The sequence below is a fragment of the Nocardia carnea NBRC 14403 genome, from assembly GCF_000308515.1.
In the GTDB taxonomy this organism is placed as follows: domain Bacteria; phylum Actinomycetota; class Actinomycetes; order Mycobacteriales; family Mycobacteriaceae; genus Nocardia; species Nocardia carnea.
Genome location: NZ_BAFV01000021.1, coordinates 1 through 47,141, shown reverse-complemented (window position 1 = coordinate 47,141; position 47,141 = coordinate 1). Strand labels below are relative to the sequence as shown.

The 47,141-nt window shown below is 67.2% G+C and carries 48 protein-coding genes; 15 read left to right on the top strand and 33 right to left on the bottom strand.

What is annotated here, in order from left to right:
- The 3 genes from ON22_RS07530 to ON22_RS07520 form a co-directional block, all read right to left on the bottom strand.
- Positions 1-251 (bottom strand): CHC2 zinc finger domain-containing protein (locus ON22_RS07530; RefSeq protein WP_255218514.1); only part of this gene is annotated, 251 nt, incomplete at its 3' end.
- Between the two features lie 138 nt (positions 252-389).
- Positions 390-1,640 (bottom strand): deoxyguanosinetriphosphate triphosphohydrolase, encoded by a 1,251-nt coding sequence (locus ON22_RS07525; RefSeq protein ID WP_033244770.1) that lies wholly within the window; start codon positions 1,638-1,640, stop codon positions 390-392.
- A gap of 64 nt (positions 1,641-1,704) precedes the next feature.
- The gene (locus ON22_RS07520) at positions 1,705-2,403 is read right to left on the bottom strand and encodes a YdcF family protein (RefSeq protein WP_033244769.1); all 699 of its coding nucleotides are present in this window, start codon (positions 2,401-2,403) and stop codon (positions 1,705-1,707) included.
- A 320-nt stretch (positions 2,404-2,723) separates the two neighbouring features.
- On the opposite strand from ON22_RS07520, the gene ON22_RS07515 reads away from it, so the two are divergent.
- From ON22_RS07515 to ON22_RS07505, 3 genes are all read left to right on the top strand, one after another.
- Positions 2,724-3,542: a MerR family transcriptional regulator gene (locus ON22_RS07515; RefSeq protein ID WP_033244768.1), complete on the top strand. Its 819-nt coding sequence runs from the start codon at positions 2,724-2,726 to the stop codon at positions 3,540-3,542.
- A 63-nt stretch (positions 3,543-3,605) separates the two neighbouring features.
- A complete protein-coding gene (locus ON22_RS07510) occupies positions 3,606-4,640 on the top strand; it encodes a DUF6508 domain-containing protein (RefSeq protein ID WP_156052314.1) in 1,035 nt (344 codons plus the stop codon).
- A gap of 308 nt (positions 4,641-4,948) precedes the next feature.
- Positions 4,949-5,851 (top strand): cutinase family protein, encoded by a 903-nt coding sequence (locus ON22_RS07505; RefSeq protein WP_081595400.1) that lies wholly within the window; start codon positions 4,949-4,951, stop codon positions 5,849-5,851.
- Positions 5,852-5,904: 53 nt separating this feature from the next.
- Here ON22_RS07505 and ON22_RS07500 read toward each other — a convergent pair whose 3' ends face one another.
- On the bottom strand, positions 5,905-6,582 hold the full coding sequence (locus ON22_RS07500) for an MBL fold metallo-hydrolase (protein WP_051157274.1): 678 nt from the start codon (positions 6,580-6,582) through the stop codon (positions 5,905-5,907).
- 90 nt (positions 6,583-6,672) lie between these two features.
- Entirely contained in the window at positions 6,673-8,058 is a 1,386-nt protein-coding gene (locus ON22_RS07495; RefSeq protein ID WP_033244765.1) for a glycine--tRNA ligase, read from the bottom strand.
- 218 nt (positions 8,059-8,276) lie between these two features.
- On the opposite strand from ON22_RS07495, the gene ON22_RS07490 reads away from it, so the two are divergent.
- Both ON22_RS07490 and ON22_RS07485 read left to right on the top strand, forming a co-directional pair.
- Positions 8,277-8,627, top strand: a complete 351-nt coding sequence (locus ON22_RS07490; protein WP_033245293.1) for an ArsR/SmtB family transcription factor — start codon at positions 8,277-8,279, stop codon at positions 8,625-8,627.
- A 3-nt stretch (positions 8,628-8,630) separates the two neighbouring features.
- Positions 8,631-9,071 (top strand): Fur family transcriptional regulator, encoded by a 441-nt coding sequence (locus ON22_RS07485; RefSeq protein ID WP_231508616.1) that lies wholly within the window; start codon positions 8,631-8,633, stop codon positions 9,069-9,071.
- A gap of 120 nt (positions 9,072-9,191) precedes the next feature.
- Here the strand turns inward: ON22_RS07485 and ON22_RS07480 are convergent, their stop codons facing one another.
- A complete protein-coding gene (locus tag ON22_RS07480) occupies positions 9,192-10,169 on the bottom strand; it encodes a YhgE/Pip domain-containing protein (RefSeq protein ID WP_033244764.1) in 978 nt (325 codons plus the stop codon).
- 104 nt (positions 10,170-10,273) lie between these two features.
- On the opposite strand from ON22_RS07480, the gene ON22_RS07475 reads away from it, so the two are divergent.
- Positions 10,274-10,909, top strand: coding sequence for a TetR/AcrR family transcriptional regulator (locus ON22_RS07475; RefSeq protein ID WP_033244763.1), 636 nt, complete (start codon positions 10,274-10,276; stop codon positions 10,907-10,909).
- Here ON22_RS07475 and ON22_RS07470 read toward each other — a convergent pair.
- The 17 genes from ON22_RS07470 to hrcA all read right to left on the bottom strand — a co-directional run bounded on the left by ON22_RS07470 (position 10,891) and on the right by hrcA (position 26,604).
- The gene (locus ON22_RS07470) at positions 10,891-11,316 is read right to left on the bottom strand and encodes a hypothetical protein (RefSeq protein WP_051157273.1); all 426 of its coding nucleotides are present in this window, start codon (positions 11,314-11,316) and stop codon (positions 10,891-10,893) included. The two genes, ON22_RS07475 and ON22_RS07470, sit on opposite strands and share 19 nt — an antisense overlap.
- Complete coding sequence (locus ON22_RS07465) at positions 11,313-12,122, bottom strand: isoprenyl transferase (RefSeq protein ID WP_051157272.1); 810 nt, start codon at positions 12,120-12,122, stop codon at positions 11,313-11,315. The genes ON22_RS07470 and ON22_RS07465 overlap by 4 nt, the downstream gene beginning before the upstream one ends.
- 188 nt (positions 12,123-12,310) lie before the next feature.
- Positions 12,311-13,084, bottom strand: coding sequence for a DNA repair protein RecO (gene recO / locus ON22_RS07460; RefSeq protein WP_033244761.1), 774 nt, complete (start codon positions 13,082-13,084; stop codon positions 12,311-12,313).
- A gap of 197 nt (positions 13,085-13,281) precedes the next feature.
- Positions 13,282-14,517 carry a cytochrome P450 family protein gene (locus tag ON22_RS07455; RefSeq protein ID WP_033244760.1) on the bottom strand — a complete coding sequence of 412 codons (1,236 nt, stop codon included), beginning with the start codon at positions 14,515-14,517 and terminating at the stop codon, positions 13,282-13,284.
- Positions 14,514-15,797, bottom strand: coding sequence for a cytochrome P450 family protein (locus ON22_RS07450; protein WP_051157271.1), 1,284 nt, complete (start codon positions 15,795-15,797; stop codon positions 14,514-14,516). Before ON22_RS07450 ends, ON22_RS07455 begins: the two co-directional genes overlap by 4 nt.
- On the bottom strand, positions 15,794-16,417 hold the full coding sequence (locus ON22_RS07445; RefSeq protein WP_373280846.1) for a GTP-binding protein: 624 nt from the start codon (positions 16,415-16,417) through the stop codon (positions 15,794-15,796). The genes ON22_RS07450 and ON22_RS07445 overlap by 4 nt, the downstream gene beginning before the upstream one ends.
- Positions 16,398-16,757, bottom strand: coding sequence for a DUF742 domain-containing protein (locus ON22_RS07440; protein WP_033245288.1), 360 nt, complete (start codon positions 16,755-16,757; stop codon positions 16,398-16,400). Before ON22_RS07440 ends, ON22_RS07445 begins: the two co-directional genes overlap by 20 nt.
- On the bottom strand, positions 16,754-17,173 hold the full coding sequence (locus tag ON22_RS07435) for a roadblock/LC7 domain-containing protein (protein ID WP_033244759.1): 420 nt from the start codon (positions 17,171-17,173) through the stop codon (positions 16,754-16,756). The genes ON22_RS07440 and ON22_RS07435 overlap by 4 nt, the downstream gene beginning before the upstream one ends.
- Positions 17,173-18,684, bottom strand: coding sequence for a sensor histidine kinase (locus ON22_RS07430; RefSeq protein WP_255218513.1), 1,512 nt, complete (start codon positions 18,682-18,684; stop codon positions 17,173-17,175). The genes ON22_RS07435 and ON22_RS07430 overlap by 1 nt, the downstream gene beginning before the upstream one ends.
- A gap of 287 nt (positions 18,685-18,971) precedes the next feature.
- Positions 18,972-19,886, bottom strand: coding sequence for a GTPase Era (gene era, locus ON22_RS07425; RefSeq protein ID WP_033244758.1), 915 nt, complete (start codon positions 19,884-19,886; stop codon positions 18,972-18,974).
- Positions 19,879-20,229 (bottom strand): cytidine deaminase-like protein, encoded by a 351-nt coding sequence (locus tag ON22_RS07420; protein ID WP_033244757.1) that lies wholly within the window; start codon positions 20,227-20,229, stop codon positions 19,879-19,881. The genes era and ON22_RS07420 overlap by 8 nt, the downstream gene beginning before the upstream one ends.
- The gene (locus tag ON22_RS07415) at positions 20,222-21,544 is read right to left on the bottom strand and encodes a hemolysin family protein (protein WP_051157276.1); all 1,323 of its coding nucleotides are present in this window, start codon (positions 21,542-21,544) and stop codon (positions 20,222-20,224) included. The genes ON22_RS07420 and ON22_RS07415 overlap by 8 nt, the downstream gene beginning before the upstream one ends.
- A 5-nt stretch (positions 21,545-21,549) precedes the next feature.
- Positions 21,550-22,119, bottom strand: a complete 570-nt coding sequence (ybeY, locus tag ON22_RS07410; RefSeq protein WP_033244756.1) for an rRNA maturation RNase YbeY — start codon at positions 22,117-22,119, stop codon at positions 21,550-21,552.
- Positions 22,120-22,211: 92 nt separating this feature from the next.
- The gene (locus tag ON22_RS07405; protein ID WP_033245286.1) at positions 22,212-23,294 is read right to left on the bottom strand and encodes a PhoH family protein; all 1,083 of its coding nucleotides are present in this window, start codon (positions 23,292-23,294) and stop codon (positions 22,212-22,214) included.
- A gap of 191 nt (positions 23,295-23,485) precedes the next feature.
- Positions 23,486-24,229, bottom strand: a complete 744-nt coding sequence (locus ON22_RS07400; protein ID WP_033244755.1) for a 16S rRNA (uracil(1498)-N(3))-methyltransferase — start codon at positions 24,227-24,229, stop codon at positions 23,486-23,488.
- Between the two features lie 4 nt (positions 24,230-24,233).
- A complete protein-coding gene (gene dnaJ, locus ON22_RS07395; RefSeq protein ID WP_033244754.1) occupies positions 24,234-25,391 on the bottom strand; it encodes a molecular chaperone DnaJ in 1,158 nt (385 codons plus the stop codon).
- A gap of 181 nt (positions 25,392-25,572) precedes the next feature.
- Positions 25,573-26,604 carry a heat-inducible transcriptional repressor HrcA gene (gene hrcA / locus ON22_RS07390; protein ID WP_033244753.1) on the bottom strand — a complete coding sequence of 344 codons (1,032 nt, stop codon included), beginning with the start codon at positions 26,602-26,604 and terminating at the stop codon, positions 25,573-25,575.
- Between the two features lie 193 nt (positions 26,605-26,797).
- Between hrcA and ON22_RS34450 the strand changes: the two genes are divergently transcribed.
- The 3 genes from ON22_RS34450 to ON22_RS34445 are packed head-to-tail and all read left to right on the top strand — an operon-like array spanning position 26,798 to position 28,752.
- Entirely contained in the window at positions 26,798-27,460 is a 663-nt protein-coding gene (locus ON22_RS34450) for a YbaB/EbfC family nucleoid-associated protein (RefSeq protein WP_051157269.1), read from the top strand.
- A 10-nt stretch (positions 27,461-27,470) separates the two neighbouring features.
- On the top strand, positions 27,471-27,812 hold the full coding sequence (locus tag ON22_RS07380; RefSeq protein ID WP_033244752.1) for a type VII secretion target: 342 nt from the start codon (positions 27,471-27,473) through the stop codon (positions 27,810-27,812).
- 1 nt (position 27,813) lies between these two features.
- Positions 27,814-28,752, top strand: a complete 939-nt coding sequence (locus ON22_RS34445; protein WP_051157268.1) for a hypothetical protein — start codon at positions 27,814-27,816, stop codon at positions 28,750-28,752.
- Between the two features lie 58 nt (positions 28,753-28,810).
- Here ON22_RS34445 and hemW read toward each other — a convergent pair whose 3' ends face one another.
- Both hemW and ON22_RS07365 read right to left on the bottom strand, forming a co-directional pair.
- Positions 28,811-30,016, bottom strand: a complete 1,206-nt coding sequence (hemW, locus tag ON22_RS07370; RefSeq protein ID WP_033244751.1) for a radical SAM family heme chaperone HemW — start codon at positions 30,014-30,016, stop codon at positions 28,811-28,813.
- Between the two features lie 24 nt (positions 30,017-30,040).
- Entirely contained in the window at positions 30,041-30,469 is a 429-nt protein-coding gene (locus tag ON22_RS07365; protein WP_033244750.1) for an SgcJ/EcaC family oxidoreductase, read from the bottom strand.
- 179 nt (positions 30,470-30,648) lie between these two features.
- Here ON22_RS07365 and ON22_RS38490 point away from each other — a divergent pair, with 179 nt between their 5' ends.
- The 6 genes from ON22_RS38490 (at position 30,649) to ON22_RS07340 (ending at position 36,396) form a co-directional block, all read left to right on the top strand.
- A complete protein-coding gene (locus ON22_RS38490) occupies positions 30,649-30,750 on the top strand; it encodes an Ms4527A family Cys-rich leader peptide (RefSeq protein ID WP_357238227.1) in 102 nt (33 codons plus the stop codon).
- 134 nt (positions 30,751-30,884) lie between these two features.
- On the top strand, positions 30,885-32,633 hold the full coding sequence (locus ON22_RS07360; protein WP_033244749.1) for a nitrite/sulfite reductase: 1,749 nt from the start codon (positions 30,885-30,887) through the stop codon (positions 32,631-32,633).
- Positions 32,630-33,394: a phosphoadenylyl-sulfate reductase gene (locus tag ON22_RS07355; RefSeq protein ID WP_086007683.1), complete on the top strand. Its 765-nt coding sequence runs from the start codon at positions 32,630-32,632 to the stop codon at positions 33,392-33,394. The genes ON22_RS07360 and ON22_RS07355 overlap by 4 nt, the downstream gene beginning before the upstream one ends.
- Positions 33,373-34,320, top strand: coding sequence for a sulfate adenylyltransferase subunit CysD (gene cysD, locus ON22_RS07350; protein WP_174375563.1), 948 nt, complete (start codon positions 33,373-33,375; stop codon positions 34,318-34,320). Before ON22_RS07355 ends, cysD begins: the two co-directional genes overlap by 22 nt.
- A 1-nt stretch (position 34,321) precedes the next feature.
- On the top strand, positions 34,322-35,650 hold the full coding sequence (locus tag ON22_RS07345) for a sulfate adenylyltransferase subunit 1 (protein WP_033244747.1): 1,329 nt from the start codon (positions 34,322-34,324) through the stop codon (positions 35,648-35,650).
- Entirely contained in the window at positions 35,650-36,396 is a 747-nt protein-coding gene (locus ON22_RS07340; RefSeq protein ID WP_033244746.1) for a sirohydrochlorin chelatase, read from the top strand. Before ON22_RS07345 ends, ON22_RS07340 begins: the two co-directional genes overlap by 1 nt.
- A 47-nt stretch (positions 36,397-36,443) precedes the next feature.
- Here the strand turns inward: ON22_RS07340 and ON22_RS07335 are convergent, their stop codons facing one another.
- The 8 genes from ON22_RS07335 to ON22_RS07295 all read right to left on the bottom strand — a co-directional run bounded on the left by ON22_RS07335 (position 36,444) and on the right by ON22_RS07295 (position 46,895).
- Positions 36,444-37,241, bottom strand: coding sequence for an HAD family hydrolase (locus tag ON22_RS07335; RefSeq protein ID WP_033245282.1), 798 nt, complete (start codon positions 37,239-37,241; stop codon positions 36,444-36,446).
- A 199-nt stretch (positions 37,242-37,440) separates the two neighbouring features.
- Positions 37,441-39,630 carry an Hsp70 family protein gene (locus ON22_RS34440; protein WP_051157267.1) on the bottom strand — a complete coding sequence of 730 codons (2,190 nt, stop codon included), beginning with the start codon at positions 39,628-39,630 and terminating at the stop codon, positions 37,441-37,443.
- 413 nt (positions 39,631-40,043) lie between these two features.
- The gene (locus ON22_RS07320) at positions 40,044-41,633 is read right to left on the bottom strand and encodes an FAD-dependent oxidoreductase (protein ID WP_033244745.1); all 1,590 of its coding nucleotides are present in this window, start codon (positions 41,631-41,633) and stop codon (positions 40,044-40,046) included.
- A gap of 16 nt (positions 41,634-41,649) precedes the next feature.
- The gene (locus ON22_RS07315) at positions 41,650-42,669 is read right to left on the bottom strand and encodes an AurF N-oxygenase family protein (RefSeq protein WP_033244744.1); all 1,020 of its coding nucleotides are present in this window, start codon (positions 42,667-42,669) and stop codon (positions 41,650-41,652) included.
- Between the two features lie 446 nt (positions 42,670-43,115).
- Positions 43,116-44,111, bottom strand: a complete 996-nt coding sequence (locus ON22_RS07310) for a sulfate/molybdate ABC transporter ATP-binding protein (RefSeq protein WP_033244743.1) — start codon at positions 44,109-44,111, stop codon at positions 43,116-43,118.
- Positions 44,112-44,133: 22 nt separating this feature from the next.
- A complete protein-coding gene (cysW, locus tag ON22_RS07305; RefSeq protein WP_033244742.1) occupies positions 44,134-44,940 on the bottom strand; it encodes a sulfate ABC transporter permease subunit CysW in 807 nt (268 codons plus the stop codon).
- Positions 44,937-45,749: a sulfate ABC transporter permease subunit CysT gene (gene cysT / locus ON22_RS07300; protein ID WP_255218515.1), complete on the bottom strand. Its 813-nt coding sequence runs from the start codon at positions 45,747-45,749 to the stop codon at positions 44,937-44,939. Before cysT ends, cysW begins: the two co-directional genes overlap by 4 nt.
- Positions 45,750-45,860: 111 nt before the next feature.
- Positions 45,861-46,895, bottom strand: coding sequence for a sulfate ABC transporter substrate-binding protein (locus ON22_RS07295; protein WP_086007684.1), 1,035 nt, complete (start codon positions 46,893-46,895; stop codon positions 45,861-45,863).
- Positions 46,896-47,141 lie beyond the last annotated feature (246 nt).

Here is a 47,141-nt window from a genome sequence, read left to right as displayed (position 1 = left end):
ACGAAACCGATGTGCTCGATCTTCTGGATGAAGGCGTACACATCACCGCCTTCGTTGCACCCGAAACAGTGGAACAGGCCGTGGTTGGGGCGGACGTGGAAGGACGGCGATTTCTCGTCGTGGAACGGGCACAGGCCCTTCATCGAATCGGCGCCGCCGCGTTTGAGGGCCACATATTCGCCGACCACATCTTCGATCCGGACGCGCTCCCGAATGGCGGTGATATCGCGAGCTGATATTCGTCCGGTCACTTGGACGAGTCTAGGCGATACCTCCGCCTCCGCTCCGGCCGTGCGCGGTCTGAGGAGGGGCTTCGCCCCGCTGCGCGCCTGGTGCCTGCAGGCACAGTCCGGGACCCCGAGCACCCAGTGCGCGAACTCACCGGTGGTTCACAGCTGCGCGGCGACGCGTTCGAGCCGGCTCTCGGTGTAGGAGGCGATCTGGTCGGCGATCACCCGCACCCGGGCGGTGTCGTCGGCGGCGGCGTCCCACCACGGTTGCAGGAGGGGGTCGAGCGCGGCCGGTCCGGTGGCCAGCAGATGTTCTGCCACGGCGATCAGCCGGTCCCGCTGGGCGGCCTGCCGGAGTTTGTGGTCGGGATCGGACATGACATAGCGTAAGGCGACAGTCTTCAGCATCGCGACTTCGGCCGCGGCGACGGGCGGCACCAGCAGATCGGCGGAGTAGCGGGCCGGCGGGCCGGACGCCGCCTCCTTGGTGGTGACCACCGCCGCGTTCGCGAACCGGCCCACGAGTTCGCTGGTGAGCCGCTTCAACGCGACCGAACTGCGCAGTGTGCCGTTGTAATGGAACACATCGGCGACCACCGGCAGTTCCGACAGCCGCTGCGCCGCGGCCACCAGATCGTCGACCGACAGTGCGCGGTGCTGCACATGCCCCAGTTCGGCCAGCGCCAGCCGCTCCACCGGGTCGGCCAGCGCGCGCAGATCGATCCGGCCCGCGATGATCCCGTCCTCCACATCGTGCACGGAGTAGGCGACATCGTCGGACCAGTCCATCACCTGGCATTCCAGCGCGGGCCGGCGTTCCGGGGCGTCCTTGCGCACCCACGCCAGCCTGTCGGTATCCACCTCGTAGGCGCCGAATTTGCCGCCCGGTTCGGTGCGCTGCCACGGGTATTTGATGCAGGCGTCGAGGGCAGCGCGGGTGAGGTTGAGCCCGGCGCTGTGACCGTAGGAATCGAGAACTTTCGGTTCGAGCCTGGTCAGGATGCGCAGGTTCTGGGCGTTGCCCTCGAACCCGCCGTGCTCGGCGGCGAAGATGTCCAGGGCCTTCTCCCCGTTGTGCCCGTAGGGCGGGTGGCCGATATCGTGCGCCAGGCCCGCGAGTTCGGCCAGGTCGGGATCGCAACCGAGACCGTCGGCGATACCGCGGCCGATCTGGGCGACCTCCAGCGAATGGGTGAGCCGGGTACGCGGAGTGTCACCCTCGCGGGGACCCATGACCTGCGTTTTATCCGCCAGTCGGCGCAGCGCGGCCGAATGCAGTACCCGGGCACGGTCGCGCGCGAATTCGCTACGGTGCCCGTTGCCGGCCTCACCGGCGCCCGCGTCGACCAGGCCGGCCGTTTTGGGAGCCTCGGTGACCAGGCGTTCCCGGTCGTGCTCGGTATAGGTCATCGCACCAAGTCTGCCACCCGGGGGTGACGTTCCGGAGTGTCCGGCGACACCGGCAGGTGAAGCGTTATCGACCGGCGGTATAGCTGAAATCGTCGGCCGAGAAATGAGTGAGCTGATACCAGAGCAGGGCCGCCGTCTCCCGGGCGATCCCGTGCGCCTGCGATTCGCGGGTGTACACGGCGGGACCGGTGCGGGTCGGCGCGGTCCACGCGTCGAGGCCGGCATCGCGGGCCATGGTGCGGGTTCGCAGGGAATGCCAGGGGTCACTCACCAGAACCGCGGATTCGAGCCCGCGCTCCTTCATCGCCCCCGCGACGGCCTCGACACTGCGCAGGGTGTCGGATCCGGTCTCCACGGCCAGCACCGCGTCCGCGGGGATACCGGCATCCGTGAGATACATCTTCCCGGACGCCGCCTCGGTGTAGAGGTCGCCTTCCTGTTTCCCGCCGACCGTGATCACCAGGTCCGAAACACCCTGCTCGTACAGTTGCTCGGCCTGATACAGCCGGGCCTCGAACACCGACGACGGGGTACCCGAGTACTGGGCGGCGCCGAGCACCACGATGGCGTCCGCGGGGGTGTAGTCCTCGATCCGCGCGACCTGCCACACCCGCACCGCGGTCCCGAGTAGCAGCACCAACCCCAGCACCACTGCGCCGCTGATCAGACGGCCTGCCCAGCGCAGAATCGCGGCACCGATCCCGCGCGGTGCGCGGGAATCGGTACGCGAGTCCGGTCGTGTACGCGCGGGAGCCCAAGTCACATCGACAAGTCTGCCAGGCAGGTTCCGGGTGCCGGGCAGCGCGGACCCGGAACCGGCAACCGTCGAGCCACCGGGCCCGGATACCGTTCGCGCTGTTCAGAAGGGTGGCAATACCGAGTTCCGCCATTGCGGCAATCGTGAACGGCGCCGAATTCCCTGCGCTACCGGGCACATCGGGTCGGCGTTGTCGCCCGAATCGTTATCGGATTCCCTGGATGGGTGAGCGTGACCGCGGTGCACCTGCGTCACGACCGGCATCTCGAGCCGCCGAACGACCGTTTGACCCTGACACAATGTCAGACCGTAGAACAGGTGGCGTCATGTTGAGTATCGGAGATTTCGCCAGGCACGGACGGGTGTCGGTACGGATGCTGCGCCACTACGACCTGATCGGGCTGCTGGTGCCCGACCGGGTCGATCCGGTCAGCGGATACCGCTTCTACGAGGTCGGTCAACTGGCGCGGCTGAACCGGATCATCGCGCTCAAAGAGCTCGGGTTCACGCTGGACCAGGTGGGCCGGATGCTGGACGACGCGGTGACCGGCGCCGAGATGCGCGGCATGCTGACCCTGCGCCGCGCGGATCTCGAACAGCGCATAGCCGCGGACCAGGAGCGGCTCGTCCGGGTCGAGGCGAGACTCCGGGTAATCGAAAGGGAGGGCACGATGCCTACCGACGAGATCGTGGTGAAAACCGTTCCGGCCGTCCGGATCGCCGAACGCAGCACCGTGGTCGCCGATTTCACGCCGGAGAAGATCGGGCCGGCCGTGGAACGGCTGCTCACGGAACTGTGTACCGCGCTGGAGCGGGAGGATATCGAGTTCACCGGGCCCGCCGTTTGCTACTACGACCACCGGCCCGACGGCTCGGTGCTGGCGCACGCGGGTATGCCGGTGCGCATCGACCTCGGCGAATCGGGCGATTTCACCGTCGTCGATCTCCCGGAGATGCCGCTGGCCGCAACGCAGATCTACCGCGGCGATATGAACGGCGTCCTCGAACCACACCAGGACCTGGTGCAATGGATCGAGGACAACGGCTACCGCACAGCGGGACCCAGCCGCGAGGTCACCTTGGTCTGGGATGTGGACACCAGCAAGTGGGTGACCGAACTCCAGGAACCTGTCGCCCGGAAGTGACCTCCGCTGCCGGAGCCGCCGATGCCGGTTCCGGCAGACCGGGTCCCGGGTAAGCTCTGCATCATGGTGGGGGGTCCGAGCGATTTCGAGATCGTCGCGGCGTTGCGGGCCGCGGCACCGGCGGCGCGGCGCGAACTGGTCACGGCGATCGACGACCTGCTGGCGGATACGGATACCGTGCATGCCAGGCTCGTCGTTCCCGATCGCCGGCCCGACGGGTCCCTCGGATTTCCTTATCCGCAACACAGCCCGGCCCTGGTACGAGTGTGCACGGCGCTGTACGCGGCAGATGTCATCGTGGTGTTCGACTGGCGCGAATGGGAAGGCGGCAACGCCTATCCGGGCGGTACCGGACTCGAAACCGCCGCGGTCGCGGACGTCGCGCGGCTGCTGACCTTCGCAGTGCGTAGCGAGCGTTTCTACGACAACGCGCTGGTCGACAAGCTCGCGGACGGCACGTTCTGCGCCGCGCTCCACCGACTACGCGCATGGTACGACAGCCCGGAGGCTAGCCCCCTTCCGGCCGCATCCCGCCCGGCCGCCCATATGACCGCGCCCGGTGACGGATACGAACACGTGTTCTTCTTCCGGACCGCGTTCTTTGCCCTCTACTCCTGGTTCTTCCTGATCATGGGCGGTCTTCTGCTACTGCTCACCTCCACGAGCCTGGCGCTGTCGCTGATACCACCGGCCTCGTTCCCGCTGTGGCCGACAGTGCAAACCGTTTTGCTGGGACTGCTGGGGCTGGCGACGCTCTGCGGCGGCGCGGGGATCCGCTATGCCGGGCGCCACGGCCGGACCAGGATGACGCCGCACGGTGTCACGACACAGGCGATCATCACCACCGAATACCCGTGGCACACCATCGAATCGATCCGCAAGATCAAGCGCGGCCTGTTCTGGCGGGTGGAGGTGAAGACCTCCGGAAAGCCCTGGATGCCACTGTTCGGGCCCCGGTCCCGAGGCCCGGTACCCGACCCCGAATTCGATGCCGGTCTGAGCCTGATCGAAAGCTGGTGGGACCGCTACCGGCGCACTTCGGGCGACGGACGCTCCGAGCCGGAGGTCACCGAGATCCTCGGCCGGCCGGTGAGCTGAGTTCCGGCGCGCACCACCCGCCCGAAAACCGGATGTAACGGACAATTTCGCCGACAAACTGTCCCGCACGGTGAATATCCCGTGGATCGGGGTCGAACACCTGTAGATTGTGCTGCCGATACGGACAATTTGTGGTTGGCTGTTCGTCGGCGAGATCTGCTGCGTCACCAGCCGTTCCCCGGTGACAACGGATCCGCCCTTACTTATGCGTCAAGCCGCGATGATGCGGCATGCCTTTGGACTGATTTGGGAATCCTGGGAACAGGTGAACGGCCCGTGGCCGTCTCGGTGAGCATATGGAGTACACGATGCCTGGATGGAAGAATGCCGCAGCCGGTCTGGCGGTAACCCTCGCCACTGTCCTTGCCCCCGCGGTGGCCACGACGACTGCCCATGCGGCGCCGGCACATTGCCCCGGACTGTATGTGGTGGCAATTCCCGGAACCTGGGAGACCTCGGTCGACGATCCCGGCAAAGGGATGCTCGCCGCTGTCACGGACGGCCTGCCCAACGGCGCGCACGCCGACCACGTCGCCTATGCGGCGACCGCGTTCCCGTGGGAGGGCGAGGTCTACGGCCGTTCCAAGAACGAAGCCGTCGCCGGTGCGCGCGGATTGATCTCGGATGTCTCGCGGCGCTGCGCCAACACCCGGTTCGCCCTGCTCGGCTACAGCCAGGGAGCCGACGCCGCCGGGGATCTGGCCTCCGAAATCGGCACGGGCCTGGGCGTTGTCCCCGCCGACCGGGTCGCCCTGGTCGGGCTGATCGCCGATCCGCGCCGCTCCCCCACCGACAACTTGATCGGTCCGGCAGTGCCCGGCGCCGGCGCGGGCGGCCCCCGGCTGACCGGTTTCGGCTGGCTGAGCAACCGCACCTATACCTTCTGCGCGGTGGGCGATCTGTACTGCTCCACCCCCGACGGTGATTTCGCTGCCCGGATCGCCGGGTTCTTCGCTCAGGTCTCGAATGCCGATCCGGCCCAGTTCGGCAACTATCACTCGCTGGGTATCGAACTGCTCAACGATGCGCTGGCCGCGGGCGGGGTCGGCCTGCTGCACGACCAGCTCAACGGCGCCGCCTACGAGGAACGTAAACAGCAGATCGACGATTTCGTGAAATCCGGTATCCACCAGAGCTACCCGAGCTACCGGGTCGCGGGTGGCGCCACGGCTCTGACCTGGCTGCGGCAGCAGCTCGTCGCCCTCGCCTGACGAGCACCTTTGCTACGGCCCGGCCGCCATCCGGCCGGGCCGTCGGCATCCGATCACCAGCCGCGGCTCTTCCATTCGGCCAGCTGCGGCCGTTCGGCGCCCAGGGTGGTGTCGTCCCCGTGGCCGGGGTAGACGACCGTGTCGTCACCGTAGCGGCCGAACAGTTTGCTGGTGACATCATCGAGAAGGGTGGTGAAATCCTCAGGGCGCCAAGTCTTTCCGATTCCACCCGGAAAGAGGCAGTCCCCGGTGAACAGGTGGGTGCGGCCGGATCCGTCGGTCAGGGCCAGCGTGACCGAGCCGGGGGTGTGCCCGACCAGGTGGATGATCTCGAGCGTGAGGTCGCCGACGGTGACACTGTCCCCCTCGGCAAGCAGGCGCTGCGGAGTGACCGGCAACGGTTCGGCGTCGAGCGTATGCGCGGCGGTCGGCGCACCGGTTGACTCGGCGACGGCCGCGAGGGCCTGCCAGTGGTCGGGATGCTGATGGGTGGTGACGATCAGGCCGACCCCGTCCGGGGCGGTCTGTTCGACCAGTTCGACGATCCGGTCCGCGTCGTTGGCGGCGTCGATGAGTAGCGTCGCGCCGGTGGCCGCACACTGCACCAGGTAGGTGTTGTTGTCCATCGGGCCGACCGACATCTTGGTGATCCGGGCGCCCGGAACCTCCCGGCGCTGCGCGGCGCCACCCGATTCGACATGTCCGGTATAGGTCGTTTCGACGGTGATCACACCCCCGATGCTAGCGAGGCCCGCGCTGCCTGCCGACCGGCTACCCCGTGGGGCACGCCGGAAACCGGCAGGAAGCGGCGGAGCTGCTGGTCAGCAGCCGAGGAGACGCTGCGCGAGATAGCCCTCGACCTGATCGAGAGCGATCCGCTCCTGGGTCATGGTGTCGCGTTCGCGGACCGTGACCGCCTGGTCTTCCAGAGTGTCGAAATCGACCGTGATGCAGAACGGCGTACCGATTTCGTCCTGCCGGCGGTAGCGGCGGCCGATGGCACCGGCATCGTCGAATTCGATATTCCAGTTCCGGCGCAGCCGGGCGGCGAGATCCTTGGCCTTCGGCGTGAGGTCGGCGTTACGCGAGAGCGGCAGCACGGCGGCCTTGACCGGGGAGAGCCGGCGGTCCAGCCGCAGTACCGTGCGCTTGTCCACGCCGCCCTTCGCGTTCGGGGCCTCGTCCTCGGCGTACGCGTCGACCAGGAACGCCATCAGCGAACGGGTCAGACCGGCCGCCGGTTCGATCACGTACGGGATGTAGCGTTCCTCGGCGGTCTGGTCGTAGTAGCTGAGGTCGACACCCGAATGCTTGGCGTGGGTGGACAGATCGTAATCGGTGCGGTTGGCGATACCTTCCAGCTCGCCCCATTCGCCGCCGGTGAAGCCGAAGCGGTACTCGATATCGGTGGTACCGGCCGAGTAGTGCGACAGCTTCTCTTTGGGATGCTCGAACAGGCGCAGGTTCTCCGGGTCGATACCGAGGTCGGTGTACCAGGAGAAACGGGTATCGATCCAGTACTTGTGCCATTCGGCGTCTTCGCCCGGTTTGACGAAGAACTCCATCTCCATCTGCTCGAATTCACGAGTGCGGAAGATGAAGTTGCCGGGGGTGATCTCGTTGCGGAAGCTCTTGCCGATCTGGGCGATACCGAACGGCGGCTTCTTGCGCGCAGTGGTTTCGACGTTCTTGTAGTTGACGAAGATGCCCTGCGCGGTTTCGGGGCGCAGATAGTGCAGGCCTTCTTCGTCGTCCACCGGGCCGAGGTAGGTCTTGAGCAGGCCCGAGAAGTTACGCGGTTCGGTCCATTTGCCGGGCTGACCGGTTTCGGGATCGTTGATATCGGCCAGGCCGTTGGCCGGCGGACGACCGTGTTTGGCCTCGTAGGCCTCGAGCAGATGGTCGGCTCGGTAGCGCTTGTGGGTGTGCAGGGATTCCACGAGCGGGTCGCTGAAGGTTTCCACATGGCCCGAGGCCACCCAGACCTGCCGGGGCAGGATCACCGAGGAATCGAGGCCCACCACGTCCTCGCGGCCGGTGACCATGGAGCGCCACCACTGCTTCTTGATGTTGTCCTTGAGCTCGACGCCCAGCGGACCGTAGTCCCACGCCGATTTGGTACCGCCGTAGATCTCACCACACGGGTACACCAGCCCCCGGCGCTTGGCGAGGTTGGCAACGGTGTCCACCTTCGACTTGGGTGCCACGCGAGAACTCTCCATCCACTACGTAATCGCCAGTAGTTACGCTGCCCGGATCGGGCGCACGTGATCGCGGCTGCCACGGTATTGCTCGGGCATGTGCCACTGATCGGGTACAGCCTATCCACCCGCGCCAGGCGATTATGCACCCGCATCGGCGTGGGCATTTGACATGCATATCCATGCATATCAAAATGGGACCGGTTTCCAATAAGGAGTGGACCATGACAACCGATACCGCCGCCGTCGCCCACAACCCCTACCGCTCCCCCGCACCGGCCCCGATCCCGGCCCGCACGGTGCTGGAGAACGCCGGTGAGCTGCTGCGCGCACTCGCGGCCCCCGTTCGCATCGCCATCGTGCTACAACTGCGGGAGTCGCCGCGCTGTGTGCACGAACTGGTGGATGCCCTCGGTGTCACACAACCGCTGGTCAGCCAGCATTTACGAATTTTGAAATCGGCCGGGGTAGTGCACGGCGAGCGTTCGGGCCGCGAGGTCCTCTACGAACTCGTCGACGACCACTTGGCGCATATCGTGGTCGACGCAGTAGCGCACGCCGAAGAAGAAGGGTAATTCGTGTCCGAGAGCCTGGTCACCGCGAAAGGGACCACGAGAGGGAAAGCAGTCGGTATTCGCACCACACGGCAACGTAATGCGATCGCCGCGCTCCTGGAGGATATCGACAGGTTCCGGTCGGCCCAGGAGCTACACGACGAGCTACGCCGGCGCGGTGAAGGTATCGGGCTGACCACCGTCTACCGCACGCTGCAATCGCTCGCCGACGCCGGAATGGTGGATGTGCTGCGCACGGACAACGGGGAATCGGTGTATCGGCAGTGCTCCAACGGGCACCATCACCATCTCGTCTGCCGGCACTGCGGGCGGACGGTCGAGGTCGCGGGGCCGACCGTCGAGAAGTGGGCGGCCGGTACGGCGGCCGATCACGGGTTCACCGAGGTCAGCCACACTCTCGAAATCTTCGGCACCTGCCATGCCTGCGCCGAGGTCCGGAGCTGAGCTACCCGCCGGGGCGACACACAAGCCCGGAACCGGCCCGCTCGACAGCGCGTTGACGCACAACGCAGCCCGCTACCCGGCGATCGGGTAGCGGGCTGTCCGGTCCGCGAACAGCGCGGGTCAGGCGGGTACCGGTACCGCCGCCGGATCACCCGCCACAGGTTCGGAACGACGGCTGTCCCGCAGGACTCCGAGACCGAGCAGCACCAGCGCCAGCACCGCCCAGCCCACCAGCACCAGCAGCGGGCCCTGCGCCCCGGCCCAATCGAAGAACGCGACCGAGCGGATCAGCGAGGCCGCGGCGCCCGGGGGCAGCAACTGGCCGATCGTCCCCCACGGCTGCGGCAGCAGTTCCGGCGCCGAGGTGGCGGCGGAGAACGGGTTGCCGATCAGCAGCATCACCAGCGCCGCGATGCCGATTCCGGCCCGGCCGATCACGGTGGCCAGACCGGTGACGGTGCCGGCGACGGCGAACGAGACCAGCCCTGCGACCAGCGACAGCTCCAGATACGGGCCGGGCACGATGGACAGCCAGGTCTGGGTGACCAGCATGCTCAGCAGGCCGCCTGCGATACCGAAGGTGAACACGCCCGCGATCCGCCCGGCGGCGGACGGGATCAACAGGGTGAGCAGTACTCCCCCGGCGATACCGGCCATCACCAGCGGCAAGGCCATCGCCCCGAAACCGGCGCCGCGCGGATCGTCGGGATCACCGGCGACCACATCCTCGACCTGCACGGGCGGCGTTCCCGACATCTGCTGACCGACCTGGGTCAGCTGCTGGGCCACCGCCGGACTGGCACCGGAGGCGACCAGCATCCTGGGCGCACCGTTTCCGGTGACGATCGCGCCGTAGACCTCGCGTTCGCCGATGGCTGCGCGGGCCGCGGCCTCATCGGGCACGGTGGTCAGTTCGAAGGCGTCCGGGCTCTGGCCGGCCAGCCGCGCTTCGACCATCTCGGCCTGCGGTCCGGCGACGGCCAGTGGGAGATCACGCGGGGCGATATTGGTGGCGGGCCAGGCGAAGGCGATCAACATCAGCGCTTGCAGGAGGGCCGCGCCCAACCCGATGGCGACGGCACGCTGGATGACGTTCATGACGTTCTCCCAGAAATCGAAGGCTCGTTCTTTTTAACGATGGGCCCACGGTCTCACCGGCCGCCACAGCTTGTCAAGAACGAATATTCGTTTTAGTTTGGGGTATGCCCCGAGTCAGTGACGAACACCTGGAACGCCGCCGGCAGCAGATCCTCGATGCCGCCCGGATCTGCTTTGTCCGCAAGGGATTCCACCAGACTTCCATGCAGGACGTCTTCAACGAATCGGGGCTGTCGGCGGGCGCGGTCTACCGCTACTTCAAAGGCAAGGACGAACTGGTGGTCGCGCTGGCCTCCACCGCGGCGGGCGATATCCGGGCCCGTATGGAGGAAGTGATCCGCCGCGACCCGCTCCCACCCCCGGCGGAACTGGTGGCCCATCTGACCGCGTGGATCGATACCCAGACCGGCCCGGAAGGCCGGTTACGGCTGGCGCCGCAAGCCTGGTCGCTGGCATTGATCGACGACAACGCCGCCGAACCCGTCCGCCGGACCATGACCGGGATCCGGGCGATGTGGCACGCCTACGTCGAGCGGATGTACGAACAGGGGTGGCTACCCGCCGACGCCGACCTCGACGCCGTCACGGCCGCGATTTTCGGCCTGCTACCCGGTTACGTCCTCCAGCACTTGATCATCGGAGAGGTGGACAGGGACCAGTACATACGCGGCGTCGCCACCCTCCTGCCCTACGGACCACCGGCCGGCGCCGACGGCAACGATCAGGGCAGCAAACCCTGACGCGCCTCCCCCGCACCGCCGAGTACCAGCAACAGCATGGTGGTCAGCGCCTGATCGTCCAGACCCGCCGCCGGGAAGGTGTAGCGCAGGATCACATCCGCGAGCTTCTCGTGCGCGATCAATGCGATCGACCCGAACTGCAACGCGGCATTACGCTCGGCCACCCGCTTGTGCAATTGCGGTTTGAGCGGGCGGTCCCAGGCCAGCACGCAGGTCAGCGACAGCACATCCAGGCCCGGCGTCAGCGTGAACGCACTCAGCGAACACAGCGCACCCTGGAAATCGAACCGCAGTGAACCGTCGGTATCGACCCGGACATCGATATCGTGCAGGCCCAGACCTGCTCCGGCCCGCGCCTTCAGCTCGATATCCGGGGCCACGGCACCGGAGCCTGTCTCGGAAGTCATTTGGTACCACCGAACCGGCGATCCCGCCGCGCGTACTCCATACATGCCTCCCACAGATTGCGGCGGTCGAAATCCGGGAACAGGGTGGCCTGATACACGAACTCCGCGTACGCGGACTGCCAGATCAAGAAGTTCGAACTCCGGTACTCACCCGATGGGCGCAGAAATAGATCCACATCGGGCATATCCGGTTCATCCATATACCGCGCGAGAACATCCTCGGTGACCTTCTCCGGATCGATCTCCCCCGCCGCAACACGGCGCGCGACCTCCCGCGCCGCATCGGCGATTTCGGCACGGCCACCGTAGTTCACGCACATGGTCAGCGTCATCACGGTGTTGTCCTGCGTGAGCTCCTGGGCGATCTCGAGCTCCTTGATCACACTGCGCCACAACCGCGGCCGCCGTCCCGCCCAGCGCACCCGCACCCCCATCTCGTGCATCTCGTCGCGCCGGCGCCGGATCACATCCCGGTTGAAGCCCATGAGGAACCGCACCTCATCGGGGCTGCGCCGCCAGTTCTCGGTGGAGAACGCGTACGCCGACAGCCACTTCACCCCGATCTCGATACAGCCTTCGACGGTGTCCATGAGAACGGCCTCGCCCTTCTCATGGCCGGCGGTCCGCGGCAGCCCCCGCTCCTGCGCCCAGCGACCGTTACCGTCCATCACCAGCGCAACATGCCGGGGAACGAGCTCCCGCGGAATATCGGGCGGGGTCGCGCCCGAAGGATGCGGTGCCGGCGGGCGGACGGTACGAGCACCGGCGGACACGTCCGAACCGGCAGAGTCACGACGCAGGATCACGATTCAAAGAGTAACTGTGCTCGCAACGCACCGGCCTGAGCGGGTGCTTACCGGACATCGCAGGTGCCGGCGGCGGCCGCCGAAGCGCACATCGGCAGCAATTCGGCCGAGCCGCTGGTGTTGCGGGCTGCGAGCCCGGACCGCGAACGCCGGAACACCGCGACCGGTCGGCCGGCGCGGGCTGAGCGTCAGTGCTGTCCCGGCCCTGCGACGCCGGAGGCCGCGCCACCGACGGAACGTTCGACGAGACGCAGGGTGCGCAGTTCACGTTCCAGGTGCCACTGCAGGTGAGCGGCGATCAGGCCACTGGCCTGGCGGCGGGCCGATTCCGGAATATCCGCGACCCGGTCCCAGCGACCGTGCCGCAGGGCGAACAGTTGATCGAAGACAGCAGGAGCCGGGGTGGCGGCGCCCGCCGGCCGGCAGTGCACGCAGACCGCGCCGCCGGCACCGATATGGAACGCGCGATGCGGGCCGGGGGTGGCGCAGCGGGCGCATTCGTCGATGGCGGGAGCCCAGCCGGCATAGTCCATGGCGCGCAGCAGGAAGGCGTCGAGGACGAGTTCGTGTGGGCGTTCCCCTGCCGCGATCGCGCGCAGGGCGCCCGCGGTGAGCGTGTGCAGCCGCGGGACGGGAGCGCGTTCCTCCCCGGCCAGGCGTTCGGCGGTTTCCAGGACCGCACAGGCGGTGGTGTAGCGGCCGTAGTCGGCGACTATGGCGGTCGCGAAAGCCTCCACGGTATGCACCTGGGTCACCGTGTCGAGATTGCGGCCGGGGTACAGCTGGATATCGACATAGGCGAAGGGTTCCAGCCGCGCGCCGAACTTCGACTTCGTCCGGCGCACCCCCTTCGCCACCGCGCGCACCACGCCGTGTTGCCTGGTCAGCAGCGTGACAATGCGATCGGCTTCGCCCAGCTTGTGCTGGCGCAGCACCACCGCATGGTCCCTGTACAACTGCACGGGCTCAGTCTATTGGCGCCACCGGCGGCGGTACGGATCCGGGCCGCATTCGGCGCGGATCCGGTCTGCCCGGCGGAGGCCGACCGTGCAGAAGGGCCGCTGGTCGCATCGGCGGGCAGGCATGCGCCGGACCACCTTGGCATATCGCGCAGATGAGTCGCGCCGGAATTCGGCGGCCGACTGGACCGGCGCCGGTTCTAGGTTCCGAGATGGACCGGGAAAGGCGCGGGATCGTTCTGGGTCAATACGGGCAGGTTGCCGTGTTCGGTGAGGGCGATATCGGCGCGCAGGTTCGGGAAGCGGTCGAACAGGGCGGGCAGGGCGATGCCGGCCTCCAGCCGGGCCAGGGCCGCACCGGGGCAGATATGCGGGCCGTAGCCGAAGGAGATATTGCGGTTCGCGGTCGAGCGGGTGATATCGAAGGTGTCGGCGTCGGCGCCGTGCACTCCGCGGTCGCGGCCGATGGCGCGATAGGACATGACCACACCGTCGCCTTTTTCGATGGTGTGCTCACCGACGGTGATGTCCTCGGTGGCGAAACGCATCAGCAGGTGGATGACGGGGCCGTCCCAGCGCAGCGTCTCCTCGATCGCTTCCTCCCAGGTGCGTTCCCCGGCCCGGATCGCGGCCAGCTGTTCCGGGTGACCGAGCAGGGCGCGGGTGGTCATGACGATCAGGCTGACGGTGGTTTCGTGACCGGCGGCCACCAGCGCCTTGAGGTTGCCGTGTACTTCTTCCTCGGTGAGCGGGGTTTCGCCGTCGGCCACATCGTGGAGGAAATCGGAGGTGAGATCGTCGGCCGGGTTCGCGGCCTTCTCCCGGATCAGGCCGGTGTAGTAGTTGTCGAGTTCGCCGTAGATCCGCATCCGCTCGTCATGCGGTGTGAGCAGCGAGAAGAACTTCTTGTACGACTCGAGCAGGTAGGTGTGATCGGTGCGCGGCACGCCCATCAGTTCACTGATCACCCGCATCGGCAGCGGATAGGCGAAAACCTGCTTCAGATCCACCACGCCCTCGGCACCGGCCGCCGCCAGATCGTCGAGGAGTTCGGCGGTGAACTGTTCGATCTTCGGCCGCAGCGCTCCCAGCCGGCGCGGCGCCAGCGCACGGGTGGTCTTGATACGCAGCCGGCGGTGTTCGGCACCGTCGACGGTGAACATGGAACGGCCCGCGTCGATCATGCCGATCAGCGGCCATTCCCGGGTCACCGCGCCGGACTGCCACAGATTCCACTGCGTGTGATCTTTGACCAGACGGGTGTCGCCGAGAAGCTGCCGCGCCAGGTTGTGCCGGGTGACGGTCCATGCCGGGGCACCCATCAGGTCGATTTTCGTGAGCTCCGGGCCCTCACACAAGGTGCGGGTCTCCTCCGCGAGATCGGCGACCATGGGGTCGATGGTCAGGGTCGCGGTATGCGGGCATTGCTGGCTCACGAGCCACCTCCAACGGCGGGAACAGGAGTGAAACGAACGGGGAGAGACGTGAACCCGCGCAGGAACGGGGACGGCCGACGGCCCAGAGAGTCTGCGGGAACCGCGAGATCCAGATCGGGTAGCCGGTCGAGCAGGACCTCGATACCGGTGCGGGCGATGATCTCGGCGATCTGCTGGGCCGGGAAAGGACAGCGGTATTCGCCGTGCCCGAACGCGAAATGGGCGGCGTTACCGGAATGCGCCGGGTCGGCGCCGTCGCCGGTGTACTGGCGGATATGCGGATCGGAATTGGCGGCGGCCAGGCCGAGCAGCAACATATCGCCGCGGCGCACAAGTGCCTCACCGAGCCGGGTATCGCGCGCGACCCAGCGACCGGCCAGGATCTGGGTCGGCGTATCTTCCCAGAGCACCTCGGTCATGGCCTGCCCGATACTGTGCCGGGCCGCGCCGAACGCGGCGGCGAACCGGTCGTCGACCAGCATGAGGCGGATCGAATTACCGATCCAGTCGGCGGTCGGCAGATGCCCGGCCGCGGTGACCGACTGCATATTCAGCACATACTCTTCGTCCGCGAACGGCGTGGGATCGGCGAGCATCCGTGACACCAGATCCTGGCCCGGCTGAAGTTTCTTCTGCACCAGCAACTGCTGCATGTATTCGACGAACCGCTGGTAGGCGGCCGGGGCTTCGGGACCGCCGTCACACAGCACCTGCATCGTCTGTGCCAGATAGGGTCCGTCGGCTTCGGGTACGCCCAGGATCCACGCCAAGGTCAGCACCGGGAGCAGTTCGGCGAATTCGGTGACCACATCCGCGTGGCCGCGGCCGCAGAACCGGTCGATGAGGCCGTCGGCGAGTTTTTCGCACGCGCTGCGCAGCGCGAACGGGTCCACCGATTCCAGCGCGGGCTCCACCAGCGCCACATGCCGGGCGTGTGCGGCGCCGGCGGTGAAATAGATGCCCGGTTGCGGGCGGCCCACCATCGGCAGCAGCGGCCAATCCGGCAGGATCGCCGGCCATTGGTTCCACAGCGCCGAATCCCGCGGGAACAACACACCATCCGTGGTGACCTGATGCAGTTCCCGGTAGCCGATCACCAGCCACGCGGGGATCCCGCCGATGAGTTCCACCGCCACCACCGGGCCGTGCTCGGACCGCATCCGGGTGTAGAGCAGCGCGGGGTCGGTGTGGAAACCGGGTCCGTCCAGGCGGACCGCGCCGGGTTGCGCCGCTGGGCAACTCGCGGCAGGCAGGCCGGCGTTGTACTCGAGACCGGTCACAACCGCACCTCCACTACGGCCGCCGCCTGCCGCTCGATGAGGTGCTCGACCAGCCCGATCAGCACCTGTTTGCCGGAATCCCGCGAGCGCGCGTCACACCCGAACAGCGGGACGTGCGGGTCCAGGTCGAGGGCATCGCGGACCTCGTCCAGCGGTGGCGGCACGGGCTCGAACGAATTGCACGCGACCACGAACGGCGTGCCCTGGTACTCGAGCCGGTCGATGGCGTACCAGGAATCGCTGATCCGGCGCGGGTCCACCAGCACCACCGCGCCCAGCGCGCCGGTGAACAGCCGATCCCACAGGAACCAGAACCGTTCCTGCCCTGGGGCTCCGAACACGTACAGCACATATTCGTCGGACAGGCTGATCCGCCCGAAATCGAAGGCGACCGTGGTGGTGGACTTCCCGGTCACCCCGGACAGATCGTCGACACCGATCCCGGCATCGGTCATCACCGCTTCGGTGTCCAGCGGCTGGATCTCGCTGACCGCGCGGACCATGGTCGTCTTACCCACCCCGAAGCCGCCGACGACAACGACTTTCAGGCCGTGCCGCACCGAACCTGCCAGCGGCGCACGGGCACGGGTGGGGCGATCATCAAAGGCTACGGAGTCCAACTAGCACCTTCTCGAGCATGTCGATATCGAATGTGTCGCCGTAGGGTCCCGTGGCGAGTTCGGGGTGGCGCACGGTGACCTTGCCGGAGTGCAGCAGATCCGCGACCAGAACCGTCGCGATGCCGATCGGCAGCCGCAGTTCGGCGGCGATCTCCACCACCGCGGTCGGCTGCCGGCACATGGTCAGGATGGCCGCGTGTTCGCGCTGCATCGCCGGTGCCGGCGCGCATTCACTGACCACCAGGGTGACCGGATCGAATTCTTCGGTGGTGGGGGCGGCACGGCCGCCGGTGAGGGTGTAGAAACGGTCGGGTTCGTCATCGCGGCCGGGGCGGTTCACAGCAGTCTCGCTCTACTCCCCCGCGGCGGTGCGGACAGATACTCCCCAACTTGTTCGATCAGCGCGGCCATCTGCGCGCCGACCAGGCCGGCGTCGGCGTCGTCGGCGGCGAGGACCGCGATCTGGGCGCCCGCACCGGCGCCGACGATGAACAGGATCCCGCCGTAGAACTCGGTCATCGACTGTCGCACTCCGCCACGGCCGTTGCCGAATTCCGCGGAGGCGCTACCGGCCAGGGCCTGCACACCGGAGGCGATGGCGGCGAGCCGGTCGGCCTGGTCCGTCGACAACCCGGCGGTATGACACATCTGGATACCGTCGGCGGCGAGCAGTACCGCGTGCCGGGCACCGGTGGTTTCGCTCAGCAGCCGCTGTAGCAGCCAGTCCAATTGCGCCGGATCCGATGTCACGGTCATCAATCGTTCTCCCAATCGGTTGTCGTGGAATGACGCGCCGGTCGCGCGGCGCCGTTGCCGGGCGACCCGATCGGTCCGCCGAAGGGCTGGGGGTCCTCTTCCGCCCGGCCGGTGACCGCGCGTTGGAACGCCCCCATGGCCGAAGCCGTCGACCGATGTTTCGCGGCGGTGTCCTCCGGTGCGGAACCATCGAAGAGATCGAGATCGAGATCGGGCCGGTCGGGCAGGCCTTCGGGGTGGGCGGCGGCCAGGGTGCTGCCCCTGCGCCGTTTGGGCAGGACCGTTGTGGTGGTCGCCGAGATCTCCGATATCGACGCCGGAAACTGCCCCGATGTGTACTGCGTGACCTGATGGCGACCCGAGGTGTACGAGGACTGCGCCGGATAGCCGGTGTCCCGGGCGTCGACGGGTGCGGGAGCGGTCCGATAGCGGGAGCCGGTATCGGAGACCGATCCGGAGAAGCCGGTGGTCATGCCCGCGGGCAGTCCTGGCTGCCCCGCCGAATTCCCGGCGGGCAATGCCGGAGTGGCCGGTGGTTCGATCCGGGCGGTGAGGTCGCGGGGGATCATCACCACCGCAGCGGTGCCGCCGATGGCCGAAGGCCGGTAGCTGACGGTGAGTCCGTGTTTACGGGCGAGCCGGCCGACGACCGCCAGCCCGAACCGGGTGCCGTTGAGCGACGACAGGCCCTCGGTCGCGTCCTCGGTCCCGGATACCGTGGTCTGTGCGCGGCGCAGCGAGGTTTCGCTCATCACCAGTCCGCTGTCCTCGATCGTCACCACCACGCCCGCCGGGATCTCCGCGGCGTAGATATGCACCTCGGTGGTGGGCGGCGAGAACCGGCAGGCATTGTCGACCAGTTCGGACAGGGCGTGGATAACACCTTCGGCCGCGTGCCCGGCGATCGCGATCTCGGCGATGGCCCGCATCCGCACCCGCTGATAACCGCCGACCCGCCCGATGGCCGCACGCAGCACCCGTTCCAGCACAATGGGTTTGGCCCAGCGCCGTCCGGTGCGTGCACCGCTGAGGATCGCGATACTGTCGGCGAGGCGGCCGGCCTGGGCGGTGGCGTGATCGAGTTTCAGCAGATCGGCGAGCACGGTCTGGTCGGCGTATCGATGTTCCAGATCCTGCAGTTCGGCCAGCATGCTGGTGGTCATGGCCTGCATCCGGCCGGACGCGTTCGCCAGCGCCGCAATGGCCGCCGACCGGCGCCGCTCACTGGCCGCGGTGGCCTCCTTCTCCACGGCGACGGCCTGTTCGGCGGCCGCGACCCGGGCCTCCGCCCGGGCCAGCAGACGTGCCGTTTCCGCCCGGCGCTGCTGTTCGGCACCGAACAGCCCCCGGACATACACCGCGGTGGTGACCGCGGTGCAGGCTGCGACGACGGCGACGGAAATCCATACGGCCGTGAGCATCCGGTCGGGTGGAGCCACCGAGAGCATGGCGCCGGCGACCAGTCCGACACCGATCGTCACCGAGATCGCCAGTGCAAGCGCGGGAGCCACCCACTGCCGCCGGTCCGCCGGCCCAGGCCTGTCCGGACCGCTCGCCACCACCGATTCGTACATAGGTCGGGTACCCCCGCTCGCGCCAAGTCCTGCCGACTCCACGCCGAGCCCGCATCCGACACCCCATCGTGCCCCGTTACCGAATCGTCGGATGAAAACTGGTTTCGCTCCGCCGTTTTCGGGTATCGGGGCCGAAGCATATCGGCCTAGTCCAACCGGCGCCACCCGAGCAGGCCAAACCTCAGCCAACACTCAGTATCGAAAAGACGTCGGCCGAGTTCGCTCTAGAAGCCGAGTTTGCCCAGCTGTTTGGGGTCGCGCTGCCAGTCCTTCGCGATCTTCACATGCAGATGCAGGTAGATACGGGTGCCGAGAATATGTTCGATCTGTTTCCGGGCGTTGGTGCCGACCTCTTTCAGTCGCGCGCCACCCTTTCCGATGATGATCGCCTTCTGACTCGGCCGCTCCACATACAGCAACGCATGCACATCGAGCATGCCCTCGTGCTCCTCGCGCGGCAGCACCTCCTCGATCACCACCGCCAGCGAATGCGGCAGCTCGTCACGCACCCCCTCGAGTGCGGCCTCCCGGATGAGCTCGGCCATCAGGGTTTCCTCGGGTTCGTCGGTGAGTTCCCCGTCGGGATAGAACGCCGGGCCGGGCGGCATCTTCGAGGCGATCAGATCGATCAGCAGCTCGACCTGCTCCCCCTTGACGGCCGAGACCGGGATGACATCGGAATCCGGCCCGAGCAGTTCGGAAACCGCGACAAGTTGTTTCGCGATCTGATCCCGGCCGACCTTGTCGATTTTGGTGACCACACCGAGCAGGGTGGTCTTCGGCGCCATCTGCCGTACCTGCTGCACGATCCAGCGGTCCCCCGGGCCGATCTTCTCGTCCGCCGGGATACACAGCGCGATCACATCCACCTCGGAATAGGTATCGCGCACCAGATCGTTGAGTCGCTGGCCGAGCAGAGTACGGGGCCGGTGCAGACCCGGGGTATCCACCAGGATCAACTGGGTGTGCTCCCGGTGCACGATCCCGCGGATGGTGTGGCGGGTGGTCTGCGGCCGCGAACTGGTGATCGCGATCTTCGCCCCCACCAGCGCATTGGTCAGCGTCGATTTACCCGTATTCGGGCGGCCGACGAAACAGACGAAACCGGACCGGAACTCCCGATCACCGGATTCAGGCATCGGTGGCCTCGTACCCCTCGGCGATATCGAAAACGGCACCCGATGTGTCGGCGAAGATGATCCGCGCACCCGCGGAGACCTCACGCACAGCCGTTACCCCCGCGTCGGCGAACTTACCGCCCACCACGACGGCCGCCTCGAAACCCTCCGCGCCGCTGGAGATCGCCGCGGCCACCGCCGACTGCAACGCCGTCAGCCGCAACGCCTGCAATCCCACCTCACCGGCAGCATAGGTGCGGCCGTCGGTATCGCGGATCGCCGCGCCCGCGGCGCCACCCGCGCGGCCCAGCGCCCCCCGCGCCAAAACCAGCAGCTTGTTGTCCTCGGCATCCAGTTCAGTCATCGCCTGCTCCCTCGTCACTTCGGGCGGACGGGCGGTCCCGGTCCGGCTCCGCATCGGTTTCCGTAGTCTGCTCCGGCGCCCGGGACACCACCACGGTGTGCACCCGGACCCGCCCGCGGGCGTCCGCACCACCCTCACCGCGTAATTCCAGCCCGTGCGCGACGACCTCCGCGCCCGGCAGCGGTACCCGCCCCAACTCGTGCGCGAGCAAACCGCCGACGGTGTCCACTTCTTCCTCACCGATCGGCAGCCCGTACAAATCCCCCAGGTCGGCGACCGGCAGCCGCGCCGACACCCGGTAGCGGCCCGGTTCCAGCTCTTCGATCGGCGGGGTCTCGTCGGTGTCGTACTCGTCGGCGATCTCGCCCACGATCTCCTCGAGCACATCCTCGATGCTCACCAGACCGGCGATACCGCCGTATTCGTCCACCAGCAGGGCCATATGGTTGCGTCGGCGCTGCATTTCGTCGAGCAGATCGTCGAGCGGTTTGGAATCGGGCATGAACACCGCGTCGCGCATCACCTCACGCACCCGCACACTGCGGCCGCGGTCGGCGTAGGGCACCAGATCCTTCAGATACACCACACCGAGGATGTCGTCGACATTCTCGCCGATCACCGGAATCCGGGAATGCCCGCTGCGCACCGCCAGCGACATCGCCTGCGCCACCGATTTATCGGCTTCGATCCACACCATTTCGGTACGCGGCACCATCACCGCGCGGGCGGTGGTATCGCCCAGTTCGAATACCGACTGGATCATCCGGCGCTCGTCGTCGGCGACCACACCGCGTTCGCGCGCCATATCGACCACTTCGCGGAGTTCGATCTCGGAGGCGAACGGCCCGTTCCGGAAACCCTTACCGGGCGTGATGGCATTACCGAGCAGGATCAGCAGCCGGCTCAGCGGGCCCAGCAGCGCACCGATGAACTGCAGCGGCAGCCCTGCGGTGAGGGCGATCGAATACGCATGCTGGCGGCCCAGGGTGCGCGGGCCGACCCCGATCACCACATAGGACACCAGCACCATCACCACAGCGGTGACCAGCAGCGCCCAGGCACTGTCCATGAACCGGGTCAGCGCCGCGGCCAGCAGCACCGTTGCGGTGATCTCGCACAGAATGCGCAACAACACCATGAGGTTCACATAGCGTGGCCGGTCGTCCACGATCCGGCTCAACCGCACCGCCCCGGGCCGGTCGCCCCGCGCCATATCGTCGAGGCGGGCCACCGACAAGGTGTTCAACGCCGAATCCACGGCGGCGAAAACCCCGCCCACCGCAGCGAGCAACACGGCGAGCAGTAAAAGGATCATCTCGTTCACGCGTGTGCGTCACCCGGCCGCGAACGGCCCTCTTCCGGTGCCACGAACCCCGTTTTGTCCAGCAGCCGGGCATCGCGCGCCGCCAGCTCGGCACGGCGCTGCTCCTCGCGCAACTCCTCGTACCACTGCTCCAGCAACTGGGCCTGCAGGGTGAACATCTCCTTCTCCTCGGCCGGTTCGGCATGGTCGTAACCGAGCAGATGCAGTACCCCGTGCACGGTGAGCAGGGCGAGTTCGTGATCGAGCGAATGCCCGGCCTTGGCGGCCTGGTCCAGGGCGAACTCGGGACACAGCACGATATCGCCGAGCATGGAGGGTCCGGGTTCCGGACTGTCGGGACGGCCGCCGGGCTCGAGTTCATCCATCGGGAACGACATCACATCGGTCGGTCCCGGTAGATCCATCCAGCGCATATGCAGGTCGGCCATGGTGTCGAGATCGACCAACACCATCGAGAGCTCGGCCGCCGGGTGCACGTCCATCCGGCCGATCACGAAGCGGGCGACACCGACAAGGTCTTCCTCGGGCACGTCCATACCCGACTCGTTGGCGATCTCGATACTCACCTGGTCAGCCTAATGGGTAGCGTCGGCCGCTACCTATCCGACGCCCGCGCACGACCCGGCGAGTGCGACGCCACACCTCCGGCTCCGCGCCCTTACTGTCGCGCTGTCCGGCCCGCCGCGCGCCGTTGCGCCCGATTCCCGGACATATGCGGCGGCCCGACGGGCGGCCGCGTTTCGGCCTCGAACTTCTCGTAGGCGTCGACGATGTCGGAGACCAGCCGGTGCCGCACCACATCGCTGCTGGTGAGTTCGGCGAAATGGATATCCTCGATACGGGTGAGGATCTCACTGGCCGCCCGCAATCCCGAGCGGGCTCCGTGCGGCAGGTCCACCTGCGTGACATCGCCGGTCACCACGATCTTCGACCCGAACCCGAGCCGCGTCAGGAACATTTTCATCTGCTCCGCGGTCGTGTTCTGCGCCTCGTCGAGAATGATGAACGAATCGTTGAGAGTCCGGCCTCGCATATAGGCCAGGGGCGCGACCTCGATAACACCGGCCGCCATCAATTTCGGGATGGCTTCCGGATCCATCATGTCGTGCAGGGCGTCGTACAGCGGGCGCAGATACGGATCGATCTTCTCGTTCAGTGTGCCCGGGAGAAAGCCCAGGCGTTCCCCGGCCTCGACGGCCGGGCGGGTGAGAATAATGCGATTGACCTGCTTGGACTGCAACGCCTGGACGGCCTTCGCCATCGCCAGATACGTTTTGCCGGTACCGGCGGGCCCGATACCGAAAACGATCGTGTTCTCGTCGATCGCATCCACATAGCGCTTCTGGTTCAGCGTCTTCGGCCGGATGGTCTTCCCGCGCCGCGACAGGATATCCAGGCTCAGCACCTCGGCCGGCGATTCGGCACTGCCGTCGGTGAGCATGGTCACCGTATGGCGCACGGCTTCCGGGGTGATGGCACGGTTACGGCCGGTCAGCGCCACCAATTGTTCGACAACCCGTTCGGCCAGCGCCACCTCGGCGGCCGGGCCGGTGAGGGTGACGAGATTGCCGCGGACATGGATATCTGCGGACAGCAGGCTCTCGAGTTCACGCAGATTCGCATCGGCCGAACCGAGGAAAGGAAACACCGACTCCGGCGCGAGTTCGATACTGGAACGGACAGTGCGTGCCGCGGGCCCGGAGGCCCCGTTGTCGGCCGCGGAAGGATTCTGATCGCCGATATCGCCTTGTGATCGCACGTAGTGGCTATGGCCTGCTTTCCGGTCTCGACAGGCGCGGTGAGGCGCGCTGTTTGCTCTGCTCGCGAACGGTATCGCTGCCCCGAGTCTAACTCCCGGGCCCGACAGGTCCCACCCGAATTACGAGTGCCTACACCCCGGTCGCCCGGCGGTACGAGGAGTTCACCCGGGCGTCACCAGCGGGCCGTGAGCGCACCGAGCGCACCGAGCGCGACCGCGGCCGCCGTGGACGTACGCAGCACGGTGGGCCCCAGCCGCACCACATCGGCACCGGCGGTGGCCAGCGCCGTCAACTCCGCATCGTCGAGGCCCCCCTCCGGGCCGACGATCAGCACGACCGCGGGCGCCGCGGCCCACGGCAGCGCAGTGAAGCTACCGGTCCCCGATTCGTGCAGCGCGGCGACCACCGCGCCCTGCGCTTTCGCCGCGCGCACCGCGTCGACCACTTCGGGAGTGCGATGCAGCGCGGTCACCTCGGGGATATAGGCGCGGCGCGACTGCCGGGCCGCGCCCTTGGCCGCCACCCGCCATTTCGCCACACCCTTATCGGCTTTGGCCTCCCAATTCGAGACACAACGAGCAGCCTGCCACGGGACGATGACATCGGCACCGGCCTCGGTCATCAGTTCGACCGCCAGTTCCGAACGCTCTGATTTCGGCAGTGCCTGGACCACCGTCACCGCCGGGGACGCCGGTTCGGCGCGACCCCGGTCACGCACCAGCAGTTCGAGCTGATTCTTCTGCGCGGCAACAACTTCCGTCTCCGCGACCACACCGCGTCCATCGGAGAGGCTGATCGCCTCGCCGACCCGGATCCGGCGCACCGTCGCGGCGTGCCGGCCCTCCGGGCCGTCCAGCACCGCGATACCGCCCGGCTCCGGGATCTCGTCGAGATAGAAGACGGTCGGAGCGGCCATCGGGTCAGCGTCCGCTGAAGGAGGCGCGCAACCGGGCGAACAGACCGCTGTTGTGCTCGGACTGCGCCGACATCACCTCGGCCTTGTCCCGGCCCCGCAGGCCCTTGTACTTGCGCAGCAGATCGGCCTGCTTACTGTCCAGTTTGGTGGGCACGACGATATCCAGATGCGCCATCAGATCGCCCCGCGCGCTGGACCGCAACCGCGGCATACCGTGCCCGCGCAGCACCGAGATCTCACCCGGCTGGGTCCCCGGAGCGATGGTGAGCTCGGTGGGCCCGTCCAGGATGGTGTCGATCACCACGGTGGTCCCCAGGGCGGCGTCCACCATGGGGACCCGGACGGTGCAGTGCAGATCATCGCCGTCGCGGACGAAAACATCGTGCGGCTGCTCCACGATCTCGACATACAGATCACCGGCGTGACCGCCGCCCGGGCCGACCTCACCCTGCGCCGCCAGCCGCACCCGCATCCCGTTGGCCACACCGGCCGGGATCGGGGCCGCGATCTCGCGGCGGGCCCGGACCCGGCCGTCGCCACCACATTTGTGGCAGGGGTCGGGGATGGTCTCCCCGGCGCCGCGGCAGGTCGGGCAGGGGCGGGAGGTGAGTACCTGGCCGAGGAAAGAACGCTGCACCGACTGCACCTCACCGGCACCACCGCAGGTTTCGCAGCGCACCGGCTTGGAATTGCCGTTGGTGCCCGCGCCCTTACAGAGGTCGCAGAGGATGGCGGTGTCGACGGTGAGGTGTTTGGTCACCCCGACCGCACATTCGGCCAGGCTGAGCCGGGTACGCACCAGCGAATCGGCGCCGGGTTGCACCCGGCCCCGGGCCTTGCGCGCGCCACCCCCGGCGCCACCGCTCATCCCACCGAAGAAGGCCTCGAACACATCACCCAGGCCGCCGAAACCGGCGCCGCTGAAACCACCGGCTCCGCCGCCCGCGTCCAGCGGATCACCGCCCATATCGACGATGCGGCGTTTCTCCGGATCCGTCAGCACCTCGTACGCCGCGGAGACCTCTTTGAACCGGGCCTGCGCGGCCTCGTCGGGGTTCACGTCGGGATGCAGTTCGCGAGCCAGTTTCCGGTACGCGCGTTTGAGCTCTTGGTCGGAGGCGTCCTTGCCGACACCGAGCAGTCCGTAGTAATCCCGTGCCACTTGAGTTCTCTTAGTCCTTGGTCGCTGTCCACGGCCCCGGCCTCATCCGGCCGGCCGCATGACTCCTGTCGGATGTAGCCGCCCGGCCGTGATCTAAGTCGGGTCGACTCAACTTTAGCCGTCTGAATATCCGAGCGTAACAGTGCCTGTCGGCGTGGTTCCGGCGCCGCGGCACAACCCCTCACCGTTCGGCGAGAACCTCGCCTATATAGCGGGCGACGGCTGCGACGGAGGCGATGGTTCCCGGATAGTCCATCCGGGTGGGGCCGAGCACACCCATACCGCCCAGGACCGCGCCCGCGGCGCCGTAGCCGGTGGTGACGACCGAGGTTCCGCGCATCTCCTCGACCTGGGTTTCCTCACCGATCCGCACCGTCACCATCCCCGGCTGCTGGGCGGCGGCCAGCAGTTTGAGGACCACGACCTGCTCCTCGAGCGCTTCCAGCACGGTGCGCAGCGAACCGTGCAGGCCGAAATCACCGGCGTTGCGGGTGAGGTTGGCGGTACCGCCGAGCACGAGCCGCTCCTCGGGATGCTCGACCAGGGTTTCCACCAGCACCGTCGACACCTTGATCAGCACATCCCGCAACTGCGGCGGCGCCTGCTCGGGCAGTTCGGCCACGGCGGCGGAGGCAGCGGCCAGGCGTTTACCGTCCATGGCCGCACCCAGCATGCCGCGCAGCGCGGCCAGATCCTCGTCGTCGACGACGGTGCCCAGCTCCACGATGCGCTGATCGACCCGGCCGGTATCGGTGATCACCACCAGCAGCAACCGGGCCGGATTGAGCGCCACCACCTCGAGGTGGCGCACCGTCGACGCGGATACCGTCGGATACTGGACGACAGCGACCTGACGGGTGAGCTGGGCCAGCAGCCGGACCCCGCGGCGCAGCACATCGTCGAGGTCCACCCCCGATTCCAGGAACTGCATGATGGCCTTGCGCTCCGCGGCCGACAGCGGTTTCACATCGGCGATTCGGTCCACGAACTGCCGGTATCCCTTGTCGGTGGGTATCCGCCCCGAGCTGGTGTGCGGCTGGGCGATATATCCCTCGGCCTCCAGGACCGCCATATCGTTGCGGACGGTCGCACTGGAAACACCCAGGTTGTGCCGGTCCACCAGGGTCTTCGAGCCGATGGGCTCCTTGGTGGCGACATAGTCGGCGACAATCGCCCGAAGGACCTCGAAGCGCCGATCCTCGGTGCTCGACATCGACCCACCTCCTCGCTGTGCTGTACGCGGCCTGACCCGGCGGCGTACCGGCTTGCCGAAGGCCTGGCTAGTGCACCCGGCCCCTCTCCACAGTCTAGTTCCGCACCGTCCGCAGGCTCGGTTCGTGGACCTAGCGGTGCGTGATACAGTCGCCGCCACAGCAACAGAATCTGTACTCGCAGGGGGGAATTCGGTGTCCGACGATCCGTTTACCGGGGCCGCCGGCCTGGCCCGATGGGCCGAGGAGATGCACCAGAAGGCCGAGCGGTTCCAGACGCTCCAGGGCCGGATGGCGCGACTTTCGGTAACGGAGAGCTCTGCCGATAAGAGTGTGCAGGTCACGGTCGACAACAATGGAATACCGACCGATATCCGGTTCGGTGCCGAGATCAGGCGCAAGAGTCCTGCCGCGCTGTCCGCCGAGGTGATGTCGTGTCTGAACCGGGCCCGGCAGCAGCTGGTGGATCAGGTGGCGGCGACAGTGCACGAAACAGTCGGCGACGATCCCATCGGTGCGAACATTCTGGACAAGTTCCCCAAACCACCTGCCGCCGCGGATCCAGCCTCCTGGGCACCGCCGGCGCAGGCTCCGTCCCGGCCGCATCCTGCGCCCACCGCCGACCCGGCGCAACCGCGCTCCACACCGGCATGGAACGAGCCGGCGCCGATCTGGAACGATCCGGCCGGGAGCGTCCCCGGCACCACCCTGCCCGGCCCTCGCCCACCCGCACCACCGGCCGAACCACCACCACCGCCGCGACACGGCGCCACCGCTCCGGCGAACCCGGGCTCCCTGATCCCGGATGTCGAGGACGAGGAGACCGAGTACTACCGGAACAAGTCCTGGCTGGTCTGAGGCTGCGACGATGACCGAACAACCCGCCCCGCTGAATGTCGACCCGGACCAGCTACGCACCCACGCGAACAAACTGAGTGGCCTGGCCGATCGGACCGCCACCGCACTGGAAGCTGCGGCCTATATCGCCGCCGCCGACGACGGTTTCGGCGCGATTCCACGGCCGATCGTCTCCTGGTTGTTCGCCGATAACCACACCGCGACCGTCGATGCGATCCGGAAGCTCGCCGATAGGCTCGCCGCCGTTCCCGGCATGATGAATGCCGACGCCGATTCCTTCCAGAACATGGACGAAGCCTTGTCGACGACCCTGTCGGGGCTGCGACTCGGCGACGGCCCGGAGGTGGTCTGAAATGTCCGACGAAGCCGGCCAGTGGATCACACAGAACGTCGCCGGATTCGACGACGAAGCCCCGCCCGAAAACACCTTGATCGCCGAGGGCACGGATTACGAAGACAACTATTTCGGCGAATCCGTCCTTTTCGCGAATATGGGCATGCCGGCCCCTGGCGAAGCGGGAATCGCAGCGGGCACCATCGCACCCGACGCCTGGCAAATCGTCTCGAGTTTCCAGGCGGACCCGTCCATAATGGGCGCACTGGAGGCGTTCGGCGCCACCACGGACATCGTCGGGCAGATCGCCGCCGATCCGTTCGGTTTCGTCGGGGGTCAGATCGCCGGATGGATGCTCGAACATGTCGACCCGATTCGTCTGGCATTCGATGCGCTCCTGGGAAATCCGGGCATGATCGCGGCCTACGCAGCAACATGGGAAAAAATCGCGGGGGAACTCACCGCTATCGGCGCCGACTGGCAGACCGCCGTCACTACGGATATCGCGGAGTGGTCCGGGCTTGCGGCCACCGCCTACCGCGCCTTCGCGGTGGATGCCGTCGACCGGCTGGGCGCGGCAGCGGGCGCCGCGGCAGCGTTACAGAACATCATGACGAAAACCGGCGAAATCGTGGAGGCCGTCCGCGGCCTGGTACAGGCAATCCTGGGCTCACTCGCCGCAGCGCTCATCACCTGGACCATCGAACTGGCGTGCACGGCGGGCACTGCAGCGCCGGTCGTAGCGGGTCAGGCGGCCGCACAGATCGCCGGCTCGACCACCCGGGTGTCCGGGCTCATCCAGCGCCTCACCGATGTACTGAAGGATATCGAGCCTTATAAGGCAGCCCTCACATCGATTCTGATCACCCTGACGGACGCGGACGAGATCATCGCCGACTGGCAAGGCAAAGCCACCGGGTTCGTCCAGGACCAGGTCAGCGGCGTTCTGCCCGCTTGACGCGGTTCACTCCGGTGGTCCCGGCCGGTGATCCGCCCGCCGGGACGCGGCGTGCAGCTCAACCCAGCAGCCGCAGGACGACACCGTCGGCGAGCAGCCTGCCGCGGTCGGTGAGGACCAGATGACCGTCCCGGATCGAGGCGAGACCGTCCGCGGTGGCCCCCTGGGCTGCCGCCAGACCGGCGGCGTCGAGATCCGACAGTGGAAGTCCGGTGCGCAGGCGTAGCGCGAGCATGACCCGCTCCAGGTAGCGGTCCTCCGCGGTGGGCGCTTCCCAGCCGGCGGCGGGTAGGCCGCCGTTCGAGGTGCGGGCGGCGTAGCGGGCCGGGTGCTTCACGTTCCACCAGCGGACTCCGCCGACGTGACTGTGCGCGCCGGGGCCCGCCCCCAGCCAGTCGCCGCCGTCCCAGTAACCGAGGTTGTGGCGGCACCGGGCGGCATCGCCGGAGGCCCAGTTCGAGACCTCGTACCAGGTGAGCCCGGCGGCGGCGAGACGGGCGTCGATACGTTCGTAGCGGGCGGCGAGGACGTCGTCGTCGGGTGCGGGCAGTTCGCCGCGACGTACCCGGCGGGCCAGGGCGGTGCCGTCTTCGACGATGAGCGAGTACGCCGATACGTGGTCCACACCCGCATCCAGTACTGCGTCCAGGCTGGCGTCGAGATCGCTGTCGCGTTCACCGGGGGTGCCGTAGATCAGGTCGAGATTGACGTGGTCGAACCCGGCGGCCCGCGCCTCGCGGGCGGCGGCCACCGCACGTCCGGGAGTGTGTGTGCGGTCCAGGACCGCCAGGACGTGTGATGCCGCCGACTGCATCCCCAGCGAGACGCGGGTGAATCCGGCAGCCCGGATGCGTTCGAAGAATTCGGGGGACGTGGATTCCGGGTTCGATTCGGTGGTCACCTCGGCGTCCGGGGCCAGGTCGAATTCGGACCGGACCGCGTCGAGCACGCCGGCCAGCCCGTCGGCGCCGAGCAGCGACGGGGTACCGCCGCCGACGAAAACGGTCGCGACCGGCGGGATGGCACTGGGTAGCTCCGCGAACTGCCCGGCGGCGGCCGCGAGTTCCCGGCGCAGCCCGGCCGCCCACGATTCCGGCGAGGCGGAGGTGCCCAGTTCACCGGCGGTGTAGGTGTTGAAATCGCAGTATCCGCAGCGGGTTGCGCAGAACGGCACGTGCACGTAGATGCCGAACGGCCCGCCACCGAAATCGCGCAGCACCGGAACGGTGTCGCTGTGCGGGGTCGCGGTGGCGGGCGAAGTCATCGTTCCAGTGTGCCGGGCCGCCGCTCAGCCTGCGATAACCGGGGTGTTCTGGTTGGCGGTGAGCATCCAGCGCCCGTTCTCCTTGGTCATCACGTACAGCGGGGCACCTTCGCTGTCCAGGTCGCCGGCGTCGGTGTAATAGCGCTGCCGCACCTTGACCGCCGCCACATCGGGCCGGAGGAACACGATGTGCTCGACGTCGTAGGTGACCCGGTCTTTCAAGGCGGAGCCCGGCAGCACCTGTGCTGTGAACTCCGCGATCGCGGGCTGCCCGTACAGCCTTTTGCCGTGTCCGGTCGTCCACAGGGCGTCCGCGCGGAACAACGCGGCGAACCGGTCGACATCCTCGTTTGCCTGCGCCTGCGCGACGGCGGCGACCACAGCGTGGATCGCTGCGATCTCGGTATCGGTATCGGCCGGTGCGTAGGCCGACCCGTCTGTTTCGGTACTCATACCGTCAGCCTGCAACCTCGAGTTATCTCGAGGTCAACCCTTCCTTTCCTGCCGGGCCCTCGACCTCGTCAAGCAAATATGACGACCGTCACATATAACCGGCCGGAACCAGGCGATTCTCCGGGAGCGCACGGGAAATACTGGTAGGGCGGTCGGATTGCGCGCGACGGCATGGCACAATGGGTCGCATGCGCGCATCCGGAGTTCGACTTGTGGCACGTCGCCACGTCGACTACAAGCGCGTCTGCAGCGCCTGTTGTCTGCCCGGCTCCGCCCGGTAGCTCAGCTGCGCCCAATCCCGGTTTTCCGGTGATCTTCCCCGATTCGAGGATTTCGGCCCGCTGATACCGCGGGTGCGAGTCAGCCCCTCGCGCCCTCAGCACGGACCCAAGCCATACCCAGCAGGAGCGACTTCATGACGTCGAGCACCGACGCCGCCACCGCCGCGAAGGCCGAGACCCCCGCAAAGGGCGAGACCCCCGCACGCCCCGCTCGCGCCCGCACCGGTAAACCGGTGCGCCGCCGCGCCGAGGGCCAGTGGGCGCTCGGCTACCGGGAACCGCTCAACCCGAACGAGCAGTCCAAGAAAGACGACAACCCGCTCAACGTCCGGTCCCGGATCGAGAACATCTACGCCAAGAACGGCTTCAGCAGTATCGACAAGGGCGATCTGCGCGGACGTTTCCGCTGGTGGGGCCTGTACACCCAGCGTGAGCAGGGGTACGACGGCACCTGGACCGGCGATGAGAACATCGATCTGCTCGAAGCCGAGTACTTCATGATGCGGATCCGCTGCGACGGCGGCGCACTGAACGTCGCGCAGCTGCGCACCCTCGGCGAGATCTCCACCGAGTTCGGCCGCGATACCGCCGATATCTCCGACCGGGAGAACATCCAGTACCACTGGATCGAGATCGAGAACGTCCCGGAGATCTGGCGGCGGATCGAATCGGTGGGCCTGCAGACCACGGAGGCGTGCGGCGACTGCCCCCGCGTGGTGCTCGGCTCCCCACTGGCCGGTGAATCGCTCGACGAGATCATCGACCCAACACCCGCGATCGAGGAGATCGTGCGCCGTTATATCGGCAAGCCGGAATACTCGAACCTGCCGCGTAAATTCAAGACCGCTGTCTCGGGCCAGCAGGACGTAGTGCACGAGATCAACGATGTCGCATTCATCGGCGTGAACCATCCCGAGCACGGGCCCGGCCTGGACCTGTGGGTCGGCGGCGGACTGTCCACCAACCCGATGCTGGCCCAGCGGGTCGGCGCATGGGTTCCGCTGGACGAGGTCCCCGAGGTGTGGGAGGGCGTCGTCAGCCTGTTCCGCGACTACGGATACCGGCGGCTGCGCACCAAGGCGCGGCTGAAGTTCCTGATCAAGGACTGGGGTATCGAGAAGTTCCGGCAGGTACTCGAGGACGAGTACCTGAAGCGGAAACTGATCGACGGCCCCGCGCCGGAGCAGCCGAGCCGCCCGATCGACCACGTCGGTGTACAGAAGCTGCGCAACGGTCTCAATGCCGTGGGCTTCTCCCCCATCGCCGGCCGAGTGTCCGGCACCATCCTCACGAAGGTCGCCGAGGCCGTGGAACGCGCCGGTTCCGACCGGATCCGCTTCACCCCGTACCAGAAGATCGTGGTGCTGGATATCGCCGACGACAAGGTCGAGCAGCTCATCGCCGAACTGGAACCGCTGGGCCTGCAGGCGCGGCCCTCGGTATGGCGGCGCAATCTGCTGGCCTGCAGCGGTATCGAGTTCTGCAAACTGTCCTTCGTCGAGACCCGGAAGCGCTCGCAGGTGCTGGCGCCCGAACTCGAACAGCGGCTCGCCGATATCAACGCCGAGCTCGATGTACCGATCACGATCAATATCAACGGTTGCCCGAACTCCTGCGGCCGGTCCCAGATCGCCGATATCGGGTTCAAGGGCCAGCTCGTGGACGACGGCGACGGGAATCAGGTCGAGGGCTACCAGGTTCACCTGGGTGGCAGCCTCGGCCTCGACAGCAGCTTCGGCCGCAAACTGCGCCAGCACAAGGTGACCAGCGCCGAACTCGGCGATTACATCGAACGCGTGGTGCGCAACTTCGTCAAACTCCGCGAGGACGGTGAACGGTTCGCGCAATGGGCTGTTCGCGCCGAGGAAGCCGATCTGCGATGAAACCCGCAAGCGTGGTGACGGGAGAACCCACTGTGACAACCGAGCAGAAGCAGTTGCCTGCCAAACTGGGCGCCGACGAACTCCGGGCCCTGGCCGAACGCGGTGCCGCCGAACTCGGGCCGGACGCGACGGCCGCGGAGCTGCTGCGCTGGACCGACGAGAACTTCGGTAGCGGCTATATCGTCGCGTCGAATATGCAGGACGGGGTGCTGGTGCAGCTGGCGGCCCAGGTACGCCCGGGTGTGGACGTGTTGTTCCTCGACACCGGCTACCACTTCGCCGAAACCATGGGCACCCGTGACGCCGTGGAAGCGGTGTACGGAGTGAACGTGGTGAATGTGCGCCCCGAGCACACCGTCGACGAGCAGGACGCACTGCTGGGTAAGGACCTCTTCGCCCGCGACGCCGCGGAATGCTGCCGGCTGCGCAAGGTGGTGCCGCTGCGTAATTCGCTGGCCCCGTACAACGCGTGGGTCACCGGTATCCGCCGGGTCGAGGCCCCCACCCGCGCGAACGCTCCGCTCATCTCCTTCGACGAGGGTTTCGGGCTGGTGAAGATCAACCCGATCGCGCCGTGGTCCGACGACGAGATGCAGGACTACATCGAAAAGCATTCGATTCTCGTCAATCCCCTGGTGGAGGAGGGGTATCCGTCCATCGGCTGCGCTCCGTGCACACGGAAGCCGGAGCCGGGTTCCGATCCGCGAAGCGGCCGCTGGGCCGGGCTCGCCAAGACCGAATGTGGGTTGCACGCATCATGACCGACGTAATCACCGAACGCTCTGTCGGCCTCTCGGATTTCGACACCCTGGCCGCGCTGGAATCGGAAGCGATCCATATCTTCCGCGAGGTCGCGGGTGAATTCGAACGGCCGGTGATCCTGTTCTCCGGCGGTAAGGACTCCACCGTCCTGTTGCATCTGGCGCTGAAGGCCTTCTGGCCGGCGCCGCTGCCGTTCGCGCTGCTGCACGTGGACACCGGGCACAACCTGCCCGAGGTTCTCGAATTCCGCGACCATGTGGTCGAGAAGTACGGCCTGCGCCTGCATGTGGCCGCCGTGGAGGACTATCTCACCGACGGCCGCCTCACCGAACGCGCCGACGGTATCCGCAACCCGCTGCAGACTGTGCCGCTGCTGGACGCGATCAGCGAGAACCGGTTCGACGCGGTCTTCGGGGGCGGCCGCCGCGACGAGGAACGCTCCCGTGCCAAGGAGCGGATCTTCTCGCTGCGCAACGCCTTCGGGCAGTGGGATCCGAAACGGCAGCGGCCCGAACTGTGGAACCTGTACAACGGCCGGCACGCACCGGGCGAGCATGTGCGCGTCTTCCCGCTGTCGAACTGGACCGAACTCGATATCTGGCGCTATATCGCCCGCGAGAACGTAGAACTGGCCACCATCTACTACGCGCACGAACGGCCGGTGTACCAGCGCGACGGCATGTGGATGACGCCCGGTAGCTGGGGCGGCCCGCGCGAGGACGAGGTCCTGGAGACCCGTTCGGTGCGGTACCGCACCGTCGGCGACGGTTCCACCACCGGCGCCATCCTGTCCGACGCTGCCGATAACGAGGCCATTCTGGCCGAGGTCGCCGCCTCCCGGCTGACCGAACGCGGCGCGACCCGTGGCGACGACCGAGTCTCCGAGGCCGCCATGGAAGACCGTAAACGAGAGGGATATTTCTGATATGTCCGACCTATTGAGGCTGGCCACCGCCGGTTCTGTCGACGACGGCAAGTCCACCCTGGTCGGACGTCTGCTCTACGACACCAAGTCCGTGCTGGCCGACCAGATCGATGCGGTGACCCGGGCTTCGGTGGACAAGGGTCTGTCCACTCCCGACCTCTCGCTGCTGGTGGACGGTCTGCGGGCCGAACGCGAACAGGGCATCACCATCGATGTCGCCTACCGGTATTTCGCGACACCGAAACGTTCCTTCGTTCTGGCCGACACCCCCGGACATGTGCAGTACACCCGTAACACCGTGTCCGGCGCATCCACCGCACAGTTGGTGATCCTGCTGGTGGATGCCCGTAAAGGCGTGATCGAGCAGACCCGCCGCCACGCCGCGGTGCTGGCACTGCTCGGGGTGCCGAAACTGGTGCTGGCCGTGAACAAGATCGATCTCATCGGTGTCGACGAACCCAGCGAACAGGCCCGGCAGGCCGCGGCCGGCAAGGTTTTCGCCGAGATCTCCGCCGAGTTCTCCCACCTCACCCGCACACTCGGCTGGGCGGAGGAGGATGTGCTGGAGATCCCGGTCTCCGCGCTGCGCGGCGACAATATCGCCACCCGCTCCGACGAGACCCCGTACTATAGCGGCCCGTCGCTGATCGAGCATCTCGAATCGGTGCCGGTGGACGCGGACAACTCCGGAACCCACGCAGTGGGCCTGCGGTTCCCGGTGCAGTACGTGATCCGGCCGCGCACCCCCGAATACCCCGACTACCGCGGATACGCGGGCCAGATCGCGGCGGGTTCGGTGGCACCGGGCGACGAGGTCGTGGTGCTGCCCTCCGGTATCCGCACCACCGTGGAACGGATCGACACCCCCGACGGGGAACTCGCGGTCGCGCAGGCCGGGCGCAGTGTCACGCTGATCCTGGCCGACGAGGTCGATATCTCCCGCGGCGACACCATCGCCTCCCCCGGCGACGCCCCGGAGCCGGTCGACACCTTCGACGCCACCGTCTGCTGGCTCGGCGACAAACCGCTGCGGCCCGGTGCGCGGCTGCTGCTCAAACACGGCACCCGTACTACGCAGGCCATCGTGGGCACGCTCACCGAACGCTTCGACGAACAGCGCCTGATCGCCGCTCCGAACCCGGAATCGTTGTCTCTCAACGATATCGGCCGCATCTCGGTACGCGTCGCCGAACCGATCGCCACCGACGACTACCGCACCAACCGGCACACCGGCAGCTTCCTGCTGATCGACCCGGCGGGCGGCAACACCCTCGCGGCCGGACTGGTCGGGGATGTTCTCAGCGCGGTAGAGGTCGGAACCGAGGCCTGATGCCGGCCCCCACGCTGGTCGCGGTGGCGCACGGCAGCCGGGACCCCCGGTCTGCCGCCACCGTCGCCACGCTCATGGACCAGGTCCGGGCGGCCCGCCCGGACGTGCCCGCGCGCCTGGCATTCCTGGACCTGAACGCGCCTTCGGTCGGGCAGGTACTGGACTCGGTGGCCGAATCCGGGGAAACCCAGGCCATCGCGGTCCCGCTGCTGCTCGGCAGCGCCTTCCACGCCCGGGTCGATCTCCCCGGGCTGCTGGCAGAGGCGGCGGCCCGGCATCCGCGGCTGCACCTGACCCAGGCCGATGTCCTCGGCGCCGATCCACGCCTGATCTCGGTACTGGACAACCGGGTTCGCGCGGCATGCGCTGCCCGCGGCTGGACTGCGCCACACGACCGGGTGGGTATCGCGCTGGCTGCGGTCGGCTCGTCCTCCGCGGCCGCGAACCGCACCACCGCCCGGCTGGCCCGTCGATTCGCCGCGCAAACCGGTCACCCGACGGAAGTATGTTTCGCCACCACCCAACCGTCACTGACGCATGCAGTGCAGCGGTTACGTGCCCGCGGTGCCGAAAACCTGCTGGTAGCTCCCTGGTTCCTGGCTCCCGGTCTGCTCACCGATCGCCTGGTCGCCGAGGACACCGGCCTACCGCACACGGCGGTCCTGGGCCCCGATCCCGCGCTCGCCGAGGTCGTGTGGAACCGCTACGATTCCGCGAACTCACGCACTCTGTCCCTTTCGGCCTGACCGCTCCCCCGCGGACGGTCGGTCCCCGCAGGTCTGTCGCGCAGCGGTCAGAACCAGCGTTCCAGGACGTCGGCCACTCCGTCGGCGGTGACGTCGGCGGTCACCTCGTCGACGATTGCGTGCAGTTCGGCGGGGGCGTTCGCCATGGCGACGGAATGCCCGGCCCAGGCGAACATTTCCCGGTCGTTGAACCCGTCTCCGATGGCCAGTGTTGCTTTGCGTGGAATGTTCAGTGCCCGGCGCAACTGCTCCAGCGCCCAGCCCTTGGACACTCCCCGGCGGGCGATCGTGAGCCATGGACCGAATTCACCGTAGACCCAGCTGATATTCGGAACGGCCAGGGTTTCCAGCAGACTGTGCATCTCGGTGACCGAGCCCTCGGGCCACCAGCAGTTCAGCCGGGGTGTGGGCACACTGCACAGGGTGTGGTGGTCGACCACCAGGTATTCCCCACCGGCGTAGTACTCACCGGGACTCATTCCGGTCGCCCAGAAACCCGACCCCACCTGCTCCGCGGTGAAAATCATATCGGGGAACAGATCCCGTAGCGCCGTCACCGCCGGCCGCGGATCGAAGGTGTGCACCGCAGTGGGCTCGGCCGCTTCGATATCGATATGTACCGCCCCGTTCGAGCAGACGGCGTGCCCCCGCACGAGACCCAGTTCGGCGAGTACCGGCCGGGTGCTCACCACGGTCCGCCCGGTACTCACCACTACATGCGCTCCGAATGCAACGGCCGACCGAACTGCTGCCGCCACCCGATCGGTCACCGGCGCACCGGTTTTCAGCAATGTACCGTCCACATCCAGTGCGATCAGTCGCGGTGGCTCCCTGTCTACATCCACCTTCTCGATTCTCCCGTGGACCGGGTTCCCCGGCACTGGATTTCGTTATCTGCTCCGGGGACTACACCGCTGATCGACCACCCGGTTTCCTGCACTCGGTTACGCGTCGCAGTGTTCGCCGGTGATACCGCCACGATCACAATATGCATATCCGCTCCATCGCGGCGACCGGCAGATTCCTCGCGCGTGGGCCGTGCGGTCAGTTGTCGGAGCCGCCGCCCGAGGACTTCCCGCCCGAACCTTTGCTCCGGGAGGACCCGCCGTCACTACCGGAGGAACTGGAGCCGCCGGAATCGGAGCCCCGGGATTTCGAGCCCTTCGACGAATCGGAGCCGCCGGAATCCGAATTGCCGCCGCTCGAACGACCGCCGCCGAAACCACCGAACCCGCCGGAATCACTGTTCGAGCCGCCGGATGAATCGGATCCGCCGGAGGAGACCCCGCCCGGGCCGCTGTCCGAGCCGCCGAAACCGCCCCCTCCGAAACCGCCGGAATCGCCTCCATCGGAGCCACCCGAACCGAAGCCACCCGAGTCACCTGAGCCGTAACCACCCGAATCACCTGCTCCGTAACCGCCCGGATCGCCCGTGCCGTAACCACCGGTGTTTCCCGTACCGAAGCCGCCCGGCGCACCGGTTCCGGAACCGCCGGATTCATCCGCTCCGGAACCGCCGGAGTTGCCGGCCCCGGATCCGTCGTCCCCCGACTCCGGCGCCGAGGTATCGCCCGAACCGTCCGGCGCCGACCATCCGGTGCCCGGATCCGACCATTCGCTGCCCGGTGCCGACCAGTTGCCGCCCGGCGTTTCCTCGCCACCGGACCAGTTCCCACCCGGTATCTCCGGTATTCCGGGGTTGCCGTTATCGGGAACTCCGGGCACGGGGCCGGTGCCGTTGTCCGGATCCCGCTCCGGCTCATCGGTTTCCTCACCGGTCTGTCCCCCGGGCGGATCGACAATGGGCGTATCGTCCGGGTCGGGACCGCCGGGAAGTTCGATTCCGGGAGTTTCCGGTTCCGCGGGGCCCGGATCGGGCCGCACCGGGAGATCGGGAGGGTCGAACGGGATCGGGTTCTGGAATCGCGCCGGATCGCTGTAGCGGGATTCGTTGTCGGCGTGCCGGTCGCGGGGTGAGGTGTGCGAGTCGTTGCGGTCGCCATCACGATCCGGTGCCGGGTCCGCAGGCGCTGCCGCGGTTGCGGGCATCGGAGGCCCGTACGGTCGCGATACCCCGGCGGGGGCGATATGCGGCCCGCTGTCGAGCGGCGCGTAGGACACACTCCATCCGGTGCCGGAGCGTTCCACCTGCGCTTCGCCGTGGATTTCGTACAGCACCGCCCCCGGGGTCTGCAGCGGCATCCGGTCCCGGTCCGGCACCACGGTATCGGCGGCACCGTTGCCCAGGATGGTAGCCGCGGACATGGCTACCGCGGAGAATACGGCGGCACCGGAGAAGATCGGGGCATGCTTGGCCCGGGACGAACCGGCCAGCGGAACACTCTCCGCGGCCATGGCGGCGGCGCCGAGCGCCACGCATTGCGCCGAATCGGCGGCGATCGTCACCGGTAATCCCAGTTCGGCGAGGGTTTCGGCGACCTGCGGCGGCCGGGACGCACCACCGACCACCAGGATGCGGCCGATATCGGACAGGGCAACACCGGCCGAGCGCACCGCGCCGCGCACCACCTCGAGCGAATCGCGGATATGTTCGCGGCGCAGGCCTTCGGGGTCGACGAAGGACATCAGCGAAACGGTGCCGGTACCCGGTTCGGCCGGGCCGATCGCCCGGTCACCCGCGCAGCGGGCGATCATCGCGCCGAGTGGGCGGCCACCGAAATCGTAGGATCGCACCGGTTTTCCGACCACGGGATGATCCGGCCAGTCCATCCCGGTGCGTACCACCGCGACATCGAGACTGTTCCCGCCCAGGTCGTAGACCAGGACGAATCCGGTATCCAGCGGGCCGTGTTCGGTATCGAGCCAATGCGCGGCGGCCACGGGTTCCGGAACCAGTTGGACATGCCCGACACCGGCGAGGTCGAGACTCTGCCGGAGCAGGTCGAGTTGTTTGGCGCTGTACCCGGCCGGATGGGTGGCGACCACTCCGGCCGCCGGTTCGGCGGCGACCAGCCCCTGTACCACCGAGGCGAAGATGCTGGCCGGCGCCCAGATCCGGCCGTCGACGTAGACCGATTCCGGGTCGCGGCCCAGGTCGGCGAATTCGCTGACCGCCGTGGAGAATCGGGTGATTCCGCCGAGCCGCGCGGTACCGCGGTTGTCGAATCCGACAGCCGTCCGCCGTGTCCGCACGATCGGCCGGGCGTCGTGCTCGGCGACCCGCGCCGAGACAACGTTCACCGTGCCGATACTGATACCCAGCCCTGAAGTCATTTGCCATCCCGTCAACGCACCGAGACCACGTCCTGCGAAAAAGCCATGGGCGCGGTCGTTTTCCAAACAGCGACCACAGGTTAGCTGCAATGGCCGGAATAAATCGAATAATCGGCGATGAAAGATGAAGTTACGGAACAACTCCCCGAATAACGGCCGGAAAACAAACCGGCAGTTCAATTTTCCATTACCCCGAAAATTACCTCTGAACTGGTAATTCGATAGAAACCCCCAGGGACACACCACTGTCCGCCGATGTGTCCTCAAGTAACCCCCACTGACATCCGGACGTGCGTCCAGGCATGGCTACCAATCGGTAACCGATCAATAGCTACTCAGGTCGAATTCACTCCGCGCAAACGAAAACCGCCCGCCCGGTGCGATACCGGACGGGCGGAAGCTGACGGGTTGCCTCAGGTACGAGCGAACAAGCGGCGCACCGGTTTGGCGGTGCGGGTCACCGCACCCGCGGCCCGGACCTGCGGCCGGCGCTGCCGCAACAGCCGGTCGAACGCCTCCGCGCCGCCCGCGGGCTCGGCCAGCCGGCCGGCGTTGAAATCGTCGGCCAGCTGCTGCACGGTTTCCTGAGCACAGGATTTGTTGGTGCCGATGAACCCGGTGGGGCCGCGCTTGATCCAGCCGGTCACATACGCACCCGGGAAGACATCGCCTTCCGGACCTGTCAGCACCCGGCCGGCCCGGTTCGGGATGATCGCGCGCTGCTCGTCGAACGGCAGGCCGGGTGTGGGCACGCCGCGGTAGCCGACCGAGGTGAGCACCAGCCCGGTCTCCAGGAGGTCGATATCGCCCGTGGCCACCGCACGGGCCCGGCCGTCGTCGCCGGCAACCAGCTCGGTGCGGTCCACTTCGAGACCGGTGACCGCGTCGGGTCCGAGGATCCGGCTCGGCGCGCTCTGGTAGCGGAAGACGATCCGGCGGCGCTGCCCGAACGGCCGATCGGCCACCCGGTGCAGCAATTTCAGCTTCTGCTCCACCTGGTACGACAGATCGCCGGTGAGCGGCGGCAGGTCACCCTCGATCGCGATATCCACATCGGAACCCAGCAGCCCGACGAACTCCGGGACGGTGAAGGCCGATTCGGCCGGACCGCGCCGGCCCAGCACCACGACCTCACGTACTTCGCTACGCCGCAGTGCCTCGAGCGCGACCGGCGAGATATCGCTACCGGCCAGCTCTTCCGGATCGGTGGTGAGGATCCGGGCCACGTCGAGCGCGACATTGCCGTTGCCGACCACGACCACCCGGCGCTGGGACAGATCGAAATCGTCGTCGACATGATCGGGATGCCCGTTGTACCAGGCCACGAAATCGGTGGCCGAGACGTTCCCCGCCAAACCTTCACCGGGGATACCGAGCTTACGGTCGGAAGTGGCACCGACTGCGTACACGACCGCATGGTGGTACGCGAGCAGTTCTTCGTGCGAAATATGTTTGCCGACCTCGATATCGAAGTACGACCCGAATCCGGGCTGCCGCGACATCACGTCGAACAGGTCGGCGACCTTGCGGGTCTTCCGGTGATCCGGTGCCACACCGTAGCGGGCCAAACCGTAGGGAACCGGCAGCCGGTCGAATACGGTCACCCGCACATCGGGCTGGGTGAGCAGTTCGTCCGCGGCATACATGGCCGAGGGCCCGGAGCCGACCACCGCGACCCGCAGCGGGCCGCGGCCGGCGGTATCGATCGGCGGAGCCGGAACCGGCTGGGCCAGGATCGGACGGGGTCGGGACTGCCGGTAGAAGTCGGCGTTGATCTCGATGAACGGCTTCTGCTCGTCGGTCAGCTTCTTCGACGAGGTGATGGCATCCACCGGGCAGGCCGAGGCGCAGGCGCCGCAGTCCACGCAGGCGGCCGGGTCGACGTAGAGCATGTCCGCGGTCCGGAAATCCGGTTCGTCCGGGGTGGGATGGATGCAGTTGACCGGACAGGCGTAGACGCAGGACGCGTCGCTACAGCACGACTGGGTGACGACGTAGGGCATCGAGTAGACCCGTCGCTCAGGCAGCGGCGCCGGGCACGGCGCGCAGCGGTTCGGAACGGTACCGGGTGGTGTGCCCGGCGATGCCCAGCATCTTCCAGACCCGCTTGGCGACCGGGTTCATGAGCCCGATGTCGTGTGCCAGGGCGCGCACATCACCGAAGTAGTCGCTGAAGGTCTGCTTCGCCTCGGGGGAACCGTAGAACAGCTCCTTGCGCACGCTCTTCGGGATATCGAATTCCTCGAAGAAGGTTTTGGGCGGGGTCGCGATGGCGCGACCCAGGATCCACATGATCAGCGGCATGGCCAGCGACAGGATGAACTTGTTGCGGCGCGAGGATTCCGGTACGTGCTGTTTGAGGAATTCGTGCGCGAAGGAGATATGCCGCGCTTCCTCGGCCACGTGGATGGCCATCACGCCCCGCATGATCGGGTGTACTTCCTCGCCGGAGCGCAGGATGTCCTTCTGGATGTGGTCGATGGGCTCTTCCCCGGCCAGGACGGCCATGAAGAACAGGTTCGGGAAGGCGACCGCGACGGGCACCGCGAGGTGGCGCAGCTGGCGGACGAGCGGACCCATTCCGGGTACGTCGACGCCGATCCGGTTCACCATCTCCTGGAACATCAGGGTGTGGTTGTGCTCCTCGATCATCTCGTGGGAGCAGTAGCGGAACTCCGGGTCACCGTTGGGCAGCCCGAAGACATGCTGCATCATGCCGCTGATCAAGATGGCCTCGAACTGCAGCCCGACCTTGGCGACATTGGCCTGGCGATATTTGCCGAGTTCGATCTTCTGTTCGGCCGACAGCGCCCGGTACCAGGGGTGGCGGCCCAGGGTGTCGGCGGAAACGGGCAGGATCCAGCGTTCCGGCCGTGCGTTCACGTCGAAGTCCGGGTGATCCCAGTCGATATCTTCGAACGGGTCGAAATGCCGGTTGACCGAGCCTTCCGACAGCAGCAGCAGCTTTTCCGCGTACTCCTGGGCCTGAGCGACCAGCTGGTCGTCGGAGACCGTGGTGGCTGAAGACGTCATCGTCATGCCTCTCGTCAATGATTCCGGCTTAACTGTTTCCCATAGTTACAGCTAAGTCGGGGTACGTCAACACGACGTTCGGGACACCGGGATAACAGTCGATACTCGAAAGACATCACCGCAGCTCAACACATATAATGACGCAAGCTGTCAACGCTCGGAGAACTATCTCTGCCGAGGACCCCGGGCCTTGCCCGTCCAGCTTCGGCAGGAGATCCGGTCACAGGTAGTTGCCGATTCGCCGGATAACCGCGCGGCCGGAACCTGCGCGGGCCCGCCTCGGCACCGTGGGCTCGCACGAATCCTGCACCAGCCGGACCACCGTTGCGACCCCGGCACGAGAACCTGGCCCGAATCACTGCCGCCGGCCCATCGACCTGGCGCGCGGATTTCACATCGCATGCCGCGACCGACGGGAGTTGTCGCGCGCTGCCGGAGCGGCTGTGTGGGTCCTAGGCGACCGGCAGTTCCGGGATCCGGGTGGCGCGGGCGTAGACGGTCTCCCCCTCCGCCAGCCGCAGCGCCTCGGCATCACCGCGCGTCACCTGGGCGACGAACAGATCCCCGGTGGCGGCATTGCGCATCTCCACCCGGACCTCGAACCCGAGCCGCACCACCCGTTCGATCGTCGCCCGGGTGACCCCCGCCGATTCCGCCGTGCCCTCGTAGGCGGCCAGCGCCATACTCGGATCCCGGCCCACCCGGATATCGTGCGGCCGCACCAGATGGCCGTTCAACCGCGCCACCGCACCGAGGAATGTCATGACGAATTCGCTGGCCGGCCGGTCGTAGACATCTTCGGGACTGCCGACCTGTTCGATCCGGCCGGCGTTCATCACCGCGATCCGGTCGGCGACGTCGAGGGCTTCCTCCTGGTCGTGGGTCACCAGCACGGTGGTCACATGTACTTCTTCGTGCAGGCGCCGCAGCCAGGTGCGCAGATCCGCGCGCACCTTCGCGTCCAGCGCACCGAACGGTTCGTCCAGCAGCAGGACCTGGGGATCCACGGCGAGTGCGCGGGCCAGCGCCATCCGCTGGCGCTGGCCACCGGAGAGCTGCGCCGGATAGCGGTGCTGGAAACCGTCGAGCCCGACGATGCCCAGCAGTTCGTCCACTCGTTTGGCGATCTCGTTCTTGGGGCGTTTGCGGATGGTCAGGCCGAAGGCCACATTGTCGCGGACCGTCATATGTTTGAACGCCGCGTAGTGCTGGAAGACGAACCCGATATCGCGCTTCTGCGGCGGCACCCGGGTCACATCGCGACCGCTGATGGTGACCACACCCGAATCGAGGTTCTCCAGTCCGGCGATCGACCGCAGCAGGGTCGATTTACCGGAACCGGAGGGGCCGAGCAGCGCGGTCAGCTCGCCGGAGGGGATCTCCAGGCTGACATCGTCGAGGGCGGCGAAAGAACCGTAGTTCTTGCGCGCATTGGTCACGGTGATCATGGGCGGCCTCCGGCGTGCACGGTCATGACACGTCCCGCTTACGTTCCAGGAGTGTCATCAACAGCAGGGTGATGAGTGCGAGACCCATCAGCAGAACTGCGGCGCAGTAGGCGCCGAAATCGTTGTGATCGTTGATATAGCGTTCGTGCACCAGCAGGGTGAGTGTCTGCGAGACACCGGGGAAACCGGACGACACCATGATCACCGCACCGAATTCGCCGAGCGCACGGGCGACGGTGAGCACCACACCGTAGGTGAGGCCCCAGCGGATGGCGGGGACGGTGATCCGCCAGAAGGTCTGCCAGCGGGAGGCGCCCAGGGTCGCGGCCGCCTGTTCCTGATCGTCACCGATCTCGTGCAGGACCGGTTCCACCTCGCGCACCACGAACGGCATGGTCACGAAGATGGTCGCCAGCACCATCCCGGGCAGCGCGAAGATCACCGGGAAACCCCATTCGGCGATCGCCCCGAACCAGCCGCCCACACCCCACAGCATGATCAGCGCAACACCCACCACCACCGGTGAGACCGCGAACGGCAGGTCCACCAGCCCCTGCAGCAACCGCCGGCCGGGGAAGTTCCCGCGCACCAGGGCCAGCGCGATCACCACTCCGAGGACCACGTTCACGGGCACCACGATGACCAGGATGATCATGGACAGGTTGAAGGCGGAGATGGCGGCCGGCGTGCTGATCTGGTCGATGAAGGCGCCGATACCGTGCTCGAACGCCCGGTACAGGATGATCCCCAGCGGCAGGACCAGCAGCACGAACAGATAGCCGAGCGCCACTACCCGCAGACTCACCCGGCTGGGTGTGGACAGTTTCATCGGGCCTCGCGTTCCTTCCGGGCCGTCCGCTCGGCGAACACCCGCAGTACCAGCAGGACGACGAACGCGATCACCAGCAGCGCCACCGATACCGCCGCCGCATTCACCGGCCGGTCGATTTCGATCTGCTGCTGGATGTACTGCGAGGCCACCTGCGTATCGCGCGGAATATTGCCGCCGATCAGCACCACCGACCCGAACTCGCCGATCGCCCGGGCGAAGGCCAGCCCGCCGCCACTGATGATCGCGGGCGCCAGGGTGGGCAGCACGATCCGCCGGAACGTGGTCCAGTTGTCCGCGCCCAGTGACAACGCCGCCTGTTCGACCTCACGATCGGCCTCGATCAGTACCGGCTGCACCGACCGCACCACGAACGGCAGGGTGACGAAGGCCAGCGCGACCACCAGCCCCGGCTGGGTGGCATTCAGATGGATATCGATCGGGCTCTTGGGCCCGTACAGCGCGAGCAGCACAATACTGGCGACGATGGTCGGCAGCGCGAACGGCAGATCGATCAACGCGTTGACCATGCCCTTGCCGGGGAAGTCGTCGCGTACCAGCACCCAGGCGATCAAGGTCCCCATGACGATGTTGAGCAACGCCACCACGATGGATACCAGCACCGTCACCCGTAGCGAGGCCAGTGCCAGCGGGTCGGTGATCGCGCCCCAGAATCCCGACCAGCCGTCGTCGAAGGCGCTGAAGGTGAGCGCGGCCAGCGGTAGCAGCACGATCACACTCAGCCAGAGCATGGCGGTGGCGATACCGAGCGGGCCCACCGAACCGGTGAACCGCAGCCAGGAGCCCAGCGGGCGGCGAGTGGGTTCGGCGCGCGCCGCGGCCGCGGCGGGCGCGGGTTCGGTGTCGGGGCTGTGTTCGGTCACGAGTATCGAGTATCGCGTGTGGTCCGGGTCACCCGGCTACTCGGTCGAGTTGTCGTAGGCGACGGCGATCGCACCGGACTCGGGAGCGAACAGTTCGGCCTCTACCGTTTCCCACCCGCCGAGGTCGGCGATCGTGTACTGCGTGGCCGGTTCCGGGAACTCCGCGGCATACTCGGCGGCGACCCCGGGATCGACCGGGCGGAAGCCGGCGTCGGCCCACGCCCGCTGCGCGGCCGGGGTATAGAGGAAATCCCGGAACGCCAGCGCCTTCTCCGGATGCTGGGCATGTTCGAGCACCGCGACCGGGTTCTCGATCCGGAACGTGGTTTCCGGCACGATATGTTCCACCGGGTCACCGTGCCGTTCGGCGAAAATCGCCTCGTTCTCGTAGCTGATCAGCACATCACCGGTGCCCTGCAGGAAGGTCTCGGTGGCCTCCCGGCCGGATTTCGGCTGCACCCGTACCCGGTCCAGCATCTGATCCAGGAAATCGATCCCGGCCTGCTGATCGCGCCCACCATCACTGGCCGCGGCATAAGGCGCCAGCAGGTTCCATTTCGCGGAACCGGAACTGAACGGGTTGGGGGTGACGACCTCGACATCCGGTCTCAGCAGATCGTCCCAGCCGCGGATGTTCTTCGGATTACCGGCCCGTACCACCAGGGTGACCACCGAACCGAACGGGATACCGCGGGTGGCGCCGGCATTCCAGTCCGGGTCCACCAGCCCGGCATCCACCAGCCGGGTGATATCGGGTTCGAGCGAAAAGCTCACGATATCGGCGGGCGCGCCGCGCGCGATCTTGCGGGATTGGTCCGCGGAGGCGCCGTAGGACTGGCGCACCTCCACCCCTTCGCCCGCCTCGGTCTCGTTGAACACCGGCACGACCTCGTCGTAACCGGGTTTGGGAATCGCGTACGCGTACAGGTCGACCGTGCCGCCACTGCCGTCGGCGCCGCCCCCACCGACTTCGTCACTGGAACCACCCGCACATGCGCTCAGCACCACGGGTAATGCGACCAGCGCGGCGAACAGCCGGCGGCGCCCCGCCGGGCGACCGGTACGCGACATCATGAACCCTTCCGCGCCGAATCCGCGCCGAGATCGTGCGGATCCGCGGCCACCCGGGCCGATCACAGTGTGAACAACCAGGCGATAACCACCAGCACCAGCAGCGCGGCCAGTGCGAGCTGTACTCGCGAGCGCGGCATCAGCCCACCTCGCTTCCGGTCTCGCGGTCTCCGTCGGTGTCATCGCGCCCCAGCGCCCCGGCGGCCAGGCGCACGGCCCGGTCGATGAGATAGGCGATACCGAAAC

What these genes read in the sequence shown, in the direction of transcription:
- ON22_RS07525 (WP_033244770.1), bottom strand. Translation starts at nt 1,640, where the DNA reads ATGACCTATACCGAGCACGACCGGGAACGCCTGGTCACCGAGGCTCCC.
- ON22_RS07515 (WP_033244768.1), top strand. Translation starts at nt 2,724, where the DNA reads ATGTTGAGTATCGGAGATTTCGCCAGGCACGGACGGGTGTCGGTACGG.
- ON22_RS07510 (WP_156052314.1), top strand. Translation starts at nt 3,606, where the DNA reads ATGGTGGGGGGTCCGAGCGATTTCGAGATCGTCGCGGCGTTGCGGGCC.
- ON22_RS07505 (WP_081595400.1), top strand. Translation starts at nt 4,949, where the DNA reads ATGCCTGGATGGAAGAATGCCGCAGCCGGTCTGGCGGTAACCCTCGCC.
- ON22_RS07490 (WP_033245293.1), top strand. Translation starts at nt 8,277, where the DNA reads ATGACAACCGATACCGCCGCCGTCGCCCACAACCCCTACCGCTCCCCC.
- ON22_RS07480 (WP_033244764.1), bottom strand. Translation starts at nt 10,169, where the DNA reads ATGAACGTCATCCAGCGTGCCGTCGCCATCGGGTTGGGCGCGGCCCTC.
- ON22_RS07475 (WP_033244763.1), top strand. Translation starts at nt 10,274, where the DNA reads ATGCCCCGAGTCAGTGACGAACACCTGGAACGCCGCCGGCAGCAGATC.
- ON22_RS07470 (WP_051157273.1), bottom strand. Translation starts at nt 11,316, where the DNA reads ATGACTTCCGAGACAGGCTCCGGTGCCGTGGCCCCGGATATCGAGCTG.
- ON22_RS07435 (WP_033244759.1), bottom strand. Translation starts at nt 17,173, where the DNA reads ATGACCGTGACATCGGATCCGGCGCAATTGGACTGGCTGCTACAGCGG.
- era (WP_033244758.1), bottom strand. Translation starts at nt 19,886, where the DNA reads ATGCCTGAATCCGGTGATCGGGAGTTCCGGTCCGGTTTCGTCTGTTTC.
- ON22_RS07420 (WP_033244757.1), bottom strand. Translation starts at nt 20,229, where the DNA reads ATGACTGAACTGGATGCCGAGGACAACAAGCTGCTGGTTTTGGCGCGG.
- ON22_RS07415 (WP_051157276.1), bottom strand. Translation starts at nt 21,544, where the DNA reads ATGATCCTTTTACTGCTCGCCGTGTTGCTCGCTGCGGTGGGCGGGGTT.
- ON22_RS07400 (WP_033244755.1), bottom strand. Translation starts at nt 24,229, where the DNA reads ATGGCCGCTCCGACCGTCTTCTATCTCGACGAGATCCCGGAGCCGGGC.
- hrcA (WP_033244753.1), bottom strand. Translation starts at nt 26,604, where the DNA reads ATGTCGAGCACCGAGGATCGGCGCTTCGAGGTCCTTCGGGCGATTGTC.
- ON22_RS07380 (WP_033244752.1), top strand. Translation starts at nt 27,471, where the DNA reads ATGACCGAACAACCCGCCCCGCTGAATGTCGACCCGGACCAGCTACGC.
- ON22_RS34445 (WP_051157268.1), top strand. Translation starts at nt 27,814, where the DNA reads ATGTCCGACGAAGCCGGCCAGTGGATCACACAGAACGTCGCCGGATTC.
- hemW (WP_033244751.1), bottom strand. Translation starts at nt 30,016, where the DNA reads ATGACTTCGCCCGCCACCGCGACCCCGCACAGCGACACCGTTCCGGTG.
- ON22_RS07365 (WP_033244750.1), bottom strand. Translation starts at nt 30,469, where the DNA reads ATGAGTACCGAAACAGACGGGTCGGCCTACGCACCGGCCGATACCGAT.
- ON22_RS38490 (WP_357238227.1), top strand. Translation starts at nt 30,649, where the DNA reads ATGGGTCGCATGCGCGCATCCGGAGTTCGACTTGTGGCACGTCGCCAC.
- ON22_RS07360 (WP_033244749.1), top strand. Translation starts at nt 30,885, where the DNA reads ATGACGTCGAGCACCGACGCCGCCACCGCCGCGAAGGCCGAGACCCCC.
- ON22_RS07355 (WP_086007683.1), top strand. Translation starts at nt 32,630, where the DNA reads ATGAAACCCGCAAGCGTGGTGACGGGAGAACCCACTGTGACAACCGAG.
- cysD (WP_174375563.1), top strand. Translation starts at nt 33,373, where the DNA reads ATGTGGGTTGCACGCATCATGACCGACGTAATCACCGAACGCTCTGTC.
- ON22_RS07345 (WP_033244747.1), top strand. Translation starts at nt 34,322, where the DNA reads ATGTCCGACCTATTGAGGCTGGCCACCGCCGGTTCTGTCGACGACGGC.
- ON22_RS07340 (WP_033244746.1), top strand. Translation starts at nt 35,650, where the DNA reads ATGCCGGCCCCCACGCTGGTCGCGGTGGCGCACGGCAGCCGGGACCCC.
- ON22_RS34440 (WP_051157267.1), bottom strand. Translation starts at nt 39,630, where the DNA reads ATGACTTCAGGGCTGGGTATCAGTATCGGCACGGTGAACGTTGTCTCG.
- ON22_RS07320 (WP_033244745.1), bottom strand. Translation starts at nt 41,633, where the DNA reads ATGCCCTACGTCGTCACCCAGTCGTGCTGTAGCGACGCGTCCTGCGTC.
- ON22_RS07315 (WP_033244744.1), bottom strand. Translation starts at nt 42,669, where the DNA reads ATGACGATGACGTCTTCAGCCACCACGGTCTCCGACGACCAGCTGGTC.
- ON22_RS07310 (WP_033244743.1), bottom strand. Translation starts at nt 44,111, where the DNA reads ATGATCACCGTGACCAATGCGCGCAAGAACTACGGTTCTTTCGCCGCC.
- cysW (WP_033244742.1), bottom strand. Translation starts at nt 44,940, where the DNA reads ATGAAACTGTCCACACCCAGCCGGGTGAGTCTGCGGGTAGTGGCGCTC.
- ON22_RS07295 (WP_086007684.1), bottom strand. Translation starts at nt 46,895, where the DNA reads ATGTCGCGTACCGGTCGCCCGGCGGGGCGCCGCCGGCTGTTCGCCGCG.